The organism is Nostoc sp., assembly GCF_036917135.1.
Lineage (GTDB): Bacteria > Cyanobacteriota > Cyanobacteriia > Cyanobacteriales > Nostocaceae > Nostoc.
Genome location: NZ_JBALEA010000027.1, coordinates 1 through 40,714, shown reverse-complemented (window position 1 = coordinate 40,714; position 40,714 = coordinate 1). Strand labels below are relative to the sequence as shown.

Below are 40,714 nucleotides of genomic sequence, written 5' to 3'. Positions count from 1 at the left end.
CTTGATTATAAGCAGCGATCGCTAATTCAATATTCTCGGCTCGTTCTCCTAATATTCTGTTACGGTAAGCATTCCCCAGATTATTTTGCGTCATTGCCCAATTTTCAGGAAAGGCGCTGCGGGTACATACTTCGAGTACTTGATTATAAGCAGCGATCGCTAATTCAATATTCTCGGCTCGTTCTCCTAATATTCTGTTACGGTAAGCATTCCCCAGATTATTTTGCGTCATTACCCAATTTTTAGGAAAGGCGCTGCGGGTGTAAACTTCGAGTGCTTGATTATAAGCAGTGATCGCTAATTCAATATTCTCGGCTCGTTCTTCTAATATTCTCTGATAATAAGCATTCCCCAGATTATTTTGCGTACCTGCCCAATCAACAGGAAAGGCGCTGCGGGTTCTAACTTCGAGTGCTTGATTATAAGCAGCGATCGCTAATTCAATATTCTCGGCTCGTTCTCCGAATATTCTGTTACGGTAAGCTTCCCCCAGATTATTTTGCGTCATTGCCCAATTTTCAGGAAAGGCGCTGCGGGTACATACTTCGAGTGCTTGATTATAAGCAGCGATCGCTAATTCTATATTCTCGGCTCGTTCTCCTAATATTCTGTTACAGTAAGCATTCCCCAGATTATTTTGCGTCATTGCCCAATTAACAGGAAAGGCGCTGCGGGTGTAAACTTCGAGTGCTTGATTAAAAGCAGCGATCGCTAATTCAATATTCTCGGCTCGTTCTCCTAATATTCTGTTACGGTAAGCATTCCCCAGATTATTTTGCGTCATTACCCAATTTTCAGGAAAAGCGCTGCGGGTGTAAACTTCGAGTGCTTGATTATAAGCAGTGATCGCTAATTCAATATTCTCGGCTCGTTCTCCTAATATTCTCTGATAATAAGCATTCCCCAGATTATTTTGCGTACCTGCCCAATCAACAGGAAAGGCGCTGCGGGTTCTAACTTTGAGTGCTTGATTATAAGCAGCAATCGCTAATTCAATATTCTCGGCTCGTTCTCCTAATATTCTGTTACGGTAAGCTTCCCCCAGATTATTTTGTAATGTTGCCCATTGTTCAGGAAAAACGCTGCGAGTGTAAACAGTTAGGGCGATTTCGTAGCCAGCGATGCTAATTTCTATGTTGTTGGCTTTACTACCCAAGGGGAACTGCTGAATCAGAATACTAAAATTGCCAATGTATGCGGCAATGGATGTTGCTGTATCTGGTTCCGCTTCTGCTAGGGTATTTGTTGCCCAACGACGCAATAATTCAGCAAAAATATCATTAAGTTTATCTGTATTTGCAGCCAGCAATGGGTAAATTACTTCAGCATCGCCGTTGCTGTCTGCTGTTGCTTGCAGTATTTCTAGTAAAAATTGCCCGTAAGTCTCTATATCTTCTTGGGTGATGGGGGAAGTTTCCGAGGTGAGATATGTTGCTAGGTTTCTCAACCAGTTTGCTCTATTTTCTTCTCCCTGCTGTGCAAAATGATCTGCTACTGCTGCCAACATCTGCAAAAAACCAGCATCAAGCAATTCAGTATTAGCTGCTAAAATCTCTGGTTCTTCCCCATTAGGGCAATTTAGCAGACTTTCAATCAGCTGGTAATAAGCTTGTAGGCGCTGTTCGTTCATAGTCAGGTGCAAGTATCATGTAACACCTTCTCTATTATGACTTGTTGGCGAACCGCGCAATGTTAGTGACAAATGTTGTAATGTTGATGACCAACGTTGTAATGTTTCTTCTTAATGTTGTAATGTTAATGACCAACGTTGTAATGTTTCTTCTTAATGTTGTAATGTTAATGACCAACGTTGTAATGTTTCTTCTTAATGTTGTAATGTTAATGACCAACGTTGTAATGTTTCTCCTTAATGTTGCAATGTTGATGACCAACGTTGTAATGTTAGCGCAACCCAACAAACCCAATTCCCAGTCTTTTTTACACAACTTTCCCCTTTAACTGAGAATTATAGCTTCCCCACCACCCCGCCTAACAGTGCAACTTAGACGGGTTAATTTGTCGTAAACATTTTTTGTATTAGTACTTGACTTGTATAAAATTATACTATAATATCAAAAGTATGAGAAAGGCGATCGCCCTCCGGGAAGAGTCTGCGATCGCCTTTCTTTAACCCCTACTCTAGGAGTCAATTACAATAATGACACAAGTACAAAAGTTCGTAGAAAATCCAAAGTTTGCTCAAGTACAGTTAGAAGAGTATTTGAGTAGTGAAGACTTCAATACACCCACCCTCAAGGAATCTGCTCAAAAGCGATCGTCTCAGAGAGAACCAATAAAACATTTATTGATTGGTTCTCCAAAAGCCGTCACTAGCACAATACACTTTTTGCAGGTAATTGGTTATGCAAATGTTGGAGACTGGAGTCAACTACTACCAACCGCTAACCCTGACGAGGTTATGAGTATTTTAAGCCGTCAGATTTTAGTTTCATAGTTTTAAACAAGAACCCCGACTTTTTAGAAAAGTCGGGGTTCTATTTCGCTGACAGTCTAGCGTTATATCAGCACAGTTGAAAATTCCATACTTAAGTACGGCAATGGTATATTAGACCACAATATATAAATCCAGTCACTTAATTAGCGATCGCCCTTGGCCTACGATAACACCTGCAAATACCTTGCTGAAAACTACCCTGCTGAGTTTGCTAGCTGGTTACTCTCAATTGACACCTCAGATATCCAAGTACTCAAAACTGAACTCAACCTCGAACCAATTCGCGCTGATTCGGTGACATTTCTGCAAATCGCCAACCAAATCTTACATTTAGAGTTTCAAACTACACCCAAATCCACAACCCCGCTTGACTTTCGGATGCTGGATTACTACACCAGATTAAAGCGGGAATACTGGTGTGAGATTAAACAGGTGGTGATTTTCTTACAAGCCACATCTTCTGAAGGTGCATTTCAAACCCAGTATATAGACACGAACACCAGACACTCGTATAGAGTGATTCGTTTATGGGAGGAAGATCCCACACCACTGCTAGCTAACGCTGCACTCTTACCACTGGCAACATTGGCGAGAACCGACTCACCCGCAGACTTATTAGAGCAAGTTGCTGCTAGTGTCGATATCATTGAAGAAGCAGACGAGCGACAAAATATATCAGCTTGCGTACAGGTTTTGGCTGGTTTGCGGTTTGACAAAAATGTGATTAAACAGCTTTTTAGAGAGGAAATTATGCAAGAATCAGTGATTTACCAAGACATTCTGCAAAAAGGATTGCAACAGCGAGAAGAACGAGGAAAGAAACAGGAGGCGCTACAACTGATTATGCGTCTTTTGACACGTCGGTTTGGTGCAATTGAGCCGGAGATAGAACAGCAGATTCGCACTTTATCGATCGCTCAACTAGAAGAGTTAGCTGAAGCGCTGTTAGATTTCTCCAGTCAAAGTGATTTAGTGAATTACTTAGGAAACATCTCTTTACCTCAACCTAATCGGGAAGATTAAGTTTTACCACGCCATGACTAAGCACTTCTCAAAGCCACAATTGGGTCAAGTTTAGCAGCGCGATGTGCAGGAACAACACCAAAAAATAAACCAATACCTCCAGAAACACCAACCGCCATAGTAATCGCTACGGGAGAAAGACTTGCTTCTAAAGGAGTTAAGGCTCCCACTAACAGAATGCCACTAACACCAACCGCAGTCCCAACTAAACCACCAGCTACGGAAACTATCACTGCTTCAATAATGAACTGTAGCAAAATATCCTGCTCAGTTGCGCCGATCGCTTTTCTCAATCCGATTTCTTGGGTGCGTTCGGTGACAGAGACAAGCATAATATTCATAATGCCAATACCACCGACAAATAACGATATAGCTGCGATCGCAGCCAACATAATTGTCAATGCACCTGTAATTTGACCAACAGTTTGCAAAGCATCCTTTTGTGAGCGCAGAGTAAAATCATCTTCACCATTAATTTTGTGCCGTAGACGCAACAAATTAGTAATTTGAAACTCTGCTGCATCCACACTCTCTGAATCACGAGCAGCAGCAACGAGATAATCTAAGGCGATACCATAAGGAGAATTCTTTCCTACAAGTCGGTTTGCGGAAGTCGTGATTGGTATTAAGGCAGCTTGATCATAATCTGCTCCTACACTGGAACCTTTGGCTATTAACGTTCCAATCACTTGAAAGCTAGTATTTCCAATCCGCAATTGTTGGCCGATGGCGCTACTATTACCGAATAGTTTTTCTGCTAAGTCTGCACCTAAAATAACGACTTGGTTACTTCGCTTGATATCTACCTCACTGAAAAATCTGCCTTTAGCAGTTTCAAAATCCCGCACCAATAGAAAGCTGGGAGTTGTGCCAATGATGTTGACATCCGTGTTTCTGTTGCGGTATGTAACCACCTGTCTTCTGTTTAACTCTGGTGCAACTCCAATTACAGTTGGTACTTGAGAGGCGATCGCATCCGCATCTTGTAACACCAGAGTTTTTGGTACTTCAAAGGAAATCCGCTCCGTTTCTTGATTACCTGGAATCACAAACAGCACATTTGGCCCTAATGACTCCAGCTGTTTATTCACGTATTTTTGCCCACCTTCGCCAATGCCGATCATGGCAATTACGGAGGCGTTACCAATAACTATACCCAGCATCGTGAGGGCGCTACGCAGTTTATTGGATAGCAGAGTTTTCCCCGCCATTTGGACACTTTCTAAAAAATTCATAAAACCTCGCGGGATGTGGGAAACTCAGTCACAAAGCGTGCTGAGAGCGAAACGGCACGAGCGAGTGAGAGTCGCTGTGAATCTGCTATAGTTATTTCGGGACTCTCAGTTAAATGACGACTTACCGAAATGGTTGGTTTGGTGCATTGCACTCTGATCAGCCCGGAATAAAAAGTAAGCAGGTTTGACCGGACTCTCTAGAGGCTATTTGCCATAGCCGTTACGGATCAGTATTTATGGAGATTCTGATTCTTGAAAATCTCAGACACTTTAGTGCTGAGAGTGTCAATTCTTAATAATTACGAATTATTCTTTTTCTCTTTTGCCTTTTCGATTTTGTAGTCTTTGGGAAGGTTAACAAATATGCGATCGCCTTCTTTAACTCCCGCTAAAATCTGAGTTTGGTTTTGGATTTGCGCCCCAACCGTAATTTCGCGGAATTGGGGTTGATTATTTACATCTGGTACAAGTACGCCAGTTTTATCCTTTTCGGTGACAATTGACACCGTTGGTAATACTAAAGCATTATTAACGCGATCGCCCAAAAAAGTCAGATCAACATTTAAGCCAGAACGCAATTTATCTGTACCAGTATCAAGAGCAACCCGCACCTGGAAAGATGTCACACCTTGTTCCACCACTGCTTCGGGAGCAATCAGGCGTACATGACCTTTAAAAACTTGATCGGGATAGGCATCAGCGACAATTTCCACCTGCTGTCCCGGTTTAATTCTGCCAAGATCGGCTTCGGTAACTTGAGCTAATATTTCTAACCCGCGTGCTACAGCGACAATTGAACTAGAAGTTGCCGATGCACTAGCAGAAGCAGAAGTTGTAGGTGTGACAAACGCGCCAGGATCAGCATACTTTTGGGTAACAATTCCCGAAAGAGGAGCGCGAATAATTGTATCTTCCAACTGTACTTGCACACCCTTCAATTGAGCTTCAGCAGATGCAACTACTGCTTGACGCTGAACAATTTCCTCGGAACGAGTGCCATCTTCCAAAAGTACTAATCCGGCTTTTGCTTCATTAACAGCAGCTTGGCGTTGGTCGATTTCCTCAGAACGAGTACCACTTTGGACTAACGACAATCGTTTTTTAGCTTCTTCTAAATTGGCTCTAGCACTTTTGTCGTCGCTGATGGCTTGATCGAGTAATTGTTTTGTCTCTGCTCCCTCTTTATACAAGTATTGGTAACGCTTTACCTGTTGACTTGCGTAATTCACCTTTGCTTGAGCCGCATCCACTTGCGATTGAGATTGAGCAATCTCTTGGGGACGATTACCAGCCCGAGCTGCGGCTAACTGGGCTTGAGTTTGTGCTAACCGCGCCCTAGCTTGAGCAATTTCTTGAGGACGACTACCAGCAACGGCTTCGGCTAGTTGTGCTTGACTTTGGGCTAAGTTGGCAAGATACTGGCTTTTTTGGGTGTCAATGCTAGCACTATCCATACGGGCGAGAATTTGCCCTTGTTGAATGCGATCGCCTTGTTCCACATATAATTGCGATAGCACTCCAGGGTTCTTCGGACTAATATTTACGCTCTGAACTGGCACGACTTTGCCACTAGCTGTAATCCGCAAAGTGACGTTTTGTGCTGCAACTGGGACAGTTAGTTGAGCAATATCTTCTTTGTTTGTCCCTTGATTTAGAAAAGTGTAAGTTGTCATAGTACCCACAACCAAGACACTGCCTGCCATCAGCCCAATCAGCCAATGTAATGGATACTTAACTTTGCCAATAACTGGAATTTCTATGTGAGTAGCCATATTATAGAAGCCTGTAAATATTGCTGTTTATAAGTAGCCTTAAGTTAGAGGGCAAGTATAGAATACGAATTTTTTAAAGCTTTGGGATTAAATTTTTATTCCGAAACTAACAACTAGAGGCATAATTAGCTTCCTAGTTGCTTAATATTCCTTCATGTTAGACATTAGTCTTTGTGTATGGCTTCACCTGAATGGATGACTTTGACCACAGTGTATTAGTGCAATCCCGAATCATTCCTAAGAAACAAGATCCCCGACTTCTTCGAGAAGTCGGGGATCTGCGGCTGGTAATTATAGCCGTCGCCACTTTAGTTAGGATGCTAGGTGAAGGATATGCTCCATAGCCTCTCGCAAAGTTAGAAAACGGTCTAGCTGCTTTCGAATCCGGCTCTTGAGCCAAGCCCAACATCGCTCAATCTTATTCAAGTCAGGTGAATAAGGTGGCAAGTACCAAATCTCACAACCTGCTGCTTCAACCAACTGCTCAATCTGTCCACCCTTATGAAAGGTGGCATTATCGATCACCAACTTCTGCCCCGGTTTCAGTAGTGGTATCAAGCAGGTTAATAGCCAAGTCTCAAACACCGTTCGATTACAGGCTCCTTCGATGGTGAACGGTGCCAGCAACTGCTGCCCACATAAAGCTGCAATCATATTCACTCGACCACTTCTGCGTCCTGACTTCAAAGCATGAATGCGTTCGCCTTTAGGACTGTAACCATAGCTATAGTCGTCTCGATTATCCATACCTGACTCATCTGCGTAGACAATCTGCTCTGTCTTCACAGTCGCTAGTTTTTGAGCGAAGTCAGCTCGTTTGTGCTCATCGCGTTCCTGGTAGCCGTAGGTCTTTTTTTTCGCGTATAGCCGATCTTCTTCAGCGCCCTTGAGATAGTGCGATCGCTGATGTCACTATCCCACAACTGTGCCATCTCTACCTGGGTCTGATCGCGGTGTTTTTGTGCAAATGCTCGGAACTTTTCCCAGTCAGTGATCTTGTGACTATGGCCTGTACGCTGTCTAGGTTTAGCTTGGACATCGCCAGTTTCGGCTTTACGCTGAAGCCATAGGTTAATAGTGTTACGACTGATTCGGAAGTAAACGCTTGCTTCGCACCGTTTCATCCCATCTAGTTCAATAGCATCGATTACTTTGCGTCGGAGGTCGTAGCTGTATGGTTTGGCCATGGCTCAGGCATGATTCTAAACTGCTTTCCAGTCTACATCCTAATCAATATGGCGGTTGCTATATCACAAATCTATCTCACAAATCAAATATTCCTCATTCCAAAGGGTGTGTAATTATTGCTGAAATTGGGTTAATAACCAAGCACCAACTTGACTTTGATTTATTTGACGAGTTTGCCGTAATGCATCGTTTAATAAAGAAATTGCTAATCCTGGTAATACCTGAGATTCTGTAATCCGCCTACTACCTTGGTTTTCAATAGCAAAAGCCATAACTTGCACATTCTGGACATTTAAAATCCAGTATTCTTTCACTCCTAAATCTTCGTATAAAAGCCGTTTTTCGCCTTGGTCGTCAGCAAGTGAAGTATTAGCAACTTCAATAACTAAATCTGGTGGTGGATAGATATCTAGGCTGATAATAGAAGTGCCGTAGGGAATAACATCAGCATTTTCGCCAATGTAGTAAGACACATCAGGTTGAGCTTCCTTAAAGCCTTTTTTGCGATACGTACAGTTAGTTAAACCTTTGACGAGGATGCCTTTGATTGTGCAAAAAAGGTTAACAGCAAAGGAAATAATTGTGTTGTCGCAGGCGTGGTCATGGCCGAGTGGTGGCATTTCGATCCTCATGTGTCCATTGTGGTAGTAGCCCTTGGCTTTTTCGGAGGCAGGATTTTCAATTACTTGGATATATTCATCCCAAGTTGCTGCTATCCAGGTATCAGTTACTACTTTGGTTTGTAATTCGCTCATAATATTGTGAAAGTGGAACTTTAATAACGATCATACAAGTTTCATTTTCCAGCACTAAGCTGACAGTAAAGCTGTAACTGCATCCTGAAGTAGATATGCGTAAATAACTTAAAGTTTTGTAGTGAGGACTTTAGTCCTGTCTGCTTACCTACGGTGTACACACAAGTCGAAAAAAGCTCGATTTCCCATTTCTCTCGTTCCCATGCAGAGCATGAGAATGGCTGATTGGGGGCTGCCGCCTCCAGTCAAGACATTGAGCCAGAGACTCAATGAATGCATTCCCAGGCGGAGCTTGGGAACGAGTAAAGCCTTATCAAGTTAGGTTTTTAGGACTTGTGTGTACACCGTAGGTCTGCTTACAGGGTACAGAAGATAATTTTCTTTACTATCCCCTGTAACCTATCCCCTTCTTAACTCTCTTTACTATTGCTCCAACAATTTCATCCGGTGCCACCAAAGATTCAGAGGATAATAGACCACAGGTGCCCATAAACTACTAAGAATCGCTGAGGCAAGGGCGACACGCTGGTAATATGTCCAAATATCTGTTACTTTGCGCTCATTGCCGAGCAAAGTTAATTGCAACCCAAAGATAGTTTCTGCCAAAACTGCCATCACAAAGACAATTACAGCAATCGAAATAAAATCTTCTTCGATAAAACGCTGTTTCTGAAGCAGACCAGTTAAAATTCCCACTACACCTAAACTGATGGCATGAGTAGGGTTAGGTGATGTCATTGAATCTTGAAGTAGCCCCAGAACTATACCTGCCAATGCTCCGGCAAACACCGTGCGCTTCACACTCCAAGCTACCACCCAAATTAACAGCCAATTAGGGCCAATTCCTAATAATTCCATACCTGGGAACCGGGTTGGCAATAATAGTAAACATAACAGTACAGATCCAACTGTGACTATCCAACCCAATAACTTACGTACACCCGGATGCCAACGAGCAAGCGCCGGGATTTTGAATTTCGATTTTCGCTCAGACGATTTTGGCTTTTTCTGCCTGCTAGCACCAAATGCAGGAATCTTCATTTTTATATGGATTTTTTCAAAGAATTTACTTAGACTTTTGCGGCATTTGATTTGCCGACTCTTGGTTTTCTGGCTTTGGATAAACAGCCACCCAATCGAGAGAGCGGATTGGCGGAAAAAGCTCAATTTTTGCCACTGATGCTGGGAGTTTCTTTAAATCCAGCGACTTAATTCGTCCTACTGCCAAGCCAGATGGAAATTTCTGACTATAGGTAGATGTGGAAACTAAATCTCCTACCTTGACATTTGGGACTTTTTCATAAAACTCCAACACAGCTTCCGCCGAAGCATCTCCTCGTAAAACGCCTTTAGCTGCTGTGCGGCTAACAGAGACACCCACTTGACTCTTGAGGTCACTGATTAACAACACGCGGCTAGTATTGGGAGTTACACTCTCCACCAAACCCACTAATCCGCCTTCTGCTTTGACTATGAAGCCTTCCTGAATCCCTGCACTGGCACCGCGATTCAGGGTAACTTGTTGCCACCACTGGTCAGCACTACGTCCTACCACCCGTGCTGGAATTGGCCGTGATGCTAGTGGCTCTTTTTCCACATAGCCTAATAAATCTTGTAGCTTTGTCTTTTGACTTTCCAAATCTACTATACGGGTTTGCAATTCCAATATCCGGGCATCTCTAAGACGTTCTTCTGGAGTTGGCCCTGACTGCAACATCTCTAACGGACGGGTAATTGCCTGGTATGTCTCAAGCAGCAACTCACCTTGAGTCTGTCGCAATACCCAAGCACTACCAACTGCTAAAGCTAATAAGCCGATTTGTAACCCTTTACGATCCCACCAACGCCGTATTGTCACCATATATACCTTTCTATACCTATATAAATTAAGTTCTACTTGGATTCTATTTATATAAAACCCAAATAGAACTCAAATAGAACTCAATTCTGATATTTTTTTGTTACATATTCCGAGAGCTTTCAGTCACAACTCGTTCCAACTGTTTAAAGTTTTCTAACACACGACCTGTTCCCAACACAACACAGCTCAAAGGATCAGCAGCAATGTGGGTAATAATCCCTGTTTCATGGCTAATTAGGGTATCTATGCCTTTGAGCAAAGCACCGCCACCAGCTAACATGATACCTCTGTCGATAATGTCTGCTGCCAGTTCTGGCGGTGTTCGTTCTAGTGTCCGCTTCACCGCTTCTATAATTACTGATAGCGGTTCCAACATACTTTCGCGGATTTCTGGGGCTTTGATGGTTACAGTTCGCGGTAGACCTGAAAGCAGGTGTAAGCCTCGGACTTCCATCATCGCTTCATTATCATCATTAGTCGGATAGGCAGAACCAAGGCGAATCTTGATGTCTTCGGCAGTACGTTCCCCAATGACTAGGTTATGAACTTTCTTAATGTACTGAATGATCGCATCAGTTAGTTCATCTCCGGCAATGCGTACTGATTCGCTGATTACTGTACCCTGAAGACTCAGCACCGCAACTTCTGTTGTGCCACCACCAATATCGATGATCATGTTGCCAGTGGGTTCGGCAACTGGTAATCCTGCACCAATGGCCGCAGCTACAGGTTCATCGATTAAATACACTTTTCTGGCTCCGGCTTGGTGAGCTGCATCCATTACAGCTCGCCTTTCTACTCCTGTGACTCCACTGGGAATACCAATGACAATCCGGGGTAAAATTAAAGACCTACCTTCATTTACACGCTGAATAAAGCTTTTCAGCATCAGTTCGGCTATTTCAAAGTCAGCGATTACACCATCCCGCAAGGGACGGAGGGCAATCACATTTCCCGGTGTGCGACCGAGCATTTTTTTGGCTTCTTCTCCGACTGCTAGTGCTACCTTTTCGTTAACATCGATCGCAACTACAGAAGGTTCTTGTAGTACAATACCTTTACCAGATACATAAACTAAGGTGTTTGCGGTACCGAGGTCGATACCCATATCCCATGATGTGCGAAAGTTCCTAAAAAGACCCACGCGTGTCTAAGCCCCCTATCTATGTGCGATACTTTTTGACTACAACCGTAAGAGTTAATTGTGCCGGATTTGATTACGAATGTATCCTGAGTTGAGTAAATTAGACTATATTTTTATATGATTCCCAGGAATATTTACGATGTCTCAATCCCCGTACTTTTTGATATTCTCTGGTTAACTTAGTATATCCGTATGCTTTTATTTGTTTCTCCAAGTAGTGTGTATAATTTATCAAGTCAACTATATTGTTAACTGTTTAACACATTATTTTCAAGTGTTTCACAATTCGCTATGATGAAAGTCGGAATTAGTGAGTACACTTGTACTTAAAGGTAACGTAAATGAGTATTAATATTGTCACCCTTGTCGGTCGTGTAGGCGGCGACCCAGATATAAAGTATTTTGAGTCTGGTAGTGTTAAGTGTAGATTGACACTGGCGGTAAAAAGGCGATCGCGCAATAGTGATGAACCCGACTGGTTCACGCTGGAATTATGGGATAAGACGGCTGAGGTAGCCGGTAATTATGTCCGCAAGGGAAGTCTAATTGGCATAAAAGGTTCCTTGAAGTTTGACACATGGAGCGATCGCCAAACAGGAGCAAACCGTTCTACACCAATTATTAGAGTAGATCAACTGGATCTATTAGGCTCTAAGCGAGATGGAGAGGGCGGTACGGGTGATATGTCTTCAGAACATTTTTAATTGGGCATCCCTTCTCTACGAGACGCTACGCGAACGGCTCCGCTCAGGGCAAGTGGGCATTGATTATTAGTCCTTTGCCCTTACAAATGACAAAGGACTAATGACTAATAACTAATTTGCAGCGTCACTGATGCTTCTACTTGTTGTTCACCACCAATTACAGGGGTGGAAGTATCAGCTGACTTGGCAGCCTCAGCCCGTAAAAACATCGGTGGTGGAGGCGCAGTAGCATTATTAACTTGAATGCTCACTATTTCTTTGGATTTAAAACCCAAGGCACTGAAAACAGCATCAGCTTGCTGTTGGGCATCTTGAGTCGCTTCTTTTAATGCTTGTTTTTGAGCCGCCGCGATCGCTTGCTCATTCGCAACGAAACTGATACCGTTAATTTGTGTCGCACCGGCTTTCACTGCATCATCCAATAATGTTCCGGCTTTCTCGGTAGGAATGCGAAAACTCACGGTGTTATTGGCAGCATAGCCTGTAATTCGCTGCACATTATTAGTGTAGCTGTAAACTGGATTCAATTGGATACCAGTAGTTTGTAATTTTTCGACATTTTGGTTCTTGAGGAACGCAACCACAGCCGATGACCTCCGGGCGGCTTCTTGCTGTACCTCTTGGGCTGTTTTCCCCTGAATCTCTACACCTAAACTTACTTGCGCCAGGGTTGTCGGAATTGTTTCTACTCCACGACCACTCACACTAAGGGTTCGCCACAATTTCTCCTTTTCTTGTGCCAACGCAGGTAGTACAAAAGTTGCACATAAAAGCATTGCTAAAGGCAGTATTTTCCACAGGTTTCCAGATGAAAACCGAGAACCGGGTAAAGCGGCTCTAGTCATAATATTTGCACTCCTCAAAGTATCCGCAGATGTTTCTGATCAAGGTATATAGCAATCTTCTGGTGGCGTTGACAGTCAACAGCCACCACAAGTTTTTCACAACTAAGGTGCGATCGCTAGATCCGATTTGTATGTTCTTACTTTGACACTGCGATCGTCAAAAGCTGAAATGGTTACATTTTTGGAAACTAAAAAAATTACACTAGTACAATCTCTAGCTAGTTTTAAGGGTTTGTAGTAAGCACGAAGAGTGCTTAAAAATAAGGACTTCAGTCCTGACTACGAACTGGGGACAAATTAATTTATTTAAGCTGTCAATCGCGTTTCCATAGGATGTTTTTCAGAAACGCGTCAGAATCAAAGAGAAGGATTTTCACAGAACCCATGCATTTGTTAGATCCAATCAGCTTCTCTTTTCCTCTGCTGGCTACCGCAACACAAGCCGCAGACAGTTCAATGGTAGTCGAAGCAGTGCTACTAAGCTTAGTAGTCGTTTACCTCGCCAGCAAAGTTGGTGGAGAGTTATCAAACCAAGTGGGTTTGCCACCCGTTTTAGGCGAACTTCTCGGTGGTGTGGTAGTTGGTATCTCTGTTTTCCACCTTTTGGTGTTTCCAGAAGGCGGCACAGACGGTTCTAACTCTTTGATTATGTCCTTCCTTCAAACTACTGCTGGTTTAACACCTGAAGCCACTCCAGCCGTGTATGCAGCCCAGTCTGAGGTTATTTCCGTTTTGGCAGAATTGGGTGTGATCATTCTGCTCTTTGAAATCGGCTTAGAGTCGAATTTAAAAGACTTAATGGCAGTTGGTATCCAAGCTAGTGTCGTCGCAGTAGTGGGGGTAGTAGTACCCTTTGCTGCTGGGACTGTGGGACTGATGACTTTATTTGGTATTAGCGCTGTCCCGGCAATTTTTGCAGGGGCAGCTTTGACTGCCACTAGTATTGGTATTACTTCCAAGGTGCTGTCAGAACTGGGGCGACTCAATTCTAAAGAAGGACAGATTATTTTGGGTGCTGCCGTAATTGATGATGTATTGGGAATCATCGTTTTAGCGGTAGTTGCCAGTTTAGCTAAAGATGGTGTGGTGGATGTCAGCAAAGTTGTTTATTTGATTATCAGCGCCACTGGTTTTATTTTGGGAGCAATCCTACTAGGCAACGTTTTCAATAAGTCCTTTGTAGCGATCGCTGATCAACTCAAAACACGTGGTGGATTGGTGATACCAGCATTCATCTTCGCCTTTGCTATGGCATACCTGGCCGCCGTCATCCACTTAGAAGCAATTCTCGGAGCTTTTGCGGCAGGTTTAGTTTTAGAAGAGACAGAGAAGCGCAAAGAACTGCAAACACAAGTTTGTCCCATTGCCGATATGTTAGTGCCAATTTTCTTTGTGACTGTTGGGGCAAAAACTGATTTGGGAGTGTTAAACCCAGCAATTCCCGACAATCGTGAAGGTCTAATTATGGCAACTTTCCTGATTACAGTAGCCATTCTCGGTAAAGTAATCACAGGTTTAAGCGTGTTTGGTCAACCGGGAATTAACCGTTTAGCGATCGGTGTGGGGATGATTCCTAGAGGCGAAGTCGGGTTAGTGTTTGCTGGTGTCGGCGCTGCTAGTGGCGCTCTCTCGAAACCATTAGGGGCAGCAATTATCATGATGGTTATCTTGACAACCTTTTTAGCTCCTCCCTTGTTACGATTTGTGTTTCCAGACCCAAAAACCGTGGAAGCAGGCTCAGAGCAACTAATTTTAGACGCTTCCTCTGGGATTTCGTTGGTAATTGAACCACCTCAATCAAGGGTGCCAGCATCAAATGACAGTGGCAATTTGGAAGTAACCCCAGATTCTAGCGATCGTTAATTATTGGGATTGGGGAATGGAGAATGGGGAATGGGGAATGGGGAATGGGGAATGGGTTATTAATTATTCTCTTCATCTCCCTCATCCCCCTCATCCCCCTCATCCCCCTCACCTTTCAATTGTCCCGTAGAAACTTCTCTCCCCCAACCTCCGTCCCGTCTGACTGTAGAATAATCGTTTGTTTCTAATTTCTACCAGCATTCAAAATGTTACTTATTTCTAGTCTCCCTCGCCTTGTGAGCCTTTATCTGAATATTTTTCAGATAATTGGGGAGTAACACCCATAAATTTTGCTAGATCATCTGACAGTAATGGGAATTATTTACTCAGTGCATCAATGGCAACAACGAACAAACATTTATTAGTAAACAGCTATCAATTATCAATTTTCTAGCTTGATTGGAAGTCAGAGTCCCCCACCTCCACAGGTGGAAGGTTTCGCATAGGGATTTACACTGAATATGAAACCTGATAACTGAATTTAAGTGTGTCTTAATAGCAATTTAAAAATCAAAAAAGGCATCCAAAGTGAAGTTTAGGTGATGACAGTGTGATGATTTACCAATGAGTTGAGATATTGACGGCTCCCATGAATGTGAATTAGGAGAAAGGACTGTGAAATTACACTGGTTATTACCCAGCACTATTGGAACTATCTTCATGCTATCGTCGCCGGTCATGGCCGCGAGACTTGAATCTTGGCGCTTTGATGCCAATCAAAACAGGCTGGAAATTAATACTGTGGGAGCAGTTCAACCCCAGGCACAACTAATTTTCAACCCGACTCGGCTGGTAATTGATTTGCCAGGAACTACATTTGGTCGTCCGCAGCTAACCCAACAAGTGGGCGGTGGAATTCGCTCGATCCGTGTTGGACAGTTTGATACAGAAACAACGCGGATAGTTATCGAACTGACTCCTGGTTATAGTTTAGACCCCAAACGAGTGCAATTTGTTGGTACAACTGGCGATCGCTGGACGGTGCAATTACCTCGACCAGAAATCGATAAAGTCGCTTCATCTCCCAGAAGTGCTTACAGTGTAGTTACCCCAGATTCTGAACCTCAACCGAGTATTTCAAGGGTTGCCAGTACCACACCAGGGGCAACTCAAATTGAGCATTTACAAGTAACAGGCGATGGGTTATTCATTCGTACCAGTGGTGGTAATCCTCCCATTCAGGTAATTCGCAGCCGCGATCGCGCTAACATCTTCATAGATATCTCTGGCGCATCTTTATCACCACGTCTGGTGCAACATAATATATCCGTTAACAAACATGGTGTTAGCCGCGTCGAATTCACCTCATTGCAAACTCAACCCCCTGTTGTCCGCTTAACTTTGCGCGTAGATAAAAATAGCCCAGACTGGCGAGCAACGAATAGTAGCGGCGGTGGTTTAGTAGTTTTACCTAGTCGTGTTGTCGGATTACCTCAAAGTAATAATTCAGAAAATCAATCCGAACCCGTTTCCTTTCCTAGTAGAGCATCTGCCAACAACTTGCCAGCAACAATTGAGTCTGTGCAACTGGCTGATAATGGCACACAACTGCTAATTAGAGGCAATCAACCTTTATCTGCTACCGGAACCTGGGATAGATCCTCTGGTCTGTACCGCGTCACAATTACCAATGCTAACCTAGCTCCCAAAGTTACAGGCCCGACTTTTGCTAACAATAGCCCCATTCTTCGGGTACGTCTGCAACCTCAACAACCCAACACTGTCGTTGTCTTAATTCAACCAGCAGGCGGAGTGCAACTTGGGCAACCCAGACAAATGGGCGACCAAGTTTTGGCTTTACCAATACAAGGCTCTCGCCGAGTTGTCGCTCTCCCCGGAAGACCACCCTTTGCTTTACCTGGGCTACCACCACCAAACCGGGGGTCATTCCCAGATCCAAATAATCCCAATCCCCAGCCCCTAACACAACCACTGCGCCGAGTTACCAATGGGCGAGTGGTAGTCATTATTGACCCCGGACATGGCGGTAAAGATTCTGGAGCTCTTGGCATTGGTGGGGCACGCGAAAAAGATGTTATCTTGCCTATTGGTAAGAAACTTGCTGAGATTTTGCAGCAACATGGCATACAAGTGATTATGACGCGGGATTCGGACTATTTTGTTACCCTTCCGGGACGAGTGCAATTAGCAGAGCGAGCTAATGCTGATGTGTTTGTTAGTATCCACGCTAATTCAGCAGGTGCGAGTCGTCCTGATGTTAATGGCTTGGAAGTGTATTATTACGACAGTGGCCTGGAGCTAGCTCGCGTTGTCCGTAGTAGCATTCTTCAAAGTATTGGTACTCTCAAAGATAGAGGAGTGCGACGAGCCAGATTTTATGTCCTCAGAAAAAGTTCTATGCCCTCCATTCTCGTGGAAACGGGTTATATGACTGGTCGAGAGGATATGGCTAGGCTCAGAACCTCAGCTTACCAAAATGAAATGGCAGAAGCGATCGCTCGTGGTGTTCTTCAGTATCTCAAGAGAAGATAAGTAATTTAGCCGAAATTATTGAGTAAATACATCTAATCTTTACCATTTTTATCCAATTTAGTAGTAAACAATTTAAGTATTCTTGCGGCGGGATAGGAGTAGCTTCTTTGTTATTGTCATCTGATGCTTTGCAAGTCAACAGATTTTGGATTTTGGATTGGTGTCACCGATAAGAGGTGTTAGTGTAGCAGGACGCTAATCTGACATAAAACTCAAATCGGGAATCTAAAATTTAAAATTGGCAGTCAAATTTATATAGGCTAATGGCATGGCAAAATCAGAGGAGCGTGCTATATTTTACGCCATTAGCTGTGTCTTAATAACAGCGCAAAACTCAAGGTGCGCGGTGACGGTGTGAGGATTTGCCAATATGTTGAGATGTTGACGGCTCCCATAAATGTGAATCAGGAGAAAAGACTGTGAAATTACGCTGGTTACTATCCAGTACTATTGGAACCATCTTCATGCTATCGTCGCCGGCAATGGCCGCGAAACTTGAATCTTGGCGTTTTGATGCCAATCAAAACAGGCTGGAAATTAATACTTTAGGGGATGTTCAACCCCAAGCACAATTAATTTTTAACCCCACTCGCCTGGTAATTGATTTGCCAGGAACCACATTTGGGCGTCCGCAATTAACCCAGCAGGTGGGCGGCGCAATTCGTTCGATTCGGGTTGGGCAGTTTGACGAACAAACAACGCGCATAGTGGTTGAACTTACTCCTGGTTATAGTTTAGACCCCAAAGGAGTGCGATTCGTCGCGGCAACTGGCGATCGCTGGACAGTGCAATTACCTATGCCAGAAGCCGAAAATGTACCCTTAAGAAATACGGCGGGGCAACCAGAACAAGCTATAGCCACAGCAAATTCACCAAGAACATCTACGCCAGCATTCCCCCCAAGAGATATTTACAATGTGGTGAGAACTGACTCTGTAAATCCACCTAACAACAGAATGCTTGTTGCCAGGGTTACTCAAATTGAGAAATTACAAGTCACAGGTGATGGTTTTTTCATTGCGACAAGTGGTGGTAATCCTCGGATTCAGGTAAATCGGAGCAACGATCAAAAAGCAATCAACATCGACATTGCTGGCGCAACTTTATCACCAAATCTAGAGCAGCGAGATTTGTCGATTAATCGCTATGGTGTCAGCCGTATCCAGTTCACCCAACTACAAACCAGTCCGTCTGTTGTGCGCCTGACTTTACAGGTAGATGAAAATAGTCCAAATTGGCGAGCAACTAGTAGCAGCGTTGGTGGTTTTGTGGTTATACCCAGTCGTGGCATTGCCCAATTGCCTGGAAGTAACAGTCCACGTCCCATACCTAATAACAACTCAACTGCTACCATTCAGTCTGTGCAACTTGCTAATAATGGCACACAACTACTGATTAGAGCCGACCAAGCTTTATCTGCTACAGGAGGCTGGGATAGATCATCTGGTCTATTCCGCATCACTATCAACAATGCTAAGTTAGCTCCCAAAGTCACAGGCCCTACTTTTAATCCTAATAGCCCGATCCTGCGGGTACGCCTACAACCACAAGAATCCAACACTGTCAGCGTCTTGGTTCAACCAGCAGCCGGAGTGCAAATTGGAGAACTAAACCAGGTTGGCGACGAGCTTTTAGCTTTAGAATTACGACGCTCTAGTAGCAGCAGTATCACACCGCCCATTGCTTTACCTCCCCTCCCATCGCCAGACCAAGGTCAATTACCAAATCCCACAGATAATCCTCGTACCGTCTCCCAGTCACGGCCACGCCCCTCCGTTCCTAGAGGTAAATTGGTAGTAGTTATTGACCCCGGACATGGTGGAAAAGACTCAGGTGCCCCTGGTTTAGGGGGACTTTTAGAAAAGGATGTAATTCTGCCTATTGGTAAAAGGGTAGGAGCAATTTTAGAGCAAAATGGTGTACAAGCGGTACTAACGCGAGATGCCGACTTTTTCGTAGAACTTCAGGGACGGGTAGATATTACCAAGCGAGTTAATGCGACTTTGTTTGTCAGCATTCACGCTAATTCCGTTGATAATCGCCCTGATGTCAATGGGTTAGAAGTATATTATTACGATAGTGGTTATGGTTTGGCTGAAGTAGTTCGTAAAACCATCCTCCAGGATATCGGTACTATCAAAGACCGGGGAACCCGCAAAGCCAGATTCTACGTCCTCAGAAAGAACTCAATACCTGCTATTCTAGTGGAAACAGGCTATATGACTGGTTACGAGGATAATCCTAGATTAGGAACACCAGAGTATCAAAATCGGATGGCAGAAGCGATCGCTCAAGGCATCCTCAAATATATACACCAGAGGTAATATACTACAAATTACTAATTCAAGAGGTGGTATTTAAACTTCTTTGACGTGCAGAATTTAGTGGTCAAGTTGGAGATTGTCTGCTAAATTCTGTATTTTAAATCCCAAAACCTAAATTAATATCTGCCTGTGTATTCATCTTCCATCTTTGAAGGAAATCTTGACGATTTTTCTGATCAAGAACCCCAACGCGCCCCAATCGGCATCTTTGATAGTGGTGTGGGTGGGCTGACGGTACTCCGACAACTATATCGGCAACTCCCCAATGAATCAATTGTTTACTTTGGGGATACAGCTAGACTTCCTTACGGAATTCGTTCGCAAGCAGAAATTTTACGATTTACGCGTGAAATTATTACCTGGCTACAACAGCAGCAGGTAAAAATGGTAATTATGGCTTGCAACACTAGTTCCGCCCTAGCCCTAGAAACCGTGCGTCAAGAATTCAGCATACCCATTTTGGGAGTAATTCTACCGGGTGCAAGAGCAGCAGTACAGCAAGGAAGACGTATTGGTGTAATTGCCACCCCAGCTACAGCTAAGAGTAATGCTTATAAGCACGCCATACTCGAAATTGCTCCTGATGTCCAAGTCTGGCAAGTTGGATGTCCAGAGTTTGTGCCACTCATCGAGCAAAACCGCATTCACGACCCTTACACTGCTGAAGTAGCACGAGCTTACTTAGAGCCTTTATTAGAGCAGGAAATTGACACCTTAGTTCACGGTTGTACCCATTATCCCCATCTTACACCAGTATTGCGATCGCTCCTGCCATCTCAAGTCCAGTTAGTTGATCCAGCTGTTCATGTTGTGGCAGCTTGTGCCCAAGAACTAGACTTACTAGGCTTAAGAAATACTCATCTACCATTACCAACTCGCTTTGCCGTTAGCGGTTGTCCGCAACAGTTTTCCCAATCAGGAGTGCAGTGGCTAGGCTATACCCCAATGGTTGAAGAGGTTTCCTTCACTGATATCGCTATTTCCCAACTCCAATAAAACTAATTAGTCCTTAGTCTTTTAATCAAAACAAATGACCAAGGACTAATGACTAATGACTATTAACTGATATCTCCTGCTTGTGTTTTCCTTCGGGAGACGAAGGGAAACTGGTAGGAACAGTCTTTGTACCCGTTCGCTTTGCTAGTGCTAATAACAGGTAGACCGTGAACAAATATCCAGAGGCTAAAATAAAAATCATCATAGGTATACTTCCGTAAATCATTGTTCTACTAGCACCCTTCTAAACAAATATAAAATTCCATAAATTAGTAGAACTTCAGCCAAGCAAGTGCATTCTTGATGGCTGTAGTTTCATATAGCAAAATTACCTATAGAGATAAAATCCTCTACGGACAAAGAATTTATTATCTAATGGGAGTTCTAGCAGACCATAGATCCCCCAGCAGTTAGCTTGCCGTTTGGCAATCTAAAACTACGATTCTCACCGGTCTACTTGATCTGCTTTATTTTTGCTCAAACGGCTGTGAAAAGAGCAATGCTTGCGCTCAACGTGCGCTAAAGACGTGTAGCGGCTTCCCATAGGGATATGGCATAGCTCCAAACCAGGAGTTTCGCGTCTCGTAGGAAAAATTAAAGAAATTATTCCCTTAACCTAACCGACGAATATTTATTTTATACTCACAATACCAATTCAGTGAAATCAACTAGTAGCTGACTTACTTTTGCGCGTGTGAATATCTTACAAAATTTAAAATTCCTATACTTTAGCCTAACACAACGACCCTGAATTTTGAGCTTATTCGGCTGCTAAATTTCAAATTTTTTGAAGAGCTACACTTCAGTCTTGGAGAAATTTAGTCTTAACAATTGGCTGCAAATTTAAATCGCGTCTATTTTGTCAATAAGTAATATTGCTTAAATTGTTTTTGGAACTGTGGCGAGAAAGGTGAGACGGGAAACTACTTAACGCAATTTCACCTGAAATTCATTCTCATATACTGAATAATTCACCTTTGAAGTTATTTTCAAACCTGAATTCTCACAAATTAAGCATAATTACTTATTGACAAATACATCAGTAACCTTAATTATCACCCATAGACTCATAAATATGGGATTACCTGATGAAAACTTTGCGCTGGCACAGGGTTATCTTAAAATGAGTATAGGATATGTAAACTTTCGTAACCTAAGTCAGAGTCCGCCCATCCATGACCCCAGCCACCTCCCTGTTTACCCCTGTGGAAGCAGACCTGCGACTACTAGCAGATAACCTAAAACAGCTAGTTGGAAATCGCCACCCCATTCTCTTTGCAGCCGCCGAGCATTTATTCGGTGCTGGGGGAAAGCGTATCAGACCAGCAATTGTCCTGCTAATATCGCGGGCGACAATGTTAGAACAAGACATTACGCCGCGTCACCGCCGCCTTGCTGAGATTACAGAAATGATTCACACAGCAAGCTTGGTACATGACGATGTGGTAGATGAATCAGACGTGCGGCGAGGCGTTCCTACCGTTCATAGTTTGTTCGGGAACCGCATTGCCATCTTAGCAGGAGATTTTCTCTTTGCCCAATCTTCCTGGTATTTAGCAAACTTGGACAATTTGGAGGTGGTGAAACTACTCTCAGAAGTCATTATGGATCTGGCTACCGGGGAGATTCAGCAGGGACTAAATCGTTTTGATGCTGGTATCTCTATTGAAACTTACATTGAGAAGAGTTATTACAAAACAGCTTCGTTAATCGCCAATAGTTCTAAAGCTGCTGGGTTACTTAGTGAAGTCTCACGAGAAACTGTTGAACATCTGTATAGCTATGGTCGTCATTTTGGTATAGCATTTCAGATTGTTGATGACATTCTAGATTTCACCAGTACAACAGATACCTTGGGTAAACCAGTAGGGTCGGATCTCAAAAGTGGTAATCTGACTGCACCTGTTTTATTTGCTTTAACCCAAAAACCATCTTTAGAAGTGCTGATTGATCGAGAGTTTGCCCAAGAAGGGGATTTAGAGCAAGCACTCGCACTGATTCAAGATAGTCAAGGTATACAGCAGGCGCGAGATTTGGCTGCTCACCATGCAAAGTTGGCAATTGAACATCTTGCAGTTCTCCCACCCTCAGAATCCCACCAGGCATTGATTAACATAGCTGAGTACACACTGAGTCGCCTCTATTAAATCAGTTCTCAGTTTTAAAGTAGAAAGTGGAAATTTAGGTTTTCGGTGTGTTACGAAAGCCATAACACACCGAAAACCTGAAATGTTGTGTTGGGAAAGCCATAACACACTAAAGCACTTTTATATTTAATTCAACCTACCGATTTACCAGTTAGAAAGCAATACGCTTGGGTTAAAGCTAAAACTCTTTATCAAAGTCAAATTTTTTAACGTAGACGCTTCGGCTTCCCGCAGGGTACCGCAGAGGCACAGAGGGAACAGAGAGAAGAAAAAAATGCTTAACCCAAGCGTATTGAGTTAGAAAGTAGAGTTTTTTATTTGGAAGTTCTTAAGTATGGGATCTTTGCTTGATTGGGAAACTAAAACTGAAAAATGTTCACTGATAACTGTTTTTTAACAAATTTTAGGTTTCACCCAGATTTTAGTCAGTCGGATAGTGTAAGGGAAAGAAAAAAATTTATTTTTTCCTGATTTAGAAAACTTTTTTTCAAGGAATTTGAGATTTAAGATTTGGGATGTGGGGTTGTATCTAAAAAACTCCACATCCCAAATTTTTCTATGCAATATTAGGGGGTATCTCTTTAGGCGATCGCAGTTGTCGTAAGTGTTGCTGTATGAGTTTTTCTAGTTGAGCTCGCCGAATTTCGACGGTATGAGTGGTCTTACCCGGCGTTTCCAAAAAAACGATGCTATCTACGGGTTCTAATGCCACCATTTGGAACAAAATATGGGTGACAGGAGTAATTTTAGCTAGCATTTGAGGGTCAAGCCCATCAGGGGAAATTAGAGAGACATCCTGTATGGTAGGGAAAGCGTAAATCACACGTTTTTCCAATCCTGGATTAGCACGATTGCTCAATGTAGTTAAAACCCAGCTTGCCTCCGAATTTTGGAGAATGTAGTACTGGGAGTAGCGTAATTTTTGAGCGATCGCTCTAAGGGCAGGAGCAATTGCTGCAACAAGATGTGGTGTCATACCATCTCGGGGTGCATTGTCAATCAGCAATTGAATTTGTGCTTCTAAATCCATAATGACTTGTATACGGCTCCTGGGTAACGGCAATAACATCTATCAAAGTGTGAACAATCCCATCAGAATTGGGAATAATAAAATCAGCCACATCCTAAATATAGGATTGGTCTGCGTTTAGCTTATACGTAAAACCAAAAAAGCCAATACCCACAGTCGTACAGGTTGTATTTAAATACTTAGGGTCTTTTGAAAACTGAGACTATGAATTCAGCCGCAACCGTAACTATTCCATCTGCAACTATTCTGGGAGAAAATTCAAAAGGCGTGGAGGTGATCTTTCAACTCCTGTCCAAGGAGTTTCAGCAGTCAACCAAAGCTTCGGAACAGAATTGCCACGACGTCGCCAGACGTATTACCACCGAAGTCTACCGGATTTGTCATGAAAGCAAACGTATCCAAGCTTCGGGAACTGTAGAAAGCTCGGCGCTGACCCTGGCTCGGCATCGGCTGCAACAGTGTCTCAGATACTATCAGTTGGGTTCAAATCGGGGCAGGGTAGAATTACACAGTACTCTGAGTGCAATTGTTTATCGATATATTAATCCTCCTCAGAGGCAATTGAGCTATCAAGGGCGGCTGACGATAATTGAAGATTTCCTCCAGAGTTTTTATTTGGAGGCGTTGAACGCTTTCCGGCGAGAAAATCAACTTGGTGCCACTTATCGCCCTCAGACGCTCTTGGAATTGTCTGAGTATATGGCATTTACCGAGCGCTACGGCAAGCGACGCATTCCTTTACCAGGCCGTCAGCAGCAGCTAATTATCCTCCGGGCACAAACTTTTTCCCAACACCAGCCCCCAGAAACCAGCGTAGATATAGAACAAGCCGCAGAAGGTAGCAATAATGAAGGTGACGGTTCTTGGGAAGAGCCAGCAGTTTACCAATTGCGCTCCACAATGGCAACGCAAGCCGAACCCGAACCTGAAGAAGACACCTTGCGCTCCGTTGTGGTTACGGAATTAATGAATTATCTCGAACAACGACAACAATCTGACTGCGCTGATTATTTTTCTCTTCGCCTCCAGGATTTATCAGCACAGGAAATTGAGTCGATTTTAGGTTTAACCCCTCGTCAGAGAGATTATTTGCAACAGCGCTTTAAGTATCATTTGATTCGGTTTGCACTGTTGCACCGTTGGGAATTAGTTCATGAATGGCTGGAAGCTTCTCTGCACACCAATTTGGGCTTAACTCCCCAGCAATGGCAAGTATACACAGCACAACTGGACAATAAGCAACGATCTTTATTAGAGTTGAAGCAACAAGGACAAGCTGATGAAAAAATCGCCAAAATTTTAGGGCTGTCAATGGCACAACTGCAAAAACGATGGTTTAAGATTCTTGAGCAAGCTTGGGAAATTCGTAACTCATTAGTGTCCGGATCAGGTGCATCTACTCATGAATAGTGACTCAGAATCCTTACAATACCAGTGTCTCGATTGGTTATTGACAGATGATGTCAAAAATCACGAGCGATCGCTAGAATGTGAGGAAAATGAAGGGGTAAAAAACCTCCTCAATGAAGCCACTGCTTCAAAAAACAGTGAGCCAAAATTGGGAGGAACGCCCCAGACCTTTCAATTGGGAGAAATTCCTACTGTGCAAGATCGTTTTCAAACTGTCCTTAAAAGTCGGTTACAAATCCAAGCCCAAGATCACCCACCGTTGTTTCCCTGGGAAACACAATTAATCGACTATCCTGATTTTGTTGATGAGCCGTCAATGACACTCGTCCCTAGCTGGGGATGGATGGTACAACAATCTAAGTTGACCTTGCCAACTCGCTTGCCGGAAAGAGTTTTCCAGCAATTGCTAGAACAGTGTCAGGCTTTGGTGACATCTTCTGTGCCATTGGGGGCAAAATTAGTTCAAGTGGTGGAGAACTTTTTTCCCAATGATTCTCAAGCACTAAATGACATAGCTGGATTGGTGCTAAGAAGCACCTACCGGTCTGTAAATACTCTGGAGACAATGCCCGCTATTCAAAGCGATTACTCAGATTTACAACCGCGTCAACAGATGGCTTTGTCGCTTCTAGCAGCTAAACAACTGCTGGAAAATCTAACTCTGCCAGTTTCACCAACTAGTCCCGTGGTAGAAAGACAATGGCTAACCAGTGTTGGTGCTTTGAATATCAGAGTAGAGTACCAGTCTCTAGGTAAACTTACGAAGTTACTTGTTCAGGCTGAGTTACCTGTTAAAGGAACTTTGACCCTGCGGGGAAGCGGTACCTTAGCAATGACAACATCTTCGACTTCGGGATACTTAAATGTAGAGTTAGGCTGCGAGCAACTTAACCCAACTTATACCTTGGAAGTTGAGTTTCCCGAAATAGACGCGCAATCGTTGTTGTTTGTGATTAATCCCACCGTGTAACTTTAATTGCCAGCGCTAGTACGTAATATTGAATAATCTTAAGGTAACTATTTCCTAGCTGTTGCCTTGGGGCTTTTTCTGTCTCTAGATACTACTAGCAACAGGGTGCTTCCTTATACTGAAGTGTGATTACAAGTAAGCAGTGGGTGTAAACTCACCCTCCACCCCATAATTGATTTTTTGTGGGTACTCGTCAGTCTACTGGGTTAATAGCAAAGCCTGAGGAACGAGTTAGTTTCTTGTGTTGTGCTGATTTCGCCTTTATTTTACCAAGCCACCAATTTTTCACAAAGAATTTATTCGGTTGGGTTGTTTTTTTTATAAAAAATTATGTTCGCGCTTGACGTTACAGTTCGCGGTAACGTCATATCATGTTCGATTGATTACTTACTTAAGCCGAAGAACCCCACCCCGCTTGGGGCTATGGTGTACACACAAGTCTGAAATAGCTGAAAAACCCAAGGTTTTACCCCACCCTAATCCTCCCCTTATAAAGGGGAGGAACTTCTTGGGAGGATTTTAACTTTTAAAATAGGCGCTAAACCTTCATAGATGCGTGAAGGCAGGATAAGAAAGCTTCTTCTAATGGGAATACTTTAAAGTAGGGCGAATAGTTTTGTCCTCAGCATTGTTTCCGTGGAATTTTCACTTAGACTCGAAATGCTTAACTTATCCAGGATGAATCGGTTTTGGCGTGTAGGTAATTTCTGGCGGCAAAATCCGCAGCGATCGCCTTTGATAGAGGTGGAAGATTCGATTTCCTTGCGGGTGCTGGTGCTAGCGTTGGTTATTTTGGGAATTGTGGCGACGGATATTGCGGCTGAGACTTCATTCAGTTTTTGGGCGTTACCCCTGAGTTTAGTGGGTGCGGTTTGGAGTTACTATCGTCGCCGCGATCGCAATGTTGCAGTTAAATTCTGCATCGCCATTGGAATGTTAGTCGCACTGGGTGCTTTCTTTGGGCAATTAGTGGGAGAGTTGAATGATACGCGGTTGGGTTTGGCAGAGTTATTAATTCAACTCCAGGTGTTGCACAGCTTTGATACACCCCGCCGCAAAAATTTGGGCTATTCGATTGTTATCGGATTAATTTTATTGGGTGTGGCAGCAACCCTAAGTCAGACTTTAGCATTTGCACCTGTGTTGCTGTTATTTTTAGCGATCGCTCTGCCAACTTTAGTATTAGATTACCGCTCACGCTTGGGTTTGGAGCCATTAAAAACTCAAAAGGAAAAATTCAATCAGAAGAATTCCTCAAGTCTGAATTTTAAATTTTTAATTCTAACTTTTTTACTAATTGTCGGTCTAGGACTGGCAATTTTTGCTGTTTTACCTAGATTCCCTGGCTATCAATTACGGAATTTTCCTGTAAGTTCTGCCATTCAAGTCAAAGGTAATTTTACAGGACGTAGTATTATCAATCCCGGTTATGTCCGCCAAGGGAAAGGTGAGAATCAAGGCAGTGGTAGCGGTGGTACGGGACAAAATAAAACTGGTGAACCAGGTAAAGTAGATAATAACTTTTATTACGGTTTTAATAGCCAAATTAACCAAAACCTGCGGGGCGAGATGAAACCCAAGGTTGTAATGCGGGTGCGATCGCAAGCTGAGGGTTTTTGGCGAGTATTAGGATTTGACCACTATACAGGTAAGGGATGGGAAGTTTCTCGCAATGAAGATGTTACCACTGTGAGGCGATCGCCTTGGTCTTACCAAATTTTTCTTTCCCCATCTGTGATCGTTGGTAAAACCCAAGAGGTAGTACAAACTTATACTGTAGTGTCCGATTTGCCTAACTTAATTCCCGCGATGACTTATCCCAAGGAAGTTTACTTTCCGGCACCAGTGATTGCTGTTGATAAAGAAGACGGATTGCGATCGCCTGTAGAATTATCACAAGGACTCACCTACACCGTAGTTTCAGAAGTACCATACCGCGATCGTACTAAATTAGGTGAAGCTTCTACTAAATATCCGCAACATATTAAAAAGCATTATCTGCAAATTCCTCCCGAAATTGCCGATAAAGTCCGGCAACGCACCGAAGAAATTTTCGCTAACTACAATCAAGAAGGAGTCTCAAAGTCTGCTAAAAGCCTGGATTCACCTTATGAAAAGACTCTCTACTTAGCTCAATACCTCAAGCAACACTATTCTATTCCCCAAAATCCCTTAGAACTGCCTTATTTAAGTGAAAAAGAAGACTTGGTAGAAGCTTTTTTGTTCAAGCAAAAGGGAGGCTATCCAGACCACTTTTCAACAGTTCTGACGGTAATGTTGCGTTCCATTGGCATTCCAGCGCGGTTAGTGGCGGGGTTTAGTGCAGGAGAATTCAATCCATTCACGGGGTTGTATGTTGTCCGTAATACTGACGCTTATGCGATGACGGAAGTGTATTTTCCTAAATATGGTTGGTTTGCCTTTGATCCTATTCCCAATCATCCTCTAATTCCCCCATCTATTGAAGACACTCAGACTTTTAGTGTGTTGCGCCAGTTGTGGCATTGGGTTGCTGGATGGTTGCCTTCTCCGGTGACAGGTTTGTTGAATAATGTATTTGGGACAATGTTAAATTGGGCGATTAGAGCGATCGCTTGGTTTTTAGCTTTATTCTCCCAAGGTTGGTTTGGTGTATTGACTGGCTTAATATTGTCAACTACAGCAACTTTCTTCGCTTGGCTGGGTTGGGGTCAGTGGCGACAGTGGCGCAACCGTCGATGGTTGAAGAAATTGCCAGCAATGGAAAGCCTTTATCAACAAATGCTGCAATGGACAACCCAAAAAGGTTTAGGCAAACATCCAGCCCAAACACCTTTAGAGTATGCAAGTGTCTCATACCAGCATCATGCTCTAGCAACTGCTGAGGTAATAGATGAAATTTGTCAAGCCTATGTTGGCTGGCGTTATGGTGGTCATACGCCTAACTTGAAGCGACTGCGAGAAAGATGGCAAGGTATCAAAAAGACTGCTAAGTAATTCATCAATGAGTCCCGTACAAAGGTTATCCATTCGGCAACCTTTTTGATAAATTGCGACTAATAGCACTTTTCACAATTCCTGAAATATAAATTGCTCCTTCAGTGCGTCTGATTGGTTCGTGGTTCTCGTTCTCCGATACTAAAACTACTTCTCCTTTTTCCGTCCTGTAACGTTTAACTAAAATCTCATCATCCACAGAAACTATAACAATCTCTTGCTCCTTAGGCTTTTGGTATAGAGGATTAATCAGTTCAACAATTAACCAATCACCAGGATATATACCAATACCTATCATTGAGTCTCCCATTACAGGTAAGATGATCGTTTTATTTGATTCATTGATCAGTTCCTCATAGAGATCAATTTCTTCATAATCAATGTTCATTGAATCCCCTCCAACACTCGATGTGCTATGTGTGCCTGCTGATACTGGGTAATCATACTTCCTGACCTTGCGAAACTCTGCTGAACGTAGAGCATCTATCAGTTCTTTTCCTCTTGTTCCCTTTTCCCAGAGGTACTCTATTGCCACAATCAAGTCATTACTGATTGATGAAGGAACACCAATGTCTGTAAGTGGCTCCCCAAATTTAGATTTACGACCTGACCCTTTTCTGGAACCGCCTCTTGGCATAAGCAATCATCCTTTGTGCAAGTTTTCGCAATTTCTCATATTTCACTAGGAAAAACCTTACTAATTGTGTTTGTCTTGCAAAACTTTTGCAGGGTGTTCTTGATTAGGTGAACTGCTAAATTGTAGATGAGCAATGCCTAAGGCAAGTATGATATGCAACAATGCAATGAGAGCTTTTTCAGAGAAAATAACACTCAGCCCAGTGTTATTATTTGTTTCCTTACTCTGATTAGGATCGCTTTTCATAATATGCCTGTAATAAAACCTACAACTCTAAAAATAGTACACATGAACTAAGTTTGCCTAGTAGGTTTTGAAAAAAGTCTGGAAATCAAACTTTTATAAAAGTACTGTGTATAGTTGTAGAAGAGTGCGACCCAATACATCAAATCTAGGAATCATACAATGAATATCTGGGGGTTTAAGTAGGTCGGCACGATAAACCAAATTTCTCCGCGATACACTAGACATCTCCAGAAAAGATTTAGATACCACATAATTATACGCAGACTAACCCCCCTTCCCTGGTAGGGAAGGGGGGTTTTAAAGCCTCTCTCCGCTTCGGGGAGAGGTTTGGAGAGGGGTCTTTTTCTTTTTCGGAGATGTCTACTACCAATCCTCAAGGGGCAAGGACATAAATTGTAACTTTGCCAATACTGGATCTAGTTCAGAGAACTCTTCAGAATAAACTTTATTCAGTTGGTTCAACATCTGATTCCGGTTGTATTTCCGCAAATATGCTTTCAAAGCTTTTGTATAAAGTTCACTACGAGATATCCCTAACTGTCTAGCCAGTGCTTCTGCCTCTTCAAAAATTGAATCTGGAAGCGAAATTGCAGTTTTCATAACTAGGCTCGTTTTGGTCACTAGACTTCTGGTTATACCCTGGTTGTTGAAACAGAATTCAGGAGTCAGGAGTCAGAATTCAGTTGGGTATTCTGTACGACTGGTGGATGAGTGGATAATCTAAAATCCAAAATTGAGTCACCAGATGTTTATTAGTTGTTATTTTGGATTTCGTCTAACTTGGCACGCACCGCCTGAATATCTTGCCACATTAACCATTTCGGCGCACCTTGTTCCTTAGAAGGGTTACGCAGCAAGTAGGAAGGATGAAAAATTGGCATACATAAACGCCCTTCCCACTCTAGCCACTGTCCGCGAATTTTCGTAATTCCCCGCTTGTCGCCAGTGATACTTTTGACAGCAGTTGCACCTGTTAACAAAATTATTTTGGGGTCAACTAAGCGAATTTGTTCTAATAAATAGGGTAGACAAGCTGCCACTTCTACAGGAGTGGGAACTCTATTATCTGGTGGGCGACATTTATTGATATTGGCAATATATACATCATGCTCAGTAGTCAGATTCACAGATGCGAGAATTTTCTCTAACAACTGCCCTGATCTGCCCACAAATGGTAAACCTGTTTCATCTTCATTTTGACCTGGCGCTTCCCCGATAACCATAATTGGGGCTTTGAGATTGCCACGTCCAACAACAGTATGAATTCGAGTGTCTCCCAATGGACAACGGTGGCAGCGATCGCAATGCTGCGTCAATTCCGTTATGCTGTCATAAGTTCCCGGAGCGATCGCAATTTTCGCATCTGTAGGAATCAGTTCTCGCTGGTTAAAGGTTGAGTCGTCGAAGAGGCTGAGTTGGGTTTCGCTGCTCATGAAAATCAAGATTTTAGCATCAGCGCCAGCTGTCATATCTGAGTTAAATACTACTCTGGTGGGAGATTTATCAGAATAAATAGACTTTTGCTGAGTACTTATAATTTATACAAATCTTATTGTATCAGTTAATTTGAGACAAAATTCAGTCATCATAAAAGCAGTGCCGTCCTAAAATGCTGGGGGAAACCATGTCACATACCCCACTTTTCGCCGATCGCACCCATGCAGGTGAGTTATTGGCGCAAGTGATTCATGATGTTTTGACTCAGCAAACTATTGATTCTGGGGTAAAGCCTGTACCAATTGTTTATGCTTTGCCAAGAGGGGGTGTACCTGTAGCAGCACCAATAGCACGTCTTTTGGATTGTCCGTTGACAATCATCGTAGCGAAAAAGATTAGCCATCCAGAAAACCCAGAGTTAGCAATTGGTGCAGTCACTACTTGCGGAAATGTTCTTTGGGCTGATCAAAAGCTATTTCGCCCTAAAAATGAGGCGCGGTGGCGGGAAGTGGCTTTAAATAAAGCTATTAACCAAGCTAAGTCTCTTGAGGCTCAATTAATTCTTGCTTGTCCGCAGGTGAATGCCGAGAATGCTACGCTTATTTTAGTTGATGATGGCATTGCTACAGGTATGACAATAGCGGTAGCGGCAACTGCCCTGAAAGCGCTTTCTCCAGCAGCAGTTTGTCTATGTACTCCAGTAGCACCACAAAAATTGCTACCTTGGTTAGAACAGTGGGGCGATCGCACAATCGTCTTAGAAACACCCGAACCCTTCCGCAGTGTGAGTAATTTTTACGCTGAATTTCCCCAAGTAGATACACTAGAAGTTCTCGGATATCTCCAGCAACAAAAGACAATAGGGGGGAATTGACTTATACGAGTAATTTTGAATTGTTTCCCTTTCTTGCTTTTTAACTATTTGAAGATGTTCCCTCCTGATATTGCATAGCTTTGGCATAATCACCTAAGGCGTAGCAAGCGACTTTCAGGCTAGCAAGAGCTTGTTCTTCACTGCGGCGATCTTTGATACTCCTCGCTAACAGCAAACGTTCTTCATAATATGTAATTGCTTTGTTATAGTCACCCAAAGCTTCACAAGCAACTCCTAAACTACTTAAAGACTGTTCCTCGCTACGCTTGTCTTGAATTTCTTTAGCTAATTGCAACCGATCTTCATAATACTTAATGGCCTTGATATAATCACCTAAAGCATAACAAGCATTGCCCAGATTTTTTAGCACCTGAGAAGCACTACGGACATTTTTTAAGGAGCGTGCTAGTACTACACACTGTTCATAATAGGCGATCGCTTTTGGGTAATTATTCAAAGCATACCAAGCATTACCCAAATTTTTGAGTACCTGTTCCTCACCCCAGTTATCTTTGAGTTCCCGCACAATTTCTAGACTTTGCTGCTGATACTCAATAGCCTGTGTAAAATTACTTAAAGCTTTGTATACTAATCCCAAATTATTTAGTGCTGCTACTTGACTCCGTTTATCTTGCAATTGCTGGGTTATTTTCAAACATTTTTCTAGAAACTCAATAGCCTTATTATGGTCATTCAGGTGACGGTATGCATTGCCTAAATGGGAAAGTGCTTGCATTTGCAATGTTAAATCTGAGGTGTTGTTGAGCAAAGACAGACATTGTTGGGAGTAGGAGATAGCACTTTTGTAGTCTCCAGTGCTGTAAGTTACCAATCCTAAGAAAGAAAGTACCTGTGCCTGTTTTTCCAAATCCCCAACTGCCTGAAACAGCCCCAAGGATTGTTGTAAAGACTTCATCGCCGCTATTAATTCACCAGCTTGCTGCTGTTGAATTCCTTGCCGTAGTAGGTTGGATGCTTCCGATAAATGGTCGTCGTTTTCCTGTGGAGGTCGTATTTCTGCTTGTGAATCAGAGTCAAACTCATGGGTAATTGTATTACGCTTCACTCGTTTTAGGTATGTTATGGGTAGTTGCAGGGGAACTGTATTTTTCGATCTGTTATTCTATTTGCTTTTAGACATCAACTTCTTCCTGTGAAGTCTAGCGCTAAATCTAGTGTTCCCAAAACCAGGATGCATCTTTCATCAGGCTGCCTTACCACGGCGTAAATTTAGCAGGGGTGAGAGTTCTGACTTTTCAGCTTATGTGGAAAAGCCACGAAAAACCTAACTTCCTAACCCCCTTCCCTGCGTTCGCGTAGCGGCACGAAGTGCGGGAAGGGGGAAAATTCAAAGTCTCTCTCCTTAAAGGAAGAGAGAAATAGAAGTGAGGTTTTCCAAATACCGTGAAAAGTCAGGTGAGAGTTCATGAATGAAGTGATTTACTAGAACTTTGAGCCTACTAATCTTAGCCCCTACATTTATTTGGATAATTTATTTATTGGAAATCCCTTACAGAAAACAGGAGCGTGAGATAATATTCATGAGTAAAATTCTAAAAATTGACGTTTAAGAGAAAACTTAATCATTAAACAAGTGCAAATACGAGCTAATGCACAATAATTATTCATCATAGATTACACAGCTGATAGACATCTAAACTATGAGCTACTGTCTAAATCCTGCTTGCAACAAGCCCCTCAATCCCGATGACACACAATTCTGCCTTAGTTGTGGAACAAAAGTGATATCACTGCTACGAAATCGCTATCGAATTATCCGCCCGTTAGGAGGTGGGGGATTTGGCAGAACTTTTTTGGCAGAGGATGAAGACAAACTCAAGGAAGTTTGCGTTGTCAAGCAGTTAGCACCTCAAGCCCGTGGAACTAGCGCCTTGAATAAGGCGACTGAACTGTTTCAACAAGAAGCGTACCGTCTGCAACAACTAGGAGAGCATCCTCAAATTCCCACTTTATATGCCTATTTCAGGGAAGATGACTATCTTTATCTAGTACAGCAGTTCATCCCAGGACAAACTTTGCGACAGGAATTGAAACAGCAGGGAACTTTCAGCGAAGATAAAATCTGGGAAATTTTGCGAGAATTATTACCCGTCCTGAAATTTATCTACGAACATCAGGTAATTCACCGCGATATCAAGCCAGAAAATATTATCCATCGCTCCCAGCCAAATACTAATTCCCTTTACCCAACAAGACTTGGGGCAAATTTGGTCTTGATTGATTTTGGTGTAGCCAAGCAGTTAACAACCATAGAGATGGAACAAACAGGAACGAGCATTGGTTCCTATGGCTATGCACCCGTAGAACAGATGAAGTTAGGCTTGGCATATCCGGCTAGCGATTTATTCAGTTTAGGTGCGACTTGTTTTTATCTGTTGACGGCAATTCCCCCCTATCATCTGTATATGGAAGAGGGCTATGGTTGGGTAGCACACTGGCAGAAACACTTGAAGTTTCCCATATCTGCAAAACTAGAACGGTTGTTAGACAAGCTGTTGCAAAAAGATATTCAGCATCGCTACCAGTCAGCAGATGAAGTCTTGCAAGATGTTCAGTCTCAGCCACCAATCACAGCAATTCCACAGTCGCCTACTGGCAAGCCTTTGTCGTCAGAAATTAGTCTGAGAAAGGCTGTTTCTCCCAAAACTGTGATTCAGGCTCAAATCCGGCTGCCAAATAAATTTCTAGTCTGGGGTGCTGGTATAATCTTCCTCTCAGGGTTAGGAGGATATTTTTATTGGACTTGGTGGCAAAGTTTGCCCCTAACTGGACATTCCGGGGAAGTTAATTCTCTTGTCTTTAAACCAATACTCCCCAATCAAGAAGAAATATTGGCTAGTGGTAGTGATGACAAAACTATTAAAATTTGGCATCTGAATACTCGACGGCAAACAACCACTCTTCAGGGTCATTCCGATTGGGTTTATGCAATAGCTATTAGTCCCGATGGTCAAACCCTTGTTAGTGGCAGTAAAGACAAAACTATCAAAGTCTGGAATCTCAACACAGGCAAGGAAATACGCACTCTCTTCGGTCATTCCAGTTATGTGAATTCTGTTGCCATTAGTCCAGATGGTCAAAGTATAATCAGTGGTAGTTATGACAAAACTATCAAAGTCTGGAATCTCAACACAGGCAAGGAAATACGCACTCTCTTCGGTCACTCAGGAGAAATTTTGTCTGTTGCTATCAGCCCAGATGGTCAAACTATTGTCAGTGGCAGTACAGACAACACCATCAAAATCTGGAATTTTAACACAGGTAAGGAAATACACACTTTGAGTGCCCATTCCAGCGATGTGAATGCAGTTGCCATTAGCCCAAATGGTGATCTGATGATCAGTGCTAGCGATGACAAAACTGTTAAACTATGGAACTTAAACACAGGCAAAAAATTACGCACTTTTGTAGGACATTCCGCCGATGTGAATGCTCTTGCCTTTAGCCCCAATGGTGAAAACATCGTTACTGGTAGCGATGACACAACTGTAAAAGTCTGGAGTTTGTATACAGGACAGGTAATACGCACCTTTGAAGGGCATACTGCTGAGGTTTATGCTGTTGCTTTTAGTCCCAATGGAAAAACCTTGGTTAGTGCTGGTAAAGACAAGACTATCAGGATTTGGCAAGTACCGTAGCAACTTTTGCTGCTGACTTACGTAGCTAATGCAGCTTTATTTAGTCATCTTTGGGTCATTTATTTTTTTGGTAGTCCCATTATGATCAACATCTGCGCTGTATATGTGGCGCAGGATATCTCGCACCTCCATTAAAATTTTTCCTAGCATATTTTTACCACTACCATCGGCTCCGCAACCCCAGTAAAAATCGATGGGCGAGTTTTCAACAATTTCTGCATTGCCCGTGGAAAGTAAGATATTCCTGATATCTGTATGAGTCTGAAATTTACATAGCACAGCTTGCCGCATGATGTCGTCTTTAATTTGTTCCCAATCTTGACGTAGGGGACGGGTTCTCTCACGCCCCATTTTTGCGGCATCTTTAGGTGTTTTAACTAGGCGAATTTGTTCTACATGAGCTGTACCTACAAATTTTTGTGCTTGAAAGTAGTGTTCGCTAGTTGACCAATACAATCCATCTAATTCAAAGCCGTGGGGTGAAAAATTGGAGAAAGAGCCATATTCTTCACGAGTACTGTAAAAGTAGATTGTCATAGAAATTGATGCCAGTTTGAGTTTACTTAATTAGTGAGTTTTGTTATAACACAGACGATTTGTTTTCTGTTGATTCAATAAACGCCTCAAACTGACCATTAGGTGTCCATTGAATAGCCCCATCTCGTCCTGTAAAGAACAGCTTAGTTTTACTTTGATTCAGTTCAGATAAAGTTTTTGGATCAAAGTTAGCAGAAGAAGCGATCGCTACTTGTGGTTGCAGAGCAATAACTAAATCTTTCAACGACTCAGGCGCGCACCAAAGCACTTGTGGGCGAAGCAAACTTCCATTTTTAACTAGTTGTTGTACCTCTTTAGATTTAACATTACCTACTAATAACCAATTCTGATCTAAAATTTGCACTTGTAAGATGGGTAATTGGTCGTTGATTAATTGCGCTACTATCGAACCAGCTTTCACCGATTGACCAACTGCTAAAGGTTGATAAATTCCTTGATGTTTTTGTAGCTGCTGTTGAATTGCCTGAGTTGTAATAGAATTATCTGTTTTGGGGGAATATTCATAAAAATTATTTATTGGTAAACGCTGCATTAATTCAAACCAAGCATTACTTTCATTGCCTTGAAAATCAGTTGCGATCGCCCAATTTATTTGATTTACACCCTGCTGTTGCAAAAACGGTAAGATTGTGAAACGTCCTGTACCTTCATCACCACTATTAATTACAGTTACAGTACCTCTATCTTGAACAACTACAATTGGTTCCGTACCAGATTCTAATACCGTTATCCTAAACAATGTATTTGCAGAATGCCAAAGTGGGATGAATACTAAACTAATCGCAATCACATTAGCAAACCACCACCGTCTCTGCCACCAAGGTACCAGCCAAACCAATATAATCAGTACATAAATCGCCAAAAGCTGCCAACTAGATATACTGCCTACAGCAACAGAACTTCCAGGCAACTTGCTAAAAAATTCCACCAGTTTAATTAGCCAATCAGTAGGATAATGCAACACCGCAGCTAAAAAGCTTCCAGCCTGAGTCCAAATTAAACCTACTAAAGCACTGATGATTCCACCAATACTAATAATCGAAATTAATGGAGTACTAACCACATTCAGCAACAAACTATAAGATGGTACAACTCCAAAGACAAAAAGTTGCACAGGTAAAGTCCAAATAGTGGCAGCCAAGGGAACGGCAATCAAAGAAGCGATCGCAGGTGGTAGCCATGCTAGGCGGTTAACTAGTGGGGTTACTGTAACAACTAATCCCAGTGTTGCTAAAAAACTCAATTGAAAACCTAAATCCCAAATCCATAGAGGATTAAAGACTAATAACAGAGTTGCTGCTAATAGTAATGATCCGAACTGTTTTACCTTCCTTTTTAATAGCAAACCAACTAATGCCGCAAAACCCATAATTACGGCTCTGAGAACCGCAGGTTGAAAACCTGTTAAACTCAGAAAAATGATTAAAGCCAAAAAACCAACGGTAAATTGCGTTGCTTTTTTTGTCCGCCTCGTTAACTGTAAGATCACACTCAAAATCAAAGAAGTTTGGAACCCAGAAGCAGCTAAAGCATGAGCTAATCCGGCTTGTACAAACAAATCGCGGATATCGTAGGGTAAATCAACCGCTTTGCTACCTAAAACCATTGCACTGACAAGAGGCCCTTCGGGGACACCCAACCAACGAACTTGCGATCGCACAATTCGCTCCCGAATTTGCCACCATCCCCATTTCCGTTCCTGATCCAAAACATTTATTTGTCGCCCAATCAAACCAGCAAACGTTCCTTCTTGCTTGAGAAACTTCTGAAAGTCGAAACCACCAGGATTGGAAGCCGCCTTTGGTTTGTACAAAATCCCAGTCACAGCAATTTGTTGACTAGGATATAACCCAGTGGCTTGAAGTATAGGCACTGTCACATACAATTTCCCCGTCACCCCTTTTGGGACACCTGCCGAACCTTTTTCATTTTTAACCTCATCTAGTTGAGTCACTTCCAGCCAAAATTGTCCCCGTTGACTGCGAGTTAAGCGAGGATTACTAGCCACTTCGCCGCGAACAATTACAAGTTGTTCTTGATTACTGCTATTTCCAGGCGGGACGAACTGACTAATATCTTTTGCACCTGGTTGCGGCACTCGCCATTGAAGATACAGAGTTGCCAACAATCCCACCAAGCCAGCAGCTAGCCATATTCGAGGATGGGCAATAGTTTGCCAGTTATTAGGCATCGCCTTTGTTTTGCTTGCCACATTTTCTGGTTTCTGAGGAAATTGCTGTAGCATGGTGCGTCTTCTAAAAACAATTGCTCCCACTACCCCTAAAAGCAAAACCCACACACCACCCCAAGGAACTGCTGTAAAGAGCAACCCGAAAATATAGCCAAGACAAATAATTACACCACTAGTTTGAATCATAAGATTTTTTCTAAAAGCACCTGACAACCCGAATTTGCAGCTGACTTAAAAATAACTCTGACTTTTCACGTTATGTGGAAAAGCCACGAAACACCTAACCCCCTAACCCCCTTCCCTCGTCGGGAAGGGGGAAAATTCAAAGTCTCTCTCCTCTGAGGAGAGAGATTTAGAGAGAGGTTTTCCAGATACCGTGAAAAGTCAGAAAAATAACTAGGGTAGTAATAGAGAAAAATCGGCATTTTGGAATTTGGCTATGAAATTCCAAAATAAAATATTTCAACCTCTTATTGTCTAAGCCTGGAGAGGCTTTGCCTGAATTTTTCATCTCTTTAATCAGCAACAGCGAAAAATTTTTATGCTTCTGGTGAAGTATAGTCCATCAAGTTTATACAAACAAAGCCCGCACAGGCGGGCCTTATCCTTGTAGCTTTAATATTCTAGACTCAAGATTTAACTGGATTTCTGACCTTTAGCAACAGCCACGCCATTAAAGATATACCTAGCTTAAAGAATGCAAAATCAAGAGCTTAACCTGCGGAGGCAGGTTTTGTCTGTGTAGCCGCCACTTCTAATCGCCCAGGCATAACTTCGAGCAACGGAAAACCCAACTTCTCCCTCTGCTCAACATATAAATGAGCCACCTTCCTAGCCAAATGCCGAATCCTGGCAATATAGCGAGTTCTCTCCGTCACCGAAATCACACCTCTAGCATCCAGCAGATTGAACGTGTGCGAACATTTCATTACATAATCTAAGCTAGGCAAGACCAATCCTCGCTCCGTCAATTGGGTAGCTTCCTGCTCATACAGATTAAATAGTGTCAGCAGCAACTCAGGATTGGACGCTTCAAAGTTGTATGTACACTGCTCAATCTCTCCCTGGAGGTAAACATCACCATAAGTAATGTTGTCCGTCCAATGAATCTTAGTAATTGCCTCTACTTGCTGGAGATACATTGTCAGCCGCTCTAAACCATAAGTAATCTCAATGGACACAGGACGGCAATCAATTCCTCCACACTGTTGAAAGTAGGTAAATTGAGTAATTTCCATTCCATCTAACCATACTTCCCACCCAGTGCCCCAAGCCCCTACCGTTGCATCTTCCCAGTTATCCTCTACAAACCGAATATCATGGTCCTCAGGACGAACACCTAAAGCCCTTAAGGAATCAAGATAAATCTCCTGGATATTATCTGGCGACGGCTTAATCAGAACTTGGTACTGATAATAGTGTTGGAAACGGTTGGGATTTTCGCCATAGCGCCCATCAGTCGGGCGACGGCATGGTTCAACATACGCTACAGACCAGGGTTCAGGCCCCAATGCTCTTAAAAATGTTTGCGGATTCTTAGTACCTGCTCCCTTCTCAATGTCGTAGGGCTGGGCAATAAGACAACCGCGATCGCCCCAGAACTGATGCAATAAACCTATTACCGACTGAAAATTCACGCTTCACCCATCCTTAGTCAACACAGTGCATAAACCATTGTTGCCTACAACCTAGCACTGTGGGCAGTTTCAGGAGACATAAAAGCGTTTCCAAATTATTTTGGAAAAAGTAGTTGACACAAAGAGGTGTGTTCGCTATATTGAATAAGTGCCTGAAGCGAAGCGAACGAAAGCGACGCTGAAAGGGACACCGAACCTTGAAAATATTATAGTTTGAAAGCGATTATACAGCAAGTGGATTGCGTCAAGCAAATAAAGATAACTAAGCTGAAGTTAAAAAAGAG

General features: G+C 42.8%; 31 protein-coding genes and 1 pseudogene. 13 read left to right on the top strand and 19 right to left on the bottom strand.

Annotated features, from left to right (window positions below):
* A pseudogene (locus V7K50_RS07735) lies at window positions 1–1,630 on the bottom strand (CHAT domain-containing protein); the annotation flags it as partial.
* A 528-nt stretch (window positions 1,631–2,158) separates the two neighbouring features.
* On the opposite strand from V7K50_RS07735, the gene V7K50_RS07730 reads away from it, so the two are divergent.
* Together V7K50_RS07730 and V7K50_RS07725 are read left to right on the top strand one after the other, a co-directional pair.
* Window positions 2,159–2,455: a hypothetical protein gene (locus V7K50_RS07730; RefSeq protein WP_334958762.1), complete on the top strand. Its 297-nt coding sequence runs from the start codon at window positions 2,159–2,161 to the stop codon at window positions 2,453–2,455.
* A gap of 156 nt (window positions 2,456–2,611) precedes the next feature.
* Window positions 2,612–3,478 carry a DUF4351 domain-containing protein gene (locus tag V7K50_RS07725; protein WP_334958760.1) on the top strand — a complete coding sequence of 289 codons (867 nt, stop codon included), beginning with the start codon at window positions 2,612–2,614 and terminating at the stop codon, window positions 3,476–3,478.
* Window positions 3,479–3,495: 17 nt separating this feature from the next.
* Here V7K50_RS07725 and V7K50_RS07720 read toward each other — a convergent pair whose 3' ends face one another.
* The 7 genes from V7K50_RS07720 to V7K50_RS07690 form a co-directional block, all read right to left on the bottom strand.
* Entirely contained in the window at window positions 3,496–4,713 is a 1,218-nt protein-coding gene (locus V7K50_RS07720) for an ABC transporter permease (RefSeq protein ID WP_334958758.1), read from the bottom strand.
* A gap of 299 nt (window positions 4,714–5,012) precedes the next feature.
* Window positions 5,013–6,485 carry an efflux RND transporter periplasmic adaptor subunit gene (locus V7K50_RS07715; RefSeq protein ID WP_334958756.1) on the bottom strand — a complete coding sequence of 491 codons (1,473 nt, stop codon included), beginning with the start codon at window positions 6,483–6,485 and terminating at the stop codon, window positions 5,013–5,015.
* Between the two features lie 312 nt (window positions 6,486–6,797).
* Window positions 6,798–7,672, bottom strand: a protein-coding gene (locus tag V7K50_RS07710) for an IS630 family transposase (RefSeq protein WP_334958754.1) whose coding sequence is annotated in 2 segments (ribosomal slippage) — window positions 6,798–7,340 and window positions 7,343–7,672 — 873 coding nt in all. Because the reading frame shifts where the segments join, the coding sequence is not laid out codon by codon here.
* Window positions 7,673–7,786: 114 nt separating this feature from the next.
* Window positions 7,787–8,428, bottom strand: coding sequence for a Uma2 family endonuclease (locus V7K50_RS07705; protein WP_334958751.1), 642 nt, complete (start codon window positions 8,426–8,428; stop codon window positions 7,787–7,789).
* 423 nt (window positions 8,429–8,851) lie between these two features.
* Entirely contained in the window at window positions 8,852–9,469 is a 618-nt protein-coding gene (mreD, locus tag V7K50_RS07700) for a rod shape-determining protein MreD (protein ID WP_334958749.1), read from the bottom strand.
* A 25-nt stretch (window positions 9,470–9,494) separates the two neighbouring features.
* The gene (mreC, locus tag V7K50_RS07695) at window positions 9,495–10,289 is read right to left on the bottom strand and encodes a rod shape-determining protein MreC (protein WP_334958748.1); all 795 of its coding nucleotides are present in this window, start codon (window positions 10,287–10,289) and stop codon (window positions 9,495–9,497) included.
* Between the two features lie 100 nt (window positions 10,290–10,389).
* On the bottom strand, window positions 10,390–11,397 hold the full coding sequence (locus tag V7K50_RS07690) for a rod shape-determining protein (RefSeq protein ID WP_334958746.1): 1,008 nt from the start codon (window positions 11,395–11,397) through the stop codon (window positions 10,390–10,392).
* A gap of 377 nt (window positions 11,398–11,774) precedes the next feature.
* Here V7K50_RS07690 and V7K50_RS07685 point away from each other — a divergent pair, with 377 nt between their 5' ends.
* Window positions 11,775–12,137 carry a single-stranded DNA-binding protein gene (locus V7K50_RS07685; RefSeq protein ID WP_069071395.1) on the top strand — a complete coding sequence of 121 codons (363 nt, stop codon included), beginning with the start codon at window positions 11,775–11,777 and terminating at the stop codon, window positions 12,135–12,137.
* Between the two features lie 104 nt (window positions 12,138–12,241).
* On the opposite strand, the gene V7K50_RS07680 is transcribed toward V7K50_RS07685, so the two are convergent.
* Window positions 12,242–12,982, bottom strand: a complete 741-nt coding sequence (locus V7K50_RS07680; RefSeq protein ID WP_334958744.1) for an SIMPL domain-containing protein — start codon at window positions 12,980–12,982, stop codon at window positions 12,242–12,244.
* A 384-nt stretch (window positions 12,983–13,366) separates the two neighbouring features.
* On the opposite strand from V7K50_RS07680, the gene V7K50_RS07675 reads away from it, so the two are divergent.
* The 4 genes from V7K50_RS07675 (at window position 13,367) to murI (ending at window position 20,658) form a co-directional block, all read left to right on the top strand.
* Window positions 13,367–14,845, top strand: coding sequence for a cation:proton antiporter (locus V7K50_RS07675; RefSeq protein ID WP_334958742.1), 1,479 nt, complete (start codon window positions 13,367–13,369; stop codon window positions 14,843–14,845).
* Window positions 14,846–15,460: 615 nt separating this feature from the next.
* A complete protein-coding gene (locus V7K50_RS07670) occupies window positions 15,461–17,338 on the top strand; it encodes an N-acetylmuramoyl-L-alanine amidase (protein WP_334958740.1) in 1,878 nt (625 codons plus the stop codon).
* Between the two features lie 419 nt (window positions 17,339–17,757).
* Entirely contained in the window at window positions 17,758–19,662 is a 1,905-nt protein-coding gene (locus tag V7K50_RS07665; protein ID WP_334958738.1) for an N-acetylmuramoyl-L-alanine amidase, read from the top strand.
* Window positions 19,663–19,791: 129 nt separating this feature from the next.
* Window positions 19,792–20,658 (top strand): glutamate racemase, encoded by an 867-nt coding sequence (gene murI / locus V7K50_RS07660; protein ID WP_334958736.1) that lies wholly within the window; start codon window positions 19,792–19,794, stop codon window positions 20,656–20,658.
* 52 nt (window positions 20,659–20,710) lie between these two features.
* Here murI and V7K50_RS07655 read toward each other — a convergent pair whose 3' ends face one another.
* Complete coding sequence (locus V7K50_RS07655; RefSeq protein WP_334958770.1) at window positions 20,711–20,863, bottom strand: hypothetical protein; 153 nt, start codon at window positions 20,861–20,863, stop codon at window positions 20,711–20,713.
* 970 nt (window positions 20,864–21,833) lie between these two features.
* On the opposite strand from V7K50_RS07655, the gene sds reads away from it, so the two are divergent.
* Window positions 21,834–22,805 (top strand): solanesyl diphosphate synthase, encoded by a 972-nt coding sequence (gene sds / locus V7K50_RS07650; protein ID WP_334958734.1) that lies wholly within the window; start codon window positions 21,834–21,836, stop codon window positions 22,803–22,805.
* A 556-nt stretch (window positions 22,806–23,361) separates the two neighbouring features.
* On the opposite strand, the gene V7K50_RS07645 is transcribed toward sds, so the two are convergent.
* Window positions 23,362–23,835 carry a hypothetical protein gene (locus tag V7K50_RS07645; protein ID WP_334958732.1) on the bottom strand — a complete coding sequence of 158 codons (474 nt, stop codon included), beginning with the start codon at window positions 23,833–23,835 and terminating at the stop codon, window positions 23,362–23,364.
* A 204-nt stretch (window positions 23,836–24,039) separates the two neighbouring features.
* On the opposite strand from V7K50_RS07645, the gene hetZ reads away from it, so the two are divergent.
* The 3 genes from hetZ to V7K50_RS07630 all read left to right on the top strand — a co-directional run bounded on the left by hetZ (window position 24,040) and on the right by V7K50_RS07630 (window position 29,191).
* Window positions 24,040–25,245, top strand: coding sequence for a heterocyst differentiation protein HetZ (gene hetZ / locus V7K50_RS07640; protein WP_334958730.1), 1,206 nt, complete (start codon window positions 24,040–24,042; stop codon window positions 25,243–25,245).
* Window positions 25,238–26,215 carry a PatU gene (locus V7K50_RS07635; protein ID WP_334958728.1) on the top strand — a complete coding sequence of 326 codons (978 nt, stop codon included), beginning with the start codon at window positions 25,238–25,240 and terminating at the stop codon, window positions 26,213–26,215. The genes hetZ and V7K50_RS07635 overlap by 8 nt, the downstream gene beginning before the upstream one ends.
* 660 nt (window positions 26,216–26,875) lie before the next feature.
* Entirely contained in the window at window positions 26,876–29,191 is a 2,316-nt protein-coding gene (locus V7K50_RS07630; RefSeq protein ID WP_334958726.1) for a transglutaminase TgpA family protein, read from the top strand.
* Between the two features lie 25 nt (window positions 29,192–29,216).
* Here V7K50_RS07630 and V7K50_RS07625 read toward each other — a convergent pair whose 3' ends face one another.
* The 4 genes from V7K50_RS07625 to V7K50_RS07610 all read right to left on the bottom strand — a co-directional run bounded on the left by V7K50_RS07625 (window position 29,217) and on the right by V7K50_RS07610 (window position 31,507).
* The gene (locus V7K50_RS07625; protein ID WP_334958724.1) at window positions 29,217–29,828 is read right to left on the bottom strand and encodes a LexA family protein; all 612 of its coding nucleotides are present in this window, start codon (window positions 29,826–29,828) and stop codon (window positions 29,217–29,219) included.
* Window positions 29,829–29,888: 60 nt separating this feature from the next.
* Window positions 29,889–30,074, bottom strand: coding sequence for a hypothetical protein (locus V7K50_RS07620; RefSeq protein ID WP_334958722.1), 186 nt, complete (start codon window positions 30,072–30,074; stop codon window positions 29,889–29,891).
* A gap of 363 nt (window positions 30,075–30,437) precedes the next feature.
* Window positions 30,438–30,674, bottom strand: a complete 237-nt coding sequence (locus tag V7K50_RS07615; RefSeq protein WP_334958720.1) for a ribbon-helix-helix domain-containing protein — start codon at window positions 30,672–30,674, stop codon at window positions 30,438–30,440.
* Window positions 30,675–30,826: 152 nt separating this feature from the next.
* Window positions 30,827–31,507 (bottom strand): uracil-DNA glycosylase, encoded by a 681-nt coding sequence (locus V7K50_RS07610; RefSeq protein ID WP_334958768.1) that lies wholly within the window; start codon window positions 31,505–31,507, stop codon window positions 30,827–30,829.
* 191 nt (window positions 31,508–31,698) lie between these two features.
* Between V7K50_RS07610 and V7K50_RS07605 the strand changes: the two genes are divergently transcribed.
* On the top strand, window positions 31,699–32,385 hold the full coding sequence (locus V7K50_RS07605) for a phosphoribosyltransferase (RefSeq protein WP_334958718.1): 687 nt from the start codon (window positions 31,699–31,701) through the stop codon (window positions 32,383–32,385).
* 40 nt (window positions 32,386–32,425) lie between these two features.
* Here the strand turns inward: V7K50_RS07605 and V7K50_RS07600 are convergent, their stop codons facing one another.
* Complete coding sequence (locus V7K50_RS07600) at window positions 32,426–33,451, bottom strand: tetratricopeptide repeat protein (RefSeq protein ID WP_442944561.1); 1,026 nt, start codon at window positions 33,449–33,451, stop codon at window positions 32,426–32,428.
* Between the two features lie 595 nt (window positions 33,452–34,046).
* Between V7K50_RS07600 and V7K50_RS07595 the strand changes: the two genes are divergently transcribed.
* Window positions 34,047–36,044, top strand: a complete 1,998-nt coding sequence (locus V7K50_RS07595) for a serine/threonine-protein kinase (RefSeq protein WP_334958716.1) — start codon at window positions 34,047–34,049, stop codon at window positions 36,042–36,044.
* Window positions 36,045–36,080: 36 nt separating this feature from the next.
* On the opposite strand, the gene V7K50_RS07590 is transcribed toward V7K50_RS07595, so the two are convergent.
* The 3 genes from V7K50_RS07590 to glyQ all read right to left on the bottom strand — a co-directional run bounded on the left by V7K50_RS07590 (window position 36,081) and on the right by glyQ (window position 40,430).
* Window positions 36,081–36,581 (bottom strand): NADAR family protein, encoded by a 501-nt coding sequence (locus tag V7K50_RS07590; RefSeq protein WP_334958714.1) that lies wholly within the window; start codon window positions 36,579–36,581, stop codon window positions 36,081–36,083.
* Between the two features lie 43 nt (window positions 36,582–36,624).
* The gene (locus V7K50_RS07585; protein WP_334958711.1) at window positions 36,625–38,979 is read right to left on the bottom strand and encodes a ComEC/Rec2 family competence protein; all 2,355 of its coding nucleotides are present in this window, start codon (window positions 38,977–38,979) and stop codon (window positions 36,625–36,627) included.
* 527 nt (window positions 38,980–39,506) lie between these two features.
* On the bottom strand, window positions 39,507–40,430 hold the full coding sequence (gene glyQ / locus V7K50_RS07580; RefSeq protein ID WP_334958709.1) for a glycine--tRNA ligase subunit alpha: 924 nt from the start codon (window positions 40,428–40,430) through the stop codon (window positions 39,507–39,509).
* Window positions 40,431–40,714: the final 284 nt, after the last annotated feature.

Bases quoted from the DNA above. Each gene is read 5' to 3' on its own strand.
- V7K50_RS07630 (WP_334958726.1), top strand. From the start codon at position 26,876: ATGCTTAACTTATCCAGGATGAATCGGTTTTGGCGTGTAGGTAATTTC.
- V7K50_RS07690 (WP_334958746.1), bottom strand. From the start codon at position 11,397: ATGGGTATCGACCTCGGTACCGCAAACACCTTAGTTTATGTATCTGGT.
- V7K50_RS07625 (WP_334958724.1), bottom strand. From the start codon at position 29,828: ATGCCAAGAGGCGGTTCCAGAAAAGGGTCAGGTCGTAAATCTAAATTT.
- V7K50_RS07595 (WP_334958716.1), top strand. From the start codon at position 34,047: ATGAGCTACTGTCTAAATCCTGCTTGCAACAAGCCCCTCAATCCCGAT.
- hetZ (WP_334958730.1), top strand. From the start codon at position 24,040: ATGAATTCAGCCGCAACCGTAACTATTCCATCTGCAACTATTCTGGGA.
- V7K50_RS07590 (WP_334958714.1), bottom strand. From the start codon at position 36,581: ATGACAATCTACTTTTACAGTACTCGTGAAGAATATGGCTCTTTCTCC.
- V7K50_RS07635 (WP_334958728.1), top strand. From the start codon at position 25,238: ATGAATAGTGACTCAGAATCCTTACAATACCAGTGTCTCGATTGGTTA.
- mreC (WP_334958748.1), bottom strand. From the start codon at position 10,289: ATGGTGACAATACGGCGTTGGTGGGATCGTAAAGGGTTACAAATCGGC.
- V7K50_RS07645 (WP_334958732.1), bottom strand. From the start codon at position 23,835: ATGGATTTAGAAGCACAAATTCAATTGCTGATTGACAATGCACCCCGA.
- mreD (WP_334958749.1), bottom strand. From the start codon at position 9,469: ATGAAGATTCCTGCATTTGGTGCTAGCAGGCAGAAAAAGCCAAAATCG.
- V7K50_RS07675 (WP_334958742.1), top strand. From the start codon at position 13,367: ATGCATTTGTTAGATCCAATCAGCTTCTCTTTTCCTCTGCTGGCTACC.
- V7K50_RS07605 (WP_334958718.1), top strand. From the start codon at position 31,699: ATGTCACATACCCCACTTTTCGCCGATCGCACCCATGCAGGTGAGTTA.
- V7K50_RS07680 (WP_334958744.1), bottom strand. From the start codon at position 12,982: ATGACTAGAGCCGCTTTACCCGGTTCTCGGTTTTCATCTGGAAACCTG.
- V7K50_RS07615 (WP_334958720.1), bottom strand. From the start codon at position 30,674: ATGAAAACTGCAATTTCGCTTCCAGATTCAATTTTTGAAGAGGCAGAA.
- V7K50_RS07715 (WP_334958756.1), bottom strand. From the start codon at position 6,485: ATGGCTACTCACATAGAAATTCCAGTTATTGGCAAAGTTAAGTATCCA.
- V7K50_RS07610 (WP_334958768.1), bottom strand. From the start codon at position 31,507: ATGAGCAGCGAAACCCAACTCAGCCTCTTCGACGACTCAACCTTTAAC.
- V7K50_RS07685 (WP_069071395.1), top strand. From the start codon at position 11,775: ATGAGTATTAATATTGTCACCCTTGTCGGTCGTGTAGGCGGCGACCCA.
- V7K50_RS07620 (WP_334958722.1), bottom strand. From the start codon at position 30,074: ATGAAAAGCGATCCTAATCAGAGTAAGGAAACAAATAATAACACTGGG.
- V7K50_RS07705 (WP_334958751.1), bottom strand. From the start codon at position 8,428: ATGAGCGAATTACAAACCAAAGTAGTAACTGATACCTGGATAGCAGCA.
- V7K50_RS07720 (WP_334958758.1), bottom strand. From the start codon at position 4,713: ATGAATTTTTTAGAAAGTGTCCAAATGGCGGGGAAAACTCTGCTATCC.
- V7K50_RS07585 (WP_334958711.1), bottom strand. From the start codon at position 38,979: ATGATTCAAACTAGTGGTGTAATTATTTGTCTTGGCTATATTTTCGGG.
- V7K50_RS07730 (WP_334958762.1), top strand. From the start codon at position 2,159: ATGACACAAGTACAAAAGTTCGTAGAAAATCCAAAGTTTGCTCAAGTA.
- V7K50_RS07655 (WP_334958770.1), bottom strand. From the start codon at position 20,863: ATGATGATTTTTATTTTAGCCTCTGGATATTTGTTCACGGTCTACCTG.
- sds (WP_334958734.1), top strand. From the start codon at position 21,834: ATGACCCCAGCCACCTCCCTGTTTACCCCTGTGGAAGCAGACCTGCGA.